Consider the following 57,671-nt stretch of genomic DNA (forward strand, 5'->3'; position numbering starts at 1 on the left):
CAGGCGCTTTATCGATTTCATCAAATGCGAATGCGGCGCCACCGCTCTGCTCAGCAAGAACTTTCGTGATTGCTGCTGTCAGTGTGGTTTTACCGTGGTCAACGTGACCAACAGTACCGATATTCGCATGCGGTTTATTACGCTCAAATTTTTCTTTGGCCATTTTAATTCTCCGTTATCTCCGGCTGCCTCAGCTCTGTGTTACGCCAATTTCGCCAGAACTTCGTCTGAAACGTGTTGTGGCACTGGTTCATAGTGATCAAATACCATTGTGAATGTCGCACGGCCCTGAGTCTGAGACCGAAGATTGTTCACATAACCAAACATGTTGGCCAATGGAACCATCGCATTCACAACCTGCGCGACACCGCGCTGTTCTGTACCGGTTACCTGACCACGGCGACTATTCAAGTCACCCATCACATCACCGATATATTCGTCTGGGGTCACAATCTCGACCTTCATCATTGGCTCAAGAAGACGCAGACCAGCTTTACGGGCCAGTTCGCGCATTGCTGCACGGGCAGCGATCTCAAACGCCATGACGGAGGAGTCAACATCGTGATACGCACCATCAATCAACTCAACATCCACATCGATCAGAGGGAAGCCCGCAAGAACGCCAGTTTCGACGACGTCCTTAATACCCTTCTGAACACCTGGGATATATTCTTTAGGAACAGAACCACCAGTGATGCTGTCGTGGAAATTCAAACCACAACCTAGCTCACCAGGCTGCGCAATCAACTTGATCCGCGCAAACTGACCTGAACCACCGGACTGTTTCTTATGGGTGTAATCCAGCTCGGCTTTCGTTGTGATTGATTCACGGTAAGCAACCTGTGGCGCACCGATATTCGCCTCAACCTTGAATTCACGCTTCATGCGATCAACAATGATGTCCAGGTGGAGCTCGCCCATACCCTTAATAATTGTCTGTCCACTTTCGTGGTCACTGGAAACGCGGAAAGAAGGATCTTCCTGAGCCAAACGGTTCAGCGCAACGCCCATTTTTTCCTGGTCACTCTTGGTCTTAGGCTCAACAGCAATTTCAATCACCGGCTCTGGGAACTCCATGCGTTCCAGAATTACAGGTTTCGCTGAGTCGCAAAGGGTGTCACCTGTTGTTGTGGCCTTAAGACCAGCAATCGCAACGATGTCACCTGCGCGGGCCTCTTTAACATCTTCCCGAGAGTTCGCATGCATCTGAAGCATCCGACCAACCCGCTCGCGGTTATCTTTAACTGAGTTCAAAGTCTGAGTACCAGCTTCAAGAACACCAGAATAAACACGAACGAATGTCAGCGAACCAACGAATGGATCTGTCATAACCTTAAAGGCGAGTCCTGCAAAAGGCTCATCATCAGAAGGGTTACGCTTGATTTCCTTGTCAGTCTTAACATCGATACCTTCAGTACCACCAATATCCAGCGGTGAAGGCATGAAGTCGATAACTGCATCCAGAAGCGGCTGAACGCCTTTGTTCTTAAAGGCCGTTCCTGTCAACACAGGAACAAACGCAGCTTCCAGCGTACCAAGACGAATACAACGACGGAGCGTGTCTTCATCAGGCTCTTCACCTTCCAGATACGCTTCCATGACAGCCTCATCCATTTCGATGGCTGTTTCCAACATTGCTTCGCGGTATTCTGCAGCTTTGTCAGCAAGATCAGCGCGGATATCGCGATATTCAAACGCGGCGCCCATCTCTTCACCTGTCCAGACGATTTCTTTCATCTTGATCAGATCAACAACGCCTTCAAATTCAGCTTCTGAACCAATTGGCAACTGAAGAACAAGCGGCTTCGCACCCAGACGCGTTTTGAACATTTCTACACAGTTGTAGAAGTTCGCACCTGTACGGTCCATTTTGTTCACAAAGCACATGCGTGGTACGCGATACTTATCAGCCTGACGCCAAACAGTTTCTGATTGCGGTTCAACACCCGCAACACCATCAAACACGGCAACCGCGCCATCGAGAACACGCAAAGAACGCTCTACTTCAATTGTGAAGTCAACGTGACCCGGTGTATCAATGATGTTGATCCGGTGATCATTCCAAAAACAAGTCGTCGCAGCAGAAGTAATTGTAATACCCCGCTCCTGCTCCTGTTCCATCCAGTCCATAGTGGCTGCGCCATCATGAACTTCACCAATTTTGTGAGAAACGCCTGTGTAATACAGAATACGTTCTGTTGTCGTTGTTTTACCGGCGTCAATATGAGCCATGATACCGATATTACGATATTTTTCGATGGGCGTCGTGCGTGCCATGAGAGGAAATCCTGTCCTTAAGCTTAGCTTTTACCAGCGATAATGAGCAAAGGCGCGGTTCGCCTCAGCCATTTTGTGCGTGTCTTCGCGCTTCTTCACCGCACCGCCACGCTCGTTTGAGGCATCCAGCAACTCACCAGCCAAACGCTCAACCATAGTAAGCTCAGAGCGGCTGCGTGCACTGTTGATAACCCAACGGATAGCCAACGCCTGAGCGCGGTCCGCACGAACCTCAACAGGAACCTGATAGGTCGCACCACCAACACGGCGTGAGCGAACTTCGAGTTCTGGCTTAACTTTGCCAAGAGCTTCGTGAAAAACTTCTACAGGGTCATTGCCGGATTTCTTACCGATAATGTCGAACGCACCGTAAACGATACCTTCGGCAGTGGACTTTTTACCTGCAATCATAAGAGAGTTCATGAACTTAGTCAGAACTACATCACCAAATTTTGCATCAGGCAAAACTTCGCGCTTCTCTGCTGCGTGACGACGTGACATCCGTTTATTCCTTACTTAGGCTTCTTCGCGCCATACTTAGAACGACGCTGGCGGCGTGTTGAGATACCTTGAGTATCCAGCGTACCGCGAATAATGTGATAACGAACACCTGGCAAATCCTTCACACGGCCGCCGCGGATCATCACGACAGAGTGTTCTTGAAGGTTATGACCCTCACCAGGGATGTAGCTTGTAACCTCAAACCCGTTGGTCAACCGAACACGGGCGACTTTACGCAACGCGGAGTTCGGTTTCTTAGGTGTTGTTGTATAAACTCTTGTGCAAACGCCACGCTTTTGCGGGCATGCTTCCATAGCAGGCACCTTATTCCGAGAAACAGGCGCTTTACGTGGTTTTCTAATCAGCTGATTAATAGTAGGCATTCTTATTCCTATCCAATCGTTTCCGCAAATAGCACAGCCGCGCACAGCTGCGGACCTGAGCGCGGTCGGGTTTTTTGCGTCTACCCGAAGAGACATAACACGTGCACCTTCCTTCAAACACCTGACCGCGCACGGAAATTGATGAAACATCGTTCGTCAGGAGGGCGCAATATATGAGTGGACCCGCCATCAGTCAAGTAGAAATGTAAGGAAAACTGCGTGCTCTGCGACTCTTTTAGATTCTCGCAGTTTCGCAGCCATTTCCGTCGATAAAATCAAAGAAATCACGAAGACAATGATCCGTTTTTCTCCCATTTAGGGAAATACTCTACTGGAATCAAAAACGGCGCCCCGATAAAGAGCGCCGTTTTTAGAATCTTAGAACAGCGTCAGAACCCGACCGAGTTCTGATTCTAGGACATTAATCCGTGGTCGCTTCCTGACCATCAGTCGTGTTGATCATATCAACCGGAAAATCGGACTGTTCCTGAATGACACGATCCCGCTCCGCAGCAATGCGTTTCAGTTGGTTCATCTGAGCCCCGGTACCTGCTGGGATCAAACGACCTACGATCACGTTTTCTTTCAGGCCGGTCAACGTATCCTTCTTACCCGCTACAGAAGCTTCGGTCAGAACCCGTGTTGTTTCCTGGAAGGACGCAGCAGAGATGAAAGAGTTTGTCTGCAAGCTGGCTTTGGTAATACCCAGTAGAATTGGGCTTCCCTGTGCCGGTGCACGACCTGCTTTTTCAAGTTTGATATTTTCTGCTTCGAACTCTTCCCGGTCCACATGCTCACCAAGCAAGAAGGTTGACTCACCTTGCGATTCAATTTCGATCTTCTGAAGCATCTGACGGCAAATCACTTCGATATGCTTGTCATTGATCTTCACACCCTGCAGACGATAAACGTCCTGGATTTCATTGATCAGGAAGTTCGCCAGAGCCTCGACACCCAGTACCTTCAAAATATCATGCGGTGCAGGGTTACCATCCAACAGATAATCGCCAACCCGTACATAGTCGCCCTCATTCACGGCAAGATGCTTACCTTTTGGAATGAGATATTCTACTGGTTCCAGATTTTCGTCTTCAGGGCGAATGCTGACGCGGCGTTTTGACTTATAGTCTTTACCAAATTCAACATAACCATCTGCTTCAGCAATAATCGCATGGTCTTTAGGACGACGCGCTTCAAAGAGTTCGGCCACCCGTGGCAGACCACCGGTAATATCTTTCGTTTTCGATCCCTCACGTGGGATACGGGCAAGAACGTCACCCGCCTGAACTTCAACACCATCTTCAACAGACAGGATCGCATCCACAGGCAGGAAGTAACGAGCTTCGTGACCATTCGGCAACGCCAGCAGTTCACCACCTGCATCCCGCAGAGTAATACGAGGACGCAGATCTGTACCTTTTGGCTGGGCTTTCCAGTCAACAACGATTTTACGGGTAATACCAGTTGCTTCATCGACCTGTTCCGCGATGGAGATACCGCTTACCAGATCTTTATAGCTTACAGTACCTTCAAGTTCCGTAATCACAGGGGTTGTAAATGGATCCCACTGGGCCAACTTATCGCCCTTGCCGACCTTCTGATCTTCGTCAACCAGCAGGGTTGTACCATAGGTCAGACGGTGACGGGCGCGTTCACGATTGTTGCTATCCACAAGAACCAGTTCAGAGTTACGGCCCATAACAACGAGCAGCCCTTTACTGTTTTTCACAACATTTCTGTTGTGAATGCGGATTGTACCTTCATGAGACGCTTCAATGGATGAAATTTCAGCAACCTGCGCTGTACCACCAATATGGAAGGTACGCATGGTCAACTGAGTACCAGGCTCACCAATTGACTGAGCCGCGATAACACCAACAGCCTCACCGATATTCACGGGCGTTCCGCGGGCCAGATCGCGGCCATAACATTTACCGCAAATTCCGCCTTTTGTTTCACAGGTAAGAACCGAACGGATAAGAACCTGCTCAACACCACATGTTTCTGCAGCCAAAGAAGTAGCTTCGTCGAACATGTCACCCGCGGCAACAAGGACATCCCCTGTTTGTGGGTTGATCACGTCAACAGAAGCGGTCCGTCCAAGGAGACGATCACTTAGAGTAGCGATAATATCACTGCCCTCAACAACCTCACGAACGGTCACACCTTTCTGTGTACCACAATCGAATTCAACAACAACACAGTCCTGAGCCACATCGACCAGGCGACGCGTCAAATAACCGGAGTTGGCTGTTTTCAAAGCTGTATCAGCAAGACCCTTACGCGCACCATGTGTCGAGTTAAAGTACTCAAGAACGCTCAAACCTTCTTTAAAGTTTGAAATGATCGGAGTCTCAATGATTTCACCAGACGGCTTGGCCATAAGGCCACGCATACCAGCAAGCTGTTTCATCTGCGCGGCAGAACCACGAGCACCAGAGTGAGCCATCATATAGATTGAGTTAATGCCAATCTGACGGTTATCTTCACCAATCTGGACGGCTTCAATAACCTTCATCATTTCGTCAGCAACTTTGTCCGTACACTGCGACCAGGCGTCAATAACCTTATTGTACTTCTCACCCTGAGTAATCAGGCCATCATAGTACTGACGCTCATATTCTTCAGCAAGAACACGTGTATCTTCAACAAGCTTGTCTTTAGACACGGGAATCTGCATGTCGTCTTTACCGAAGGAAATACCAGCACGACAAGCGTGGGCAAAACCAAGACCCATGAGCCTATCGGCAAAGATCACAGTCTCTTTTTGTCCGCAGTGACGGTACACTTCGTCAATAACAGAGGTGATTTCTTTTTTGGTCAACAAGCGGTTGATCAAACCAAAATTCACTTTGGAGTTCCGCGGCAGGATTTCTTCGATCAGCATCCGGCCTGGTGTTGTTTCAGTAAGACGGGCCTCTTCCGAACCATCTTCATTCACGTAGCGGATTTTTGTTTTAATCTTACTGTGAAGTGTCAAAACATTGTTGTCGATGGCATGCTGGGCTTCTGCAACGTCAGAAATCAGCATTCCTTCGCCTGGCTCATTATCTTTATTCATTGTCAGATAATAGATACCCAGAACAATGTCCTGACTTGGAACGATAATCGGTTTACCACTGGCAGGGCTGAGGATGTTGTTTGTAGACATCATCAAAACGCGAGCTTCCAACTGGGCTTCCAGTGAAAGCGGCACGTGGACCGCCATTTGGTCACCATCAAAGTCAGCATTGAACGCTGTACAAACCAAAGGATGAAGCTGAATGGCTTTACCCTCGATCAGAACTGGTTCAAACGCCTGAATACCAAGACGATGAAGCGTTGGCGCCCGGTTCAGCAGAACCGGATGTTCGCGAATGACTTCGTCAAGAATATCCCAAACTTCGGGACGTTCTTTTTCAACAAGTTTCTTGGCCATCTTGACCGTTGCCGCCATACCCTTCAATTCGAGCTTGGCATAAATAAACGGTTTAAATAGCTCCAAGGCCATTTTCTTCGGCAAACCACATTGGTGTAGTTTCAATTCCGGTCCCACAACGATTACGGAACGGCCAGAATAGTCGACACGTTTACCAAGAAGGTTTTGACGGAAACGACCCTGTTTACCTTTCAACATGTCTGAAAGAGATTTCAGAGGACGTTTATTGGCACCTGTGATCACACGACCGCGACGACCATTATCAAACAACGCATCAACAGATTCCTGCAGCATACGTTTTTCGTTCCGGACAATGATGTCAGGAGCACGCAGTTCAATCAGGCGCTTCAAGCGGTTATTCCGGTTAATCACACGGCGGTAAAGATCGTTGAGATCTGACGTCGCAAAGCGGCCGCCATCCAGCGGGACCAACGGACGAAGCTCAGGTGGAATAACCGGAATGACCTGAAGGATCATCCATTCAGGGCGGTTACCGGATTCCATGAACGCTTCGATCAACTTAAGACGCTTAGCCAGTTTCTTAGGTTTGGCTTCAGACGTTGTTGTCCGCATCTCTTCGCGGATTTCTTCGCTGATGGTTTCAAGATCAAGGTTCGACAAAATGTCACGAATGGCTTCTGCACCAATACTGGCTGTAAAGGCATCGTCACCATAATCATCCTGCGCATCCAGGAATTCTTCTTCGGTCAGCAACTGGTACTGTTTCAAAGGAGAAAGACCAGGCTCGATTACAACATAATGCTCGAAATACAGGATCCGTTCCAGATCCTTCAATGTCATATCAAGCAGAAGGCCAATACGAGATGGTAGTGATTTCAGGAACCAGATATGGGCAACTGGAGACGCAAGCTCAATATGCGCCATGCGTTCACGACGCACCTTAGACAGCGTCACTTCAACGCCACATTTTTCGCAGGTAATCCCACGATATTTCATGCGTTTGTATTTACCGCACAAACATTCGTAGTCTTTGATCGGGCCAAAAATTCTGGCGCAGAAAAGGCCGTCTTTTTCTGGTTTGAACGTCCGGTAATTGATGGTTTCGGGCTTTTTGATCTCACCATAAGACCAAGAACGGATACGTTCTGGTGAAGCGATTGAGATTTTAATCTCATCAAACGCCTGAGTGCCTTGTGGCTGACCGAAAAGGTTCATCAACTCATTCATGGACCAACTCTCCTATTGATCCCGGGCTTGCCGGGGAGCCGCCAGTTTGACGGCCAAAATTAGTAACGTGACGATAATGGAACGCTCCGGCCAAAGCCGGAGCACCCAATTAGTAACCGATCTGGGACAGCTCGACATTCAGACACAAGGAACGCATTTCCTTGACCAGAACGTTAAAGCTTTCCGGAATACCGGCTTCAAATGTGTCATCACCACGAACAATTGCTTCATATACTTTCGTACGACCTGCAACGTCGTCAGACTTGACAGTTAGCATTTCCTGCAAGGTGTAAGCTGCACCATAAGCCTGCAATGCCCAAACCTCCATTTCACCGAAGCGCTGTCCACCGAACTGAGCCTTACCACCAAGCGGCTGCTGAGTGACCAAGCTGTATGGCCCGATCGAACGGGCGTGGATCTTGTCATCCACAAGGTGATGAAGTTTCAACATGTAAATGTATCCAACTGTCACCTTACGGTCGAAGGTTTCACCTGTACGGCCATCAATCAATGTCACCTGACCGGATGTATCCAGACCCGCAACCTGAAGGAGACGATCAATGTCTACTTCTTTCGCGCCGTCAAAAACAGGTGTCGCCATTGGCACACCGTTTCTTAGATTTTCACCCAGCTCAATGAACTGCTCATCGGCCATGTCAGAGATTTTCTCACCATATTCCTCTTCACCGTAAACTTCACTCAGTTTATTTTTCAGAGGTTCAAGGTCAGAAGCCCCCCGATAGATGCGTTCCATAATCTCGTTAATCTGAACACCGATACCATGGCTGGCCCACCCTAAATGGGTTTCCAGAATCTGACCGACATTCATACGGGACGGAACACCCAATGGGTTCAGTACGATATCAACAGGCTTTCCGTCTTCAAGATATGGCATATCTTCTTCAGGAAGAATACGGGAGATAACACCTTTGTTACCATGACGACCCGCCATCTTGTCACCTGGCTGAAGCTTACGCTTAACCGCGACAAAGACTTTGACCATCTTCATCACCCCAGGAGGCAACTCATCGCCACGCTGAAGTTTGTCCACTTTATTCTCAAAGCGGGCACGAAGGCGACCAATCGCTTCATCATACTGTTTCTTCAAAGCTTCGATGTCTGTCATGACGTCGTCATTGTCGACACTCAGCTGCCACCAGACACCGGAGTGGATGTCCATCAGTTTCTCGGACGTAATCTCTTCACCTGCTTTAAACTCGGCTGGTCCTGAAACAACAGTCTGACCGGCAAGCAACCCTTTCAAGCGATCATAAATAGTCCGCTCAAGGATCGCTTTTTCGTCGTCCCTGTCTTTTGCCAGATGTTCAATTTCGTCCCGTTCAATCGCCAGAGCACGTTCGTCTTTTTCAACACCATGACGGTTAAAGACACGCACTTCAACCACTGTACCGGCTACACCCGGCGGCAAGCGCAACGAAGTATCCCGAACATCGGATGCTTTTTCACCAAAGATGGCCCGCAGAAGTTTTTCTTCTGGAGTCATCGGGCTTTCACCCTTTGGCGTAATCTTACCAACCAGAATATCGCCTGGCTGAATTTCAGCACCCACATATACGATACCGGCTTCGTCAAGGTTTTTCAGGCCTTCTTCACCGACATTTGGAATATCCCGAGTAATTTCCTCAGGGCCCAATTTCGTATCCCGCGCAGCGACTTCAAACTCTTCGATATGAATTGAAGTGAAGACGTCATCTTTAACGATCCGCTCCGAAATCAGGATCGAATCCTCAAAGTTATAGCCATTCCACGGCATAAACGCGACCAGCACGTTCCGTCCGAGGGCCAGTTCACCAAGATCAGTCGACGGTCCATCACAGATGATGTCGCCTTCTTCAACCCGGTCCCCAACCTTTACGAGAGGCCGCTGGTTAATGCAGGTATTCTGGTTAGACCGCTGGAATTTCAGCAGGTTGTAAATATCAACACCAGACTTGCTCAGATCAGTTTCTTCTGCCCGAATAACGATACGGGTAGCATCCACCTGATCAACGATACCGCCGCGTTTGGCAACCGTTGCAACGCCAGAGTCCCGTGCAACACGTTCTTCCATACCAGTACCAACGAACGGCGCTTCCGCTTTAAGTAGTGGAACGGCCTGACGTTGCATGTTCGAGCCCATCAAGGCACGGTTCGCATCATCGTTTTCAAGGAACGGAATAAGTGACGCACCCACGGATACCAGCTGTTTTGGTGATACGTCGATGAAGGTCACTTCTTCAGGTTTAGCAACCACATATTCGCCTTGTGCACGACAACGGACAAAATCCTCGGTAAATTGGCCGTTCTCATCCAGTGCCGCGTTGGCTTGCGAAATTGTATGCTTGCTCTCTTCCATTGCGGAGAGATATTTTACTTCGCCGGTCAGCTTATTATTTTCTACTCGCTGATATGGGCTTTCAATAAAGCCATACTTATTGACACGAGCAAATGTGGCAAGCGAGTTGATCAAACCAATGTTTGGACCCTCAGGCGTTTCAATCGGGCAAATACGACCATAGTGTGTTGGATGAACGTCACGGACTTCAAAGCCTGCGCGTTCTCGCGTAAGACCACCTGGGCCAAGCGCCGACAAACGACGTTTATGGGTAATTTCTGACAATGGGTTTGTCTGATCCATAAACTGGCTAAGCTGTGACGAACCAAAGAATTCCCGAACAGCGGCAGCAGCCGGTTTCGCATTGATCAGGTCATGTGGCATGACCGTATCAATTTCGACAGAACTCATCCGCTCACGAATAGCACGCTCCATACGAAGCAAACCAATACGATACTGATTTTCCATCAGTTCGCCAACGGAACGAACCCGGCGGTTACCCAAGTTATCAATATCGTCGGTTTCACCGTGACCGTCTTTAAGGCGCACAAGTGTTTTTACAACTTCAAGAATATCTTCCTTGCGAAGAACACGTACCGTATCTTCAACGTCCAGATCCAGACGCATGTTCATTTTCACACGGCCAACCGCTGACAGGTCATAGCGTTCTGAATCGAAGAACAACCCGTGGAACAATGCTTCAGCAGTTTCCTCGGTTGGCGGCTCACCCGGACGCATCACACGGTAGATATCGATAAGCGCCTGCTCACGAGTGGAGCTCTTATCAACAGCAAGTGTGTTGCGGATATACGGGCCAACATTGACATTATCGATGTCCAGAGTGGAAATCTCGTCAAAGCCTGCAGCTTCCAACTGATCCACCAAAGCTTCTGTAAGCTCGTCACCGGCTTCAACAAAGACTTCCCCTGTTTCAGGGTTAATCATGTCTTCAGCTGCAAAACGACCCACCAGCTCAAGGTGGCTGACCAGCATATCTTTCAAGCCGGCATCAACCAATTTTTTGGCCAGACGCTGTGTGACTTTTGTCCCTGTTTCGGCAACAACTGTTTCTGTATCTGCGTCGACAAGATCCCGGATAAGACGGCTTCCACGAACCCGTTCAACATTAAACGGTGTCCGCCAGCCTTTTTTATCAAGCTTGTAATCAACACGATCGTAGAAATAATTCAGGATATCTTCCTGGCTCAGCCCTAAGGCCTGAAGCAGGGCAGTCACCGGAAGTTTACGGCGACGGTCAATCCGAACATGGACGATGTCTTTGGCATCAAATTCAAAATCGAGCCAAGAACCACGATACGGGATAACCCGAGCCGCAAACAAAAGTTTACCGCTTGAATGGGTTTTACCTTTGTCATGATCAAAGAAAACACCGGGGCTCCGATGCATCTGCGAAACGATTACGCGCTCGGTACCGTTAATGATAAAGGTACCTTTATCGGTCATGAGCGGCATATCGCCCATGTAAACGCTCTGCTCCTTGATATCCAGGACAGATTTAGCTTCTGTATCGGGGTCTACCTCAAACACGATCAGACGAAGCGTCGCTTTCAATGGCGCTGCGAATGTCATACTGCGTTGCTGACATTCCTCTTCGTCATATTTCGGAGGTTCGAATTCATAACTCACGAATTCCAAGCTAGCCGTATCCGCAAAATCCTTTATCGGAAAGACTGACTTAAAAACGCTTTGAAGACCTTCGTCACCCCGCTCATCCGCTGGAATATTTTCCATAAGGAAAGCGTCGTAGGAGGTTTTTTGAACCTCAATAAGATTTGGCATTGTTGTCGCGGCTGCGATACGCCCAAAATCTTTACGAACACGTTTCCGACCGGTGAACGACTGCAAAATGCCCATGCGAAATCCCCGTAATTCTGTTGCCTAACTGAGATGTAGCCCAAAATGGTCTACAAATTTAAACTCTGACCGGCTTTTTGCCCATAATGGCGTTTAACCAGATCAAAATTCAACATATTTCGTACCAAATTCAGACCATTGGTGCCGGTCACGTGTTTAAAATCCCGTCAGATTGTGCCGCTCTGTTTTCAAAAGCGGTTGCGGGGAAGGCAGCAAATGCCACCTTCCCCGGCTTATTTAACGATCAGCTGATCGCTGGCAATGTTGAACTTATTTAAGTTCAACAGAAGCACCAGCACCTTCGAGCTGTTCTTTAAGTTTAGCTGCTTCGTCTTTAGAAGCGCCTTCTTTAACTGGCTTCGGTGCGCCTTCAACCAGTTCTTTGGCTTCTTTCAGACCCAGGCCAGTGATGGCGCGGACTTCTTTAATCACGTTAATTTTCTTCTCGCCAGCGGCAGTCAGAATAACGTCGAACTCGTCTTTTTCAGCTGCAGCAGCTTCGCCGCCACCAGCACCTGGAGCAGCAGCAACAGCAACTGGTGCTGCGGCAGAAACGCCCCATTTTTCTTCTAGAAGTGTTGCAAGTTCTGCAGCTTCCAGCACTGTAAGTGCGGAAAGGTCTTCGGCAATCTTTTCGAGATCGGCCATTGTACTATTCTCCTCAGGTAAACCGTTAGGTTTTCAATAAATAAATAACTGGCTTTTACATCTAACCCTGTTCGGCTTTCGCCGACAGGACACGGGCCAACTGTCCAGCTGGTGCTTGTAGAACGCCTGCGATTTTCGTCGCTGGAGCCTGAACAAGACCAACAAGTTTTCCACGAAGTTCGTCGAGAGATGGAAGGCTTGCAAGAGACTTAATGCCATCAGCATCAAGTTCAGTTGCACCCATTGCACCACCAATAACAACAAACTTGTCATTCCCTTTTGCGAATTCTGTAACAACCTTAGGGGCTACTACAGGATCCTCAGAATATGCAATACCGACTGGGCCTTTCAGCTTGTCGGCAAGAGAACCATAGTCCGTGCCATCAAGAGCGAGACGTGTAAGCCGATTTTTCGTCACTTTGAAGTTGGCGCCTGCTTCGCGCATCTTTACACGCATGGCTGTCATTTCTGCTACAGTGAGGCCACTGTATTCTGCAACAACAACTACGCCAGCGTTGGCAAAGACACCGCTCATTTCGGCAACCAGAGCTTCTTTTTGCGATCGGTCCACTCGTCGTCTCCAGTAAATGAAATGTCACCTAAATGGTAAACATCCCGGTTAAAAAAGAATTCGGCCCAAATGGGTCAAATCCGTTTTACTGTCCCAGGTCCACCTGAATTGCTGACAAGCAGCGAATTTGTAGCTTCCCTGTCTATGCAGGCAACATTCGTTTTTAAATTCGAGCCCCTAAAAAGGAACCTGAACACCTACGGTCTTGGACAGCTGAGCCTGACTAGCAGGCTCAGGCATCTGCCGCAAAAGCGGCAAATCCTTTAAAGCAAACTTATGAAAGTTCGCTAATTTCTACTTTGACACCTGGGCCCATAGTGGAACTCAATGCCATCCTTTTCAGATACTGACCTTTAGCGCCTGCTGGTTTGGCTTTAACAACCGCTGCAACAAAGGCTTTGATATTTTCGTTCAGTGCATCTGCTGTAAAGCTTGATTTACCAACACCTGCGTGAACAATACCGGTTTTCTCAGCACGGAATTCAACCTGACCGCCTTTGGCCGCTTTAACAGCGTCCGCAACGTTTGGTGTAACTGTACCCAGTTTTGGATTTGGCATCAGACCACGTGGGCCGAGTACCTTACCAAGACGGCCAACAACAGCCATCATGTCTGGAGTTGCGATACAACGATCGAAATCCATGTTGCCGCCCTGAATGATTTCCATCAGATCTTCAGCACCAACGAGTTCAGCACCGGCAGCTTTCGCTTCGTCGGCCTTATCGCCCCGTGCGAACACAGCAACACGAACAGATTTACCAGTACCATTAGGCAGCTGAATAACGCCACGAACCATCTGATCAGCATGACGTGGGTCAACACCCAGGTTCATTGCGATTTCGACGGTTTCGTCGAATTTGGAAGTTGCGTTGGATTTAACCAGTTCTACAGCTTCGTTCAGTGCATAGAGCTTCTCAGAATCGATAGCGTCTGCTGCAACTTTTTGTCTTTTAGTCAATTTCGCCATGTCTTCAGCCCTCTACCGCATAGCCCATTGAACGGGCAGAGCCTTTGATGATTTCCATCGCGGCTTCGATATCATTTGCATTGAGGTCAACCATTTTCGCTTCAGCGATTTCTTTGACCTGAGCCAAAGTAACTGTCGCTGCAACATCACGGCCAGGTGTGCTACCACCTTTTTTCTGACCTGCTGCCTTCTTAAGGAAATAAGAGGCTGGTGGCGTTTTAGTAATAAATGTGAAAGACCGGTCAGCAAAGACTGTGATCACAGTAGGGATCGGCATGCCGCCTTCCATACTACCCGTCGCAGCATTAAATGCTTTACAGAATTCCATAATATTCACACCCTGCTGACCCAAAGCTGGACCAATCGGTGGTGAAGGATTTGCCTGTCCCGCTGGGACCTGCAGCTTAATATAGCCTTGTATCTTCTTTGCCATTTTCTTCCCTATTCAATTTTAAGGGTCTGCGGTGCGGCCATGGCAGGCCTTCCGCAACTCTGTCGCACCATTACGACAAAATTCTAATTCTTAACTTTTCTCAACTTGAGAATAATCGAGCTCTACCGGGGTGGATCGACCAAAGATTGAAACGGACACTTTCAACTTGGCTTTATCTTCATCCACCTCTTCAACAACCCCCATAAAGGTTGCAAAAGGACCGTCACTGACGCGGACTTCTTCGCCGATTTCAAATGTAACAGATGGTTTCGGACGTTCGATCCCTTCCTGAACCTGGTTCAGAACCGACATCGCCTCTTTCTCAGAAATTGGCTGCGGTTTGTTCTGGTTGCCCAAAAAGCCTGTAACCTTGGGAAGATTCTTCACAAGGTGATAGGTCTCATCGTTCATTTCCATATTTGCCAAGACATAGCCGGGGAAGAATTTGCGCTCAGCACTCACTTTTTGACCGCGGCGCACTTCTACAACTTCCTCGACAGGAACCAGAACATCTTCAAACTTGTCAGCCATCCCTTTCAGGATAGCCTGCTCTTTCACAGCTTGAGCAACTTTTTTCTCAAAACCGGAATATGCGTGAATAATATACCAACGTTTTCTGGGCTTGCGTTCAGTCTCAGACATACCAATCAGGCTCCCGCTTCCAGAATAAGCTTAACAATTGCCTGAATACCTGTATCCACGGCAAAGAAGAAAATCGACGCAAGAAAGACCATAACGAACACCATACCAGTGGTGATCATTGTCTCTTTGCGAGTTGGCCACGTTACCTTGGAAGCCTCTTGCCGCACTTGGCGGATAAAAGCACCTGGAGTTACCTTTGCCATTCTTTCCTCAAATCAGTTTTCAACAACCGGGTGACCCGGCGGTATACAGGATTTCTTTCCAGAGATCAACCAGACTGGCAGGAGTGGAGGGGATCGAACCCCCAACCCCCGGTTTTGGAGACCGGTGCTCTACCAATTGAGCTACACTCCTGCGGTCTGTACTGGCACATAGAGCCGCCGAAAATTTTCCCGACGGCTCAATGCCAATTCTCTAGTCTGACGAAATCAGAAATTTCGTCAGAAGAAACGAATTTACTCGACGATAGATGAGACGACGCCGGCGCCGACTGTCCGTCCACCTTCGCGAATAGCGAAACGCAGACCTGCATCCATAGCGATCGGAGCAATCAATTCAACATCCACTTTGATGTTATCACCAGGCATGACCATTTCGGTCCCTTCTGGCAATGTCACAACACCGGTTACGTCCGTAGTACGGAAGTAGAACTGTGGACGATAGTTTGTGAAGAATGGTGTGTGACGACCACCTTCATCTTTCGTCAGAATGTAAGCTTCTGCTGTGAATTTTGTGTGCGGTGTAATCGTTCCTGGATGCGCCAGAACCTGACCACGCTCAACATCTTCACGTTTCGTACCACGAAGCAGAACACCAACGTTATCGCCAGCTTCACCCTGATCGAGCAGCTTGCGGAACATTTCAACGCCTGTGCATGTTGTTTTGACAGTGTCTTTGATACCGATGATTTCGATCTCTTCACCAACCTTAACAACACCGCTTTCGATCCGGCCTGTTACAACAGTACCGCGACCGGAAATTGAGAACACGTCCTCAATTGGCATCAGGAATGGCTTGTCAACATCACGCTCTGGAAGTGGGATGTAGTCATCAACTGCCTGCATCAGTTCCAAAATAGCGTTCTTGCCGATTTCGTCATCACGACCTTCAAGTGCCGCAAGAGCAGACCCTTTAACAATCGGAATATCGTCGCCTGGGAAGTCGTATTCGCTCAGAAGCTCACGAATTTCCATTTCAACAAGCTCAAGAAGCTCTTCGTCGTCGACCTGGTCAACTTTGTTCATGAAAACAACAAGGGCTGGAACACCAACCTGACGAGCAAGCAGGATATGCTCGCGAGTCTGTGGCATTGGTCCGTCAGCGGCTGACACAACAAGGATACCACCATCCATCTGCGCGGCACCAGTGATCATGTTTTTCACATAGTCAGCGTGACCTGGACAGTCAACGTGAGCATAGTGACGACCTTCTGTTTCATATTCAACATGTGCTGTTGAAATCGTGATACCACGCGCTTTTTCTTCAGGCGCTTTATCGATTTCATCAAATGCGAATGCGGCGCCACCGCTCTGCTCAGCAAGAACTTTCGTGATTGCTGCTGTCAGTGTGGTTTTACCGTGGTCAACGTGACCAACAGTACCGATATTCGCGTGCGGTTTATTACGCTCAAACTTTTCTTTGGCCATATCTCTGTCGTCCTGAACTATTTAATTCTCACAGCCCAAAGATACCGAAGCTGCACTTCAGTATCACAAAATTCATGATCCGGTTTATATAGCGCTGATCGGCGCTTGGAGCGGGTGAAGGGAATCGAACCCTCGTCGTAAGCTTGGAAGGCTTCTGCTCTACCATTGAGCTACACCCGCATAGTCAGCGCCCGATCTTCTCCATAGACTGGCAACTGTAAAGTAATGGTGGAGGGAGTTGGATTTGAACCAACGTAGGCATAGCCAGCGGATTTACAGTCCGCCCCTTTTAACCGCTCAGGCATCCCTCCGGTATTACTTTCACCTTCCGACATCGCCGTAAGGTGTGCGGCACTATCGAAAATTCACGAACAAAGTCAACCGAAAAAGTGAAAAATAATCAATTAAATCGATTTTTTTCAATCCATCTGTAAAAGCTGGCTTGTTGCGCGAGGCGAAGCGCAATATAAGCGAGGGCATGACGACACGCAAGCCACCAAAAGGCCAAAAATCGAATTTTTTTGAAAAGGGCGGAAAACCGGGCTTTTCAAAGGGAAAAAAAGAGAGAACTGGTCCGCAAAACTCACAAAAGGATGCTTGGCTCTATGGAGACCATGCTGTTCTTGCCGCTCTTTCTAACCCTGATCGGAAAATCAGGCGCCTCCTGCTGACCAAATCGAAATTGGACAAGCTGGAATTGGACATGCAGGAGCGTGTTCAAAAAAGCCCGGCGCTTGAGCTTGTATCCGCCGATGAGATCCGGGCTTTATTGCCAGATCAGGCCATTCATCAAGGCATCGCTTTAATGGCGTCCCCTCTTAAGGAACTTGATATAGAAGATGTGGTTGCTCTGGTCGACAACAGCCCCGGGAAAGCTGTCGCGATTTTGGATCAAGTCACGGATCCTCATAATGTAGGGGCAATTTTAAGGTCCGCAGCGGCCTTTAACATTGCGGCCGTAATTCTCCCCGACCGGCATTCGCCGCCTGTAACCGGGGTACTGGCCCGTTCAGCATCCGGCGCCGTTGAAACAGTTCCGATGGTTCGGGTCGGTAATTTGTCACGGGCAATGGACAGACTTGCTGAAATGGGGTTTTGGCGAATCGGAATGGATGGAACAGCCGCGCAAACCTTGGAACAGGCAGTGAAAGGAACAGACCGGCTCGCCATTGTTTTGGGATCAGAGGGAAAAGGCCTTCGAAGGCTAACGTCAGAGAAATGTGACCTCCTCGGCAAACTTCCGATGAGCGACTCTATCGAAAGTTTGAATGTCTCAAACGCAGCAGCGATTGCTTTTTACGAAATAAACCGGGCAAATCAAGTCGATTAATGGCAGTTTTCTGCGGTTTAAAAAAAGTTCGAAAAAAAATGAATTTTTTACTTGCCCAATTGTAACAAGCTGACTATTTTCCGGCTCCACAACGCCGCTATAGCTCAGTTGGTAGAGCAGTTGATTTGTAATCATCAGGTCCCGGGTTCGACTCCTGGTGGCGGCACCAGAATTCAAAAAAGCCTGCGCTGAAAAGCGCAGGTTTTTTTTTCGTCTGTTTGCCGGAACCAGTCTTTCTTTTAGACATATGACCCTCACGACCGAAGAAGTATCTGATGCATCGCAGGGTTACGACAGCCCTCATCCAATACGCCTCACCTTGCCTATTATCCGTTTTTATAATTGTCCCTCAGGCGCCCCTAGTGCTAGCTTTCAAATTGATTAAGCGATTCTATGAGCCCTCGCTCAACAAAAAGGTTTCACATGGTTCAGTTCTTTAAACACCTCATTCTTTTGATTTCAGCCCTGGCAGCTACTGTATTTTTCAGTTCATCTGCCTCGTCTTTGGAAAAACCAAGCACACCTGTTTTGCTGGAGATCAGCGGGAACATCACCCAAAGCAACTCTGATGGATCAAAAGCGCTTATTGACCGATCCCTACTGACATCGCTGCCTCGAACGAAAATTGACACTATGACACCTTGGACCGATGGGCGAACCGTTTTCGAAGGTGTTCTGGTCAGGGATTTACTTGATTTGGTGGGTGCCGACGGCAAGACAGTACAGGCCATTGCCATTAACGATTACATGGTAGAAATTCCAATGGAGGATTTTGTCAAATATGATGTGATCGTTGCCGATCATAAAAATGGGGATACGATGTCTATCCGGGACAAAGGCCCCTTATGGATAATCTACCCGTGGAATACCAATCCTGAACTTGTCAACGAAGTTTATCACTCTCGATCTATCTGGCAGTTGAGAAAGCTCGTCATCAAGTAATCCGGCTACGCAGGCAGAATTCATGTCCCGTTTTCTTAAAATACTCTATGGGTCGCTCATCATAGGAACGTTCCTAATGGCGGGTGCAGCCTATTGGATGATTTCCTCTCTGGTTAGCGAGTCAAAACGCATTGAAGACAGCGCCCGAGATACGTTGATCGGAATTACTTCGCAAACAGACTACGAGTTACTGAAATTTATCGATACGCTTTATCGACTTGAACTGGGTGAGAACAGCGTAACCCGTGAGCAGCTCATCAACCAACAGGACATCTTGTGGAGTCGCCATTCGACCAATACATCGGGCAAAGCCGGAGCAACTTATCTGGCTCTTCCCGGTGCAAGGAAAGCCATGTCGGACCTTCTAGCGATTCTGGAAGCCACCGAAAAAGAGATTGTTGATGTCCCTTTTACGGACAAAGAGCGCATTAAGCGGCTTATTTCTCAGTATCGACCACTCATTCCGACCCTCCATAGCGTGACGACCGAAGCAATCCGATATCGCACTGGATCGATCGCCAGCCTTCACGATCACTTGCAACATGTTGGCTTCTGGGCACAGATCTTTCTACCTGGAATGCTGTTGAGTGGCTTCTTCGTTAGTTTGATTCTTAGACGGGAACACCAGAAACTGAATCGCCTGGCCAGAAATTTGGAAGAGACTATCCAATCCAGAACCCAAGATCTGCAGGATGCCAATCAGGCTCTTGTTGAGGAAATTGAGCAGCGAAAGGAAATTGAACAAAAGCTCGTTCAAGCCCAGAAGATGGAAACAATTGGCCAGCTGACCGGCGGCATTGCCCATGACTTCAATAATTTTTTGGCAATCATTCAAGGCAACGCTGAATTGTTGGAAGATGAACTCGATTCTGATCTGGAGAAAATGGTTAAATCCATTCTGAAAGCCACCGAACGAGGCGCGGAATTAACGCAGAGGCTTCTGGCTTTCTCCCGGCAACAACCCCTTCGGCCCCAACAATTTAATTACAGTGACCTAATTTCCAATATTTATGTGCTGCTAAAACGCACTGTCGGGGAAACGATTTCTTTGGACGTTTCGATTGAAGACGGGTTATGGGATGCCGTTGCCGACCCCGGTCAGGTCGAAAACGCCCTGATCAATCTGTTGATTAACTCCCGTCATGCCATGCCGAAAGGGGGTAAAATCCGCCTGCAAACCAGAAATTTTATCGCCGATGAGCAGTTTCACAAGGCCAACCCGGAATTACCAATAGGCGATTATGTCATTCTGTGTGTATCCGATACAGGAACCGGCATTCCCGAAGATATTCAGCCTCATGTTTTCGAGCCGTTCTTTACAACCAAGAAAGTTGGGGAAGGCACGGGCCTCGGCTTATCGATGATTTATGGCTTCGCTCGCCAATCCGGTGGCATTGTCACGTTATATAGTGACGCGGGTAAAGGGACGACTGTTGAATTAATCCTCCCTAAAGGAGACTCCGCAAAAAACAATCAGCCTTTAAACAATGATGGCGAAGAAGCGATTACCGGAGACAATCAGCTTGTCCTTGTTGTTGAAGATGAACCAGATGTTCGTCATCTGGCTGAAAATATTCTAACCTCTTTAAACTATCGAACACGATCGGCCAAAGATGCGAACGAGGCAGTCCGGATACTGGAAAAAGAAAAAGAAATTTCGCTCATTTTGTGTGACGTCGTCCTGCCCGATGGCAAGAACGGACCGGAGTTTTTTGATTCTATTTCCATGATCTATCCGGACGTGAAGGTGGTTTTTATGTCTGGCTACCCCGCAGAAGTTGCCAAACGACGGAAACTGATATCTGCACATCACGATCTTTTATCAAAACCATTTCAACGGCACAGATTGGCGCACGCTATCCACAAAGCCCTAAACAAAGCACGTGTGGAATCACCTGCGGCAAATTAACCGCCAAAGGAACTGCCTCTTGACCTTCCAGTTGATGGAAGCTTTATGTAAGAGACATCAGAAAGCTTAAAGGTAGAAAACCGATGTCTTCGAGTGAAAGTTGCTGTGGCGGTCATTCAGGCCCCGCCGATGAAAAGAATGTACAAATCGATCCAGTGTGCGGGATGTCCGTTGCCGTCAATGCTGGTAAACCGTCCCTGTCATTTGAGGGCAAGGATTTTCACTTTTGCAGCATTGGATGCCGCGATAAATTCGATATTGATCCAGAATTTTACCTCACCGGCCGCCACAAATTAAAAGCGCAATATGCGCCCAAGGCTGCCCAGTATACCTGCCCCATGCACCCTGAAATCATCAGAGATGAATTCACCGATTGCCCGCTCTGCGGTATGGCTCTGGAGCCTATGGGCGCGCCAGTGGACGGGCCTAATCCTGAACTGGTCGACTTTACAAGGCGTTTTCTAATCGCTGTTGCCTTTACTATTCCTATCCTCATTCTGGCGATGGGACCAATGCTCGGCCTACCCGTCAAAACCCTTTTGGGACCTAAAGTCTCCTCTTGGACCGAAATGCTGTTTTCGGTTCCGGTTGTGCTTTGGGCAGGACTACCGATCTTCAAACGGGGTTGGAGCTCCATCCAGAATAGAAGCCCGAATATGTGGACGCTGATTGCCATTGGCGTTGGCGCGGCATTTCTCTATAGCGTGGTCGCCGTTGTTTTACCGAACCTGTTCCCTGTAACCTTGCAAAGCGCAGATGGAACGCTGCCCGTCTATTTTGAATCAGCGGCGGTGATTATTGCGCTTGTCTTTATCGGGCAAATTTTGGAGCTACGTGCCCGAACTCAAACAGGGGCAGCTATTAAAGCACTTGTCGAGCTTGCGCCCAAAACCGCTTGCCGTGTTAACGAAAACGGCACAGAACGGGTCGTCCCACTAGACCATATTCTTCCTGATGATCACGTACGCGTTCGGCCGGGTGAGAAAATTTCTGTCGATGGGTTCGTGATTGAGGGCCAGTCAGAAATTGACGAGAGCATGCTCACAGGAGAAGCAGTTCCCGTTCTCAAAAAAGTAGGGGATCCTGTGATCGGTGGCACGCTTAACACCACAGGCACCCTTATCATGCGAACCGAAAAAGTAGGAACTGAAACGGTACTTGCATCCATCATCGATATGGTTTCTGCAGCACAACGCTCGCAGGCTCCCATACAAAAACTGGTGGATAAGGTCGCTGCGTTTTTTGTACCCGCCGTGATCCTGTCCGCCGTTCTCGCGTTTGTGATCTGGTTTTTTATCGGCCCGGAACCCACTTTGGCCTTCGCGCTTATTGCCGCAGTTTCTGTCCTGATTATTGCTTGCCCGTGTGCCTTAGGGCTGGCGACACCCATGTCGATCATGTCAGCAACCGGTCGCGGTGCGCTTGAGGGCATCCTGATACGAAATGCCGAAGCAATAGAAACTTTGTCTAAAGCCAACATTCTGGTCATTGACAAAACAGGCACGCTAACGGAAGGAAAACCCGTTGTAGAGACCATCGATCTTTATGATGCAGGGTCCGAAGACATATTGCTTGAAAAGGCCGCCAGTTTGGAAATTGGATCAGAGCATCCAATCGCTAAAGCCATCCTGAAAGAGGCCGAGACGCGCAATCTGCCCCTTACAAAAGCTTCCCAATTTGATGCGGTTTCCGGGTTAGGGGCAAAAGGGTTCTTGAGCGAACAAAAGATCGTTGTTGGTAATCAGGCCTTTATGGAACAAGAGAAAGTCGATCTTTCTGAATTCCTTAAAAAACAAAGTCAAACTGGGGGTCAAGAACCTGCAAAAACGCTTATTTTTGTGGGAATAAATACCCGACTTGCCGGTGTTATTGCCCTTCAGGATCAGATAAAGCCACATGCCAAAGCAACAATTAGGCAGTTGCAAAACAGGGGTATCAGAGTGCTGATGGCAACCGGAGACAATGAAGGGACAGCTGCTGCCGTAGCCGCGACACTGGAACTGAGCGATTATCGGGCAAATCTTTTACCCGAAGATAAACAGACGATCATCTCTGAGCTGCAAGAAGAAGGATATATCGTAGCTATGGCTGGCGATGGCATCAACGATGCCCCGGCCCTTGCGCAAGCTAATATTGGACTGGCTATGGGCACCGGTGCAGATGTTTCACTTGAAAGCGCGGATATCACACTGATGAAAGGAGATCTTCGGTCGATCAATAAGGCGCGGGCACTTTCAACGGCAACCGTTGATAATATCAAACAGAATCTGTTCCTCGCCTTCGGCTATAATAGTATCTGCATTCCAATTGCCGCAGGTGTCTTGTATCCCCTGACAGGAACAATGCTGTCGCCCATGATCGCGGCAGCGGCGATGAGCCTGTCTTCTGTTTCCGTTATTTCCAATGCATTAAGATTAAGGACATTAAATATCAAGGATCAGGAGGCCTCATGAATATTGGAAAAGCGGCGAAAGCATCGGGCCTGTCGCCAAAGACAATCCGCTATTACGAGGACATCAAGCTCATAAATCCGGGGCGGGCAGAAAACGGCTACCGGGATTACTCAAACGAAGACGTACATTTTCTGGGCTTTATCAGGCGGGCAAGGGATCTTGGTTTTTCTATTGAAGAATGCCGGGTTTTGCTGTCGCTGTATCTGGATAAAAACAGAAGCAGTGCAGAGGTGAAATCTCTGGCAATGAGCAAAATAACTTCCATCGAAGAAAAAATTGCTGAACTGGAACTGATGAAGGGGCTTTTGAAACGGGTAGCAAACAGTTGCCACGGAGACGCCCGCCCTGACTGTCCGATTTTGGATGAAATCGCTGGCCATACCGTCGAAGCTTAAAGGCCCCAGATTCCTGGCGCCCCTTGGCGAAATACAGAGGTGGGCGTTTGAAACAAGCAAATAAATCCCAATCGGTGCCACAGAAGATCCGTAATTGTGCAAGATCCGAAAATGACCATAGATGACGGCGGTTACAGGGTTGCTCGATCCGCTATTTCCGCCATCTCCAGTCGATGCCTTATCATTCATAACAAGGTTGCACCCGATCCGATCTTTGTTGGTTCAAGATCCGTTTCGATGGCCGGAGGTCAGGATCAGATCATTAAGCACCCCTTTTTTAAACCTCCTGCGCAGCCTCCCTCACTGCACTGATCAGATTTCCGCGAACACTGCAACTTAAGAGCCGGAACTTTATTCCGCACCCCCTGAAACCGTTGAGGGGGATGATCCATTTACCGGTCAACCAGACAAAAAGCGTACCTTACCTGTTAATTATTCATCTACAGGGTTCCTCTAAATCAAATGGTCAGCCTTGCTCATCTAGCGGAATTCAGATACATGCGAGGAGTGCCTTCTTCTGAACTAATCGGACCCTTCATGAAAAGCCTGCCTCCTCAAATATTCGGAACACTCTTAACCGTTATCGGTGTTCTTATTCTGACGCCCGACGGGCTCCTGGTTCGGTTGGTAAATCTGGAAAGCTGGACCTTACTCTTTTGGCGCGGCTTACTATTCGCCGCAGCGATATTGGGGTTTTATCTTCTTCGCTATCGCAGCCAATTTCCATTTATTCTTAAAAGGATGGGCTGGCGCGGTGCCCAGGCAGCAGCTTTCTTTACATCAAGCACCATCTTTTTTGTGTTGGCCATTCACAATACGACCGTCGCCAACACCCTGGTGATCATTGCGGCGGCGCCTCTTTGTTCTGCTGTTATCTCACGCATCTTTCTAAAAGAAACTGTATTAAGATCCACTTGGCTTGCCATTTTGATCAGTTGCGGTGGCATTAGTATTTTGTTTCTTGGGAACTTGTCGTCCGACAACAGGATTGGAGATTTTTTCGCATTTTGCTGTGCCCTGTCCATTGCCAGTCAAATAACGACAGTCCGCCTTGCAAAAAATGTTGATATGGTTCCATCGCTCGGAATTAGCGGATTGATGATCGCTGCCATCGCATTGCCCCTCGCTGCGGCTCCTTTTGATATCACCAGCACGGATTTTTCAATTCTGTTTCTATTGGCCTTCATTATCCTGCCAATTTCATTTGGGTTAATCACCATCGGACCGCGCTACATTCCAGCCGCGGAAGTGAGTCTGATCATGCTTTTAGAGACGTTCCTTGGCCCCATCTGGGCTTGGCTCGTTATCGACGAAATGCCCGAAAAGGAAACAATCATCGGCGGGGCACTGATCATTTCGACGTTGATATGCCATACGCTCTATACGGCGCGACAAACCAAACAACGGATCAAGAAAAGTGAAGCAGTAACATCGAAAATTAAATGATGCGATCCCGATAGAAAATGTGACGTCCGATTTCACCGACTTTATTCAAACGCAACCGCCAGTTCGGGCTTACATAAGAAGCATGATAATGTGTTGCCCGTTTCGCAACACCGCTTCTTTCACCTGCCATCACAAGCGCGACAATTTTCAGGGATTTTTCCCATGCGTTTAAATCGCTAGGGCGATCAGGTTTGCCATCACAGGCGAATGAGAACTGGCATCGGTTGGGCATATGTTTGTTTTGAAACACAACCTTACAGGCATTGTCCGGATATTTGCGATCAGCCACCCGGTTAAGGACAACCTCGGCGATAGCAACTTGCCCGATTAACGGCTCGCCGCGCGCCTCAAAATACACAGCCTGTGTCAAACAGAGTTCATCTTTGCTAAAAACCCGTTCAAACAAATCGACATTTTCCAACGTCGCCTCAACATTCCCGGCGACGGGCATGTCCAGATCTTTCAGATATTTATGACCACTGCCTTGAACCAGGTCCACCTCTGCTAGCTTACGCTCCAGCTCATAATTCGTAGAAGCGCTGTATTTTGCGGCCAAATATTTATTCTGGATTTCACGATCGGCTGCGCCGAACTGGAACAAAAGAGAAAAGCTTGTCGCCGTCAAAAGCAGAACAGCCACAATACCAAGTGCCAATCCCGTCCTGTAAGAACGTACTGCTGGCCTCCTGTCAGAAAAATAGCTCATCCGTTTCATCCTGATTCTAAACTTGATACATTCCCATAAGACAGCGCAACGTAAAGTCTGTTCTTAAGGTTTCATTAACATATCAAAATTGAAGACACTCTTTCATCCCCCAAACATGGGGTAAAAAACACCTAATTGTCGTTTCGTGTTAACCAAAGCAACGGCCTGAACGGCTCGCATACTCATACATTTGACGCAGACTGTTTTGTTCAGTCATAAAAAAATCCAACAAATACAGAACCATAACGAAAACGCGGGCTACTTCTCTGTATCTCTTAGACAGTGGCTGGATTATACCGCATATAGGTAAGCAATGTTATCATACAATGTAAATGTGACTGCAAATTGGCAAAAAATGGCAATTTTCATTTCTTAAGATTGTATGAATTTTTTTCCTAATCTATCAACACGATTTTTCAGAACTCGAATCAAATTCCTGAGTTCAATTTTGGTTTTTGGCACTTTTTCCGTCTCAGTAACCGGCCAATGCCGTTACGGAAACAACATCTCTTCGCCCCTTTATTGACCGATCAAGGACCCTTTTTCAAAAACAGAACAGTTTTTTGAAATATTAAAATAAACCTATATAAAGAATTTAGTCTGGTTAGAAAAACCTCACAAATCGTTATTCTGTAACGGATATTACGTTTTCTTTACTTTTTTTAATTGTTTTGCTTGCATCAATACGACGATTTGTTATATCAGCGGATAGAAATTTTCACTTATTTATTAGTAATTGGTTGAGTAAATGGACATCACATCACTTCAGGGCAAAGCACTCGAAGCTAGCCGTTTCCTAAAAGCAATGTCTAACAAACATCGGTTGTTGATTTTGTGCAATCTTGTAGACGCAGAGCGTTCTGTTGGCGAGCTCGAAAAAATCGTTGGTTTGAGTCAGTCAGCCTTGTCACAACATCTTGCGCGTCTTCGTAAAGAAGAAATCGTAAAAACTCGGCGTGAAGCACAGACTATCTATTATTCTCTCGACGATGAGAGCGTAATTGATGTTCTGGAAGTTCTGTACGATATCTTTTTAGGCGAAGAAGAGAATCTAGCAGACGTCGCTTAAGGCATCTATTCTTCTTACCTTATTTTATGCCAAGATGGGCGTCAGGGTTAATCTCCAGCGTCGCCCATCTTAATGATCTGCTTGCCCGTCACTTGACGCTTTTCCATTGCCAGCAACGCCTTCCCCACTTCATCAAAATGCCAACTCTTCCCAATGTAAGGCTTTAGGCCGTGTTTTTCGGTTAGCGCCGCCAATTCACTCTGGGCTGATAGACCTGCGGCGGGGTTGCGTCGCCCATACTCCCCGGCGCGAACACCCACAAGGGTCGCCCCTTTTTCGCGCAGCAAATCCAAGGGAACATGCCCAAACGATCCACTTGCAAATCCCACGGTCAACAGACGGCCCTGCCAGGCAAGACTGCGAACGCTTTCTTCTAAAAGATCTCCGCCCACTGGATCGAGGATGACGCCAGCCCCCTGGCCATGGGTAATCCGCAATACAGTTTCGGCAAACCTATTCTCATCATATCGTATTAGATAATCGGCCCCTGATGCCTTGGCAATTTCCAGCTTTTCATCACTGCTCGCCGCCGCGATAACTGTGGCCCCTAGAGCCTTACCAACGGCAATACTGGCTTGCCCGACACCACCTCCAGCGCCCAAAACCAGAAGATATTCCCCTGGTTTTAATCGGGCCCGCCGCCTTAAAGCAATATAGGCCGTCGAAAATGTGACTGAAAAGGCTGCCCCCTCTTCAAAAGTAAGGCTCTTAGGAAGGTGGAGGACCTGATCCATATCAACACAAATCATATATCCACAGGCCCCTGTTTTTCCCTTGAACATCACCTTGTCACCCATTTGAAAAGGGCAATCAGGCCTGCCAATTGCGGTAATGACACCAGCCCCTTCCATTCCGACGACAAACGGAAGGGACGGTTTGAATTGGTATTTCCCATAGGTCATAAGGAGATCAGGAAAATTCAGGGCCGCCGCCTTAACATCAATCAGCACTTCATTTTTCTGCAACGGCCCAGCTTCAATTGTTTCAAGGCGAACTTGTTTCGGGCCTCCCAGATGGGTGCATATCGCAGCAGTGAATTTTGTTGTTTTCATACTGAGCTTTTTCTTGTTTTTAAATCAGTACCATTTGTCGCATGGATATAACATCAATTCTTTCCTACAATAATGTGACTGGCAAAGTTTCCTAGGAACATATATTTGGTCGGTAGCGTTCTGTTCTTCCAAAGTTGGGTTATATATCATGGCAGCATCTGAAATATCATACCTGGTTGCCGCAGGTGGCGGTCTTGTCAGTTTTCTGAGCCCTTGTGTTCTGCCGTTGGTCCCTGCCTATATTTGTCTGGTCGCCGGAACAAGTTTGGAAGAGCTGGAAGCCGATACTGCCGAGCGGAAGGCGATTAATCTAAAAGTCGTATCCATGGCTTTGTTATTCGTTCTGGGCTTTTCAACAGTCTTTATTTTGCTTGGCGCCGGGGCGTCTTACATTAACCAGATCCTGTTGCAGCATTTGGACATACTGTCAAAGATCGCGGGTGCTGTGATAATGATTTTCGGTATCCATTTGAGCGGTCTGGTGAGAATACCGCTTTTATATCGGGAAGCCCGATTTAATGACATCGACAAGCCTCAGAACTGGTTTGGTGCTTATGTCATTGGCCTGGCCTTTGGTTTTGGCTGGACACCCTGTATTGGTCCCATATTAGGGACAATCCTCGCGATTGCCGGCAGTGACAGTTCGCTGGCACATGGTGTGAGTCTGTTAGGGGTTTATGCGCTAGGTCTGGGTATTCCCTTTCTACTGGCGGCGCTTGCTATAAATCCTTTTCTGAAATTCATGCAAGGCTTCAAACGGTATTTCAAAGCAATGGAAATTGGGACAGGCATTGTCATCTTTGCCACAGGACTGCTGATTTTCACAGGTCAGTTTCAGGTTCTCGCCTATTGGTTCCTGGAACTCATTCCCGGATTAGCAACTCTGGGATAAACTGTGTCAGTTTGCTTTGATGGCGTTGGCCGCGCCTGCATCCGCCATATCATTTCCTTGAATGACATAATTGATCGAAGGACTGACGTCATCTTCTAAATTTGCAAGGCTAGGTTCTGTTACCAGAGATAAAACAACCAACAAACTAAACATAATGCCCGCGAGGATCCAAGTTGCTGTAAGTTTTGTATACATTGTTCTGCCGCTCTTTTTCTAATCAAGGGACGAAGATAGTTGCTTCGCTTGTTTATCGATCTAGGGTTCACCCGCACCCTTTCAATAGCGTTTGATCACCCTTCACGTCGATTTTACCGGCTACATCTGTTGAATGTGCGGAGCGTCACAAAACTGGGTACCATTTTCTCGTATCCCCTTCTTACATAAAGTTTAATCGTTCTAGTATGTAAGTAGAAGAATATGATATAAGTACGTTTAACCGATCGTGAATTTGGATAGAAAACCATGTGCGCACGCTTCAGCATAAGTAGCCCACTTGATATGCTCAGGACACTTTTCAGCTTCAGTCCTGATTTCCACTTCTCTCCCTCCTATAATATTGCACCGGGATCACAGGTCCCAATCATCCGCCAGGACATAGCGACAGGGAAAGCCGTCGTATCAATTGCCCAATGGGGTTTGATACCTGGCTGGTCGGACGTATCAAAGCCGCGCTCGAACCTTATCAACGCACGACTTGAAACAATCGACGTCAAGCCATCGTTTAAACGCGCCTTCGCGGGGCAGCGCTGTCTCATTCCCTGTACGGGTTACTATGAATGGAAAACAGACAGTCTTGGCGAAAAACAGCCCTATCTGATTTTTTCAGCCCCCAATCCTCTCTTCTTTTTTGCAGGCCTATGGGACAAGGGGTCAGGCCCACAGGAACATGATCTTGATTGCTGCACGATCGTTACAACGGAGGCAACCGGAACTCCGGCAGAAATCCATTCAAGAATGCCCCTGACCGTTACTCGAGATTATTTCAAGGAATGGCTGGGAGGAATAGACAGAACAAGCGTTCCAGTGTCATCCTACCGTGAGACTTTCACCTATTACCCCGTTCATAAAAAAGTCGGCAATGTCAGATATAACACTGCCGACTTAATTAAAAAAATCGATTTGGATGAACAGCCCTCGCAAGGAAGCCTGTTTTAAAAGGTCAAGTCAATCGATGAGGCGATATGCTCGCTTCGCGACTGATGCGCACCATGGAAAGCTTTAGCTTTTCGAAGGCTTTATGCTCGATTTGCCGGACCCGTTCTTTGGTAATTCCCAATCGGTCGCCCAAAGCCTCCAAGGTTACTTTATCCTCGTTAAGGCGTCGTTCTCTGATAATCATTTGTTCCCGGTCTGATAATTCATCCAAAGCGGATACTAGCCAGCGCCCCCGGGTATCTCCATCACAGGTTCGGATCGTAATATCTTCGGGAGACGGCTTGTTATCCACAAGAAAGTCTTCCAAACTATCATCACCATCCTCACCAATGGGCGTGCTTAAAGACTGATCCCGCGAGGCCAGCCGGTTCGACATCGCCTCTACCTCTTTAATCCCAATCCGAAGTTTCTTCGAAATAGTTTCAAGGGTGTCTTCTGGAATAGTGCCACTTTCGCTTGCCTGAATTTTGGCGCGAAGCCAACGTAGATTAAAAAACAGGGATTTTTGGGAAGCACTTGTACCTGATCGAACAATCGACCAGTTTCTCAAAATATAGTCCTGCATCGCAGATTTTATCCACCAACTGGCATAGGTAGAAAATCGAATTTCGCGCTCAGGTTCAAACCTGAAGGCTGCCTGCATAAGGCCGATATTGCCTTCCTGAACCAAATCCCCTTTCGGTAAGCCATAATTATTGAATTTTGACGCCATGGATACCACAAGTCTGACATAAGCCAATACGAGTTCATGAAGTGCAGCTTCATCTTCCGAGTATCGCCATCGTCTGGCAAGCTCAAATTCCCGTTCCCTCGTAAGCATTGGAACGGACATCGCAGATGAGATAAAGGCTCTGTTCCTTTTGACAGTAGCTGTCGCATCGTATGTTGCCATTTTACTCCACCCTTCTCAGTAGCTTTATTAGTTTCCTTCCCAGGTCGCGCGTCTTTTATTATAATATTTCTAAACTATGAATGTTTTTACTTGATATATCAAGATAATTTTTATTTCTCTAATATTATAGAAATACTCATATGCACACAGTCATTTTCTTGCGATTTAAATCACAAATCTGTGAATACTATGATGTTGGAGTAACGCCCTGTTTCGATGGATCAACAGACGCAAGATAAAGAAGAGTTGCGATTCCCAGAACAATGGCAATGCTGACAAAGGAAATATTATACCCAATTGTCGGATATAGAGCTAATCCCCAGCCGAATAGTGACTGCATAAAGCCAACCCCCAGAATACTGGTCAGATTAAGGGTTGAGTTGGCCCGCCCCACCATATAGTCGGGAAAAGTTGCCCGGCAATGAGCTGCCAGAACAACATAATGCTGTTGAAGGAACCCAATTGAAGTAAATAAAACACAAATCGACCACAGTGCCAAACCGTCCGACAGGCCCAACACTAAAAATGCCAGAATTTCGGCTAGAACAGATACAATAACGATCTTCTTTCGGCTTTCTGTATTCCGTTCAACCCAACCAAAGAACAAGGCACCGGCAGGAACGGCAAGAACCATTAAAAGCAATATCTCGCCGCGTTGCACGCCGTCCAGGCCGTAAACCTGCTCCAGAAAAGGGCCACCCCACATACCAAGAATGGCCGTGGCGGGCCCAAATGCAACAAAGCCCATCGCCAACAAGAAAAAGAACCGGGGATAAACGATTACCGAAACATACCCTCGAACGCTTTCACCGATCGAAGTAGGTTGTTGGGCGTCCCTTTCATAACCTTCGGGTTCATCCTGAATGATCAGCATGCCCGCAACAACCGCAAATAGCGTAAATAACGCGACGATCAAATACGCTGGACGCCATCCGAACTCGTCAATAAAAAACGCCAAAGGATAGGATGCCAGAATACTCCCAATGCTGGAGGCCGCCATCATCCAGGACGCGACCGTTGCAAACCGGTCGACCGGATACCATTTCGCAAACAGGACATAAGCCGACATCATGGTAATTGAGAACCCGCCCCCAAGCAGCATTCTGGATATCAACAGTTCTTCGTAAGACGTGGCGTAGGAAAGAATAACACATCCCAAAATCGCAAAACCAACGTAAATCGGCATAACTTTTCGCGACCCGAACCTATCCAGAAGCATTCCGTTCGGAACCTGCAAAACAGCGGACGTAAAGAATAACACCGCCGCGAGAAACCCCAAACTATCCACAGAGATCCCAAGGTCCGCGGCCACAGGTGGCAGGGTAACCGCCCCAGACAACCGGTGGAACTGACCTAAACCAAAGAGGATCGCACTAATGATGAAAATGTAAAAGGCGCGACGCTTAACAGGTACAGAACGGGTATCGTTTTGCATAAGCAGGATTTCTTTCTTTTTTTCCCAGCTTCTGCCTGAACGCACCAGTTGTCAATATTGACAGCAACATTCACTCGATAGTCACCGCTAGTAGAAACATTAATGACCAATGAAAACGGCCGGGCAACTGGACAGGATATGCCGGACATCGCTGTATTGAAGTTTCGGTCCCCGCCACCGACGAGGCAATCACAGGGCTGGTTAAAACCAGCAATCTCGAGACCCAACTGAACACGGGTGCTATTCACACCCCTCCAGCATTCCCCTATTTTTCAGATGCTAGAATACCCCTTCAAATTCGATCCCCTTGCTGGAACCTTGTCAAGTGACCCGGAGACATAATACAAAGTGGACGTCTCCAACCGCCCAATATAGAAACCATAGAATTCAGCGATCTGGACCGAATGGACCCGATCTACATCGATAAAAGCCATAAATGAGCTGCACACCCAGTTTTCCTATGCAAACCGTTCAACCGACCATAAGCACCCTCCAACTGCTTTTTTGCTAAACCCGCCCCCCAATCTTCGGGGCCGTTGTTGACTTTTTGTCAATTTGCTTGATCATTCGGGCCTGATTGCCTACTTTTCATAGCAAAGTCAGGCGCTGCCATTAGCGCTCAAAAAAACAAAAAGCAAACTGAGAGTACAAGATGAAATTCCAAGGTACAGACAATTACGTAGCAACTGAAGACCTTATGATTGCGGTCAATGCTGCCATTACGTTACAGCGCCCCCTTCTTATTAAAGGAGAGCCGGGCACTGGTAAAACCGTGTTGGCTCAGGAAGTTGCCAAATCACTCGGCAAGAAGTTTATTGAATGGAACATCAAATCCACAACCAAAGCCCAGCAGGGCCTGTATGAATATGACGCCGTCTCACGCCTGCGGGACTCCCAGCTCGGTGATGACAAAGTGCATGACATCAAGAACTATATCCGTCCCGGAAAATTGTGGGAAGCCTTTACAGCGGATGAAAGCCCCGTCCTGTTGATTGACGAAATTGACAAAGCTGACATTGAATTTCCAAACGATTTGCTTCAGGAACTCGATCGTATGGAGTTCTTTGTTTATGAAACACAGGAAACCATCAAAGCGGAACAACGCCCTCTGGTAATCATTACCTCAAATAATGAAAAAGAACTGCCAGACGCTTTTCTACGTCGCTGCTTCTTCCATTATATCAGCTTCCCCGATGCTGAAACCATGGAACGCATCGTTGATGTGCACCATCCTGATGCAAAACAGGAACTGGTGCGGGATGCTCTTCAGGTATTCTTTGATGTTCGGGAAACTCCCGGCTTGAAGAAAAAACCATCCACCAGTGAGTTGCTTGATTGGCTTAAATTGCTAATGAGCGAAGATCTGCCGGAAGATGTTTTGAAATCAAAAGATCCGTCGAAACTTATACCGCCGCTGCACGGTGCGTTATTGAAAAACGAACAGGATGTTCATCTTTTCGAACGCCTGGCTTTCCTATCCCGGCGTGAGCAACGCTAAGCGGAGGTCGTTCCCATGTTTGTGAAATTCTTTTTCACTCTAAAGGACGCAAAAATTCCCGTCACCTTGCGGGAATACCTGACGTTGATCGAAGCGCTAAAAGCGGGCTGCGCAGAATATTCTGTGAACGACTTTTATTTTCTGGCCCGGACAACCTTGGTGAAAGACGAAAAGAACCTGGACAAATTTGATCAGGTTTTTGGTCATTGTTTTAACGGCATTGAATTTATTGGCGATGATCAAACCGTCGAAATCCCTGACGAATGGCTAAAAAAACTAGCTGAACTCTCTCTGACAGATGAAGAGAAGGCTCAGGTCGAAGCCCTTGGTGGTTGGGAAAAATTGATGGAAACCCTTCAGGAACGCCTGAAAGAACAGGAAAAACGCCATCAGGGAGGGAATAAATGGATTGGAACGGCTGGTCGCTCCCCGTTTGGCGCCTATGGCTATAATCCTGAAGGCGTTCGTATCGGCCAGAAGGAAAGCCGTCATCGTCGCGCGGTAAAGGTCTGGGATAAACGCGAATACAAAAACCTGGATGCGGATGTCGAACTGGGCACCCGAAATATTAAAGTCGCCATGAAACGACTACGTCAGTTTGCCCGCGAAGGCGCTGCTGACGAGCTGGATCTGGATGATACCATCCGCTCAACGGCACGCAATGCAGGGTTTCTGGACCTCAAAATGCGCCCGGAACGACATAATACGGTCAAGGTCCTGATCCTGTTTGATATCGGCGGGTCAATGGACGATCACATTAAAGCCTGCGAGGAATTGTTTTCTGCTGCGCGCACCGAGTTCAAGCATCTGGAATTTTATTACTTCCACAACTGCGTGTACGAAAAGCTTTGGAAAGATAACAAGCGTCGCCATGCCGATTTTAAAGCGACATGGGATGTCCTTCACACCTATCCAGCTGACTACAAACTGATTATCGTTGGCGATGCGACAATGTCCCCGTATGAAATTGCTTATGCCGGGGGCAGTGTTGAACATTGGAATGAAGAGCCAGGTCAGGTCTGGATGGAAAGAATGCTCAATATCTACCATAAAGCGGTTTGGCTAAATCCGGTTCCTGAAAAATATTGGGACTACACTCCCTCTGTACAAATGGTCAAACAACTCATGACAGACCGCATGTACCCCCTGACCATCGGTGGGCTTGAAGATGCCATGAAAGAGTTGAGCCGCTAGTGCTTTTCAGACTTATAGGCCGCGTACTCGCGGCCTAATCTCTTTCTTCGACAAACTTAATGGACGCCAGCAATCTGGCAACCCGTGCCAAGGTCAATTTTTGCAAAATAATACTGATCAATAGATAATATACGGCGACATGCAAGACCGTGTCGTTCAATAACGTTCTCGAATAATAGATGCCCGCAATCACTGCCATCATTACGAAGAACCATAACCGGCCGCAGGTTTTCGCCCGTGGGATCAGTTTTTGTAATTTCTCGCTATGGAGCTCATGCTTGTACCAAAGGTCAAAAACCGTCGAGATGCTTAAGACGGGGATAACGACAAACAGCACCAGCAATCCGACGCTATAGGCCCCATGGCCGGTCTTAACCAGTTCCATGGCAGCGATAACCAGAGAATATTGCCCATCCAGCCCAAGATATCCGTTCAACGTGACCAGAGGTGCAGCCACGCCAAACCCCAATAGCGCCGCTGCAAAAATCGTCAGCAGCCCCACAAATCGATCGAACCCGATCGCATGCTTGGAAATGGTATTATATCCGGATCGACCGACCAATAGTCGCTCAAAAAACTGACGCATCTTTGTTGTCCCTGCCCTTTTCTTTTAGGTTTATCGTATTGACATAGCGAATGGCAACAAAAGTTCGCTATCATACAAAAAGGGGCGGCAAATTCGATGCCGCCCCTTTTTAAATTCAGACCAACGAACAGAAGCCGGTTTAGTCAATGGTCCCCGGAACAGAAGGACGTTCTATCGCGGGCCCTTCCGCCCGATCCGACCATTCTGAAGAGTGCCGACTTTCGCTAACAGGCTGTGTGACCGATTCAGACTCCGAATTTTCACCGCTCCGTTCAACACCGGGTCCTTGACCTCCATCCGAAGATACTTCTGCATCTGAACCGGCATCTGAGTGCCCATACTCTCTATCCCATTGATCTTCATGCCGCCTCAGGATTGCCATCCATTCATCCGTCGGCAAAAAGGCTCTGTCATCAAATTTTGCCAACCGTAATCCCTGCACCGGTCCAAGAGCGCGGAACCAGAAGCCACTTGTTCTTGGATTTGCTGCACTACGCTGCTTAATGATCGTAAACGATTTTCGGCTCCATGCGTTGATATAGGCCAATGGACTGGCCGCAGGCGCCAATATTATCAACGCCAGGTTTCGCAACCAAGCAGTTCGAAAATCGGCCCAGTCATGATTGGGAAGTGCCGGGAAAATAGCCGCAAGGCCGCCATAATATCCCGCAGATCCAACAAGATACCACGCATACATCTGCATAACATAGGCAGGATACCATAGTGACTGTAAACGTGCATTCCATGAACCGGGCTCAAAATGCCGCGCGAAAAATCCACCTCTGGCATTGAATTTACGATAGGCAATAGAGGCTTTGATAATCGTCCGACGCCACCATGGCATTGCGGCCAGATCCTCCTCCGTCATATTCTGGTCGTAAGTAGGATTTGGCGCCTTTGTCATAAGATAATAGGGCAGAAGAGCCGCAGAGCCGACAAAACTGAACACAAAGGTGCGAAGCAGTCTCCAACTGATTTCTTCGCCAAAATTATTCATTCCGCCCGAAACCATTGGAAACCCTCGAGCCCAGCGCGCCAGATACGTGATTGCCGTGAAAGCAACCAATTGAACAGATACTTTCCAGAACATGCGACGAAGGGAGGCTGATAAGTAATCCTTGCTTGTCGCACCTCGTTCAGCAATTCCTTTCCAATAGTAGGCTTCGTTCGCTGTATACCCCTTTCCATATGCCGAGAAAGCCGTAACGGTCATCGCATATAGACCCAGATCCTTGATAAAGCCCGGTGTAACCACGTCACCATCGGAAAAAGTATACGACGTCGGGAACCACCATGCGAGCAAGGCCGACCCAAGTAAACTTTGCAAATAACCGCCTGTTCGCGTCCACCCTTGCATGTAACCAGATTGTGCAATTCGATCAAACGCAGCCTTATCCTGAGCATCCGGCTCTTCAACCGCGGGCGCAGGGCCCACTTCTGGTGCCTGTGCCCCCGGCAGGATGCCAAAGGTCCAACTCCAGAAACTTGGATAACGCACCCAATTTGCAGGCGCCGGCAAAACGTCACCTCCGTCATCGCTAAACGACACTTCTCTCAAGCGAACAATTTGCGGATCTGCCATGGCCTGTTCTTCAAGGGATCCATCGGACGCGTTGGATTTTACTTCAAGCTCAACACCCTGAAGAATTGGATCAGGCCGGGATGGGAGTGCGGGTCGTCCCGCCTCAACATCCATGGCATATGTTGGGCTTTCCATTCTACCATCACGATCAACAAAATTGACCGGATCGCCACTGGTATACGCATAGGCGTCTTTAGTCGCGCGGGCGGGATCAATACTCAAATATTTACCGATCGTCGGATCAAGTAAACGAGCGCCCCCGTTTATCAACTGAGTTTCCGCGTCATATTCGAGCCCGGCAAATTTGAACCGAAAATTATTATTACCGCCAGTTAGGCCATTATCCAGGATCATTCCGTATGGATGATAGGAAACCGACGCAGTCTGATGACCGGCTTCGTCAGAGACAGAAATCACACTGCCGCGAATATCATAATGAAAATAAACCGAATGAGCTGCTTTAGGAGTTCCGTCCCCCCCTTCCAACGCCGCGTGGGCCGCTGGTGTTAAAATTGCCATGAGAAAGGACGCCATTACGAAAGAAGACACAATCGTCATGACCGGGTTTCTACCGGATGAAGACACAGGGAATACGACCCTGTTCGACCGAGTGGTTACTCTTTCGAAGAGCACCAACGAAAATGCCGCGAGTGCAAAAATGCTGAGCAACATCGTCAACCCAGTGTTCAAATGGCTGCTTCCTGCCGCAATCGCTTTGTCAATAAGTGCGCTTAACTGATCCTGAATAGGCCCGCTTGTTTCATTTCCAGAAGCAGGCGCAAAACCGGCAAAATCATCGTCTTCCAGTAATTTGGTAAAGGCTGCAACACGACCCATATAATCCCAAACATACCGGGTCGCCTGAATACGGCCCTTGTCAAAGAGCGACACCTCATAAAAAGGATCAACGTAAAAGGTAGTGGATCCTTCTTCAGCCCGTTTTTCCAATCGCTGGCCAGTATGATCATAGGCAAACTCAGTCACCACTGATGCACCGCCAGAACGAAGGTTGCTTTTCAGAAGATTATTTTCAATATCGAACAGAAATTCTCTGACTTCACCGTGTCGTGTAATTTGATTGATATTGCCAAATTTATCATAGTTTATGCCGGTTTCCTGCCCAGATACATTGACGCTTTCGGGGTCCCGCTCACGGATTTCAGTACGATGGTTAAACCGGTCGAACGATTGACGTGCAACGACACGCCCATCGATTGTGTCCTTATAGGTCTTAAGACGTTGATCTTCTGTATAGGTATAATCCCGTTTGGCATGACGAACGGTCTTCCGTTCTTTCAAGTACCGATTTTCTTCGGATACCAAATCCGTGCCGGGCTTAAAATCATACGCGAGCCGCGAAAAAACCTGTTCAGGTTCTTGTTCACCGCGGGATGTAACAATTTCCGATAATTTGCCGTCGTTCCCCCACTGATAAGTTTCGACAACTTCATTTCCGAGAACACGGCTTAGCTTCTTTGTCCCGTCTTCAGAAATTTCAGGACGATATTCAATGATCGGTTTCTCCAGACGTCCCCATCCATCCGGCGCTTGCTCCACCCAGTTGATCCGGGCAAGACGGCTTCCATCATAGGTGTAGCCAATTTTGGAACCGTCGGGATAGGTTACCGTTTTCAACTGATCATTCTGATAATCATAAAGCAGTGTAAAGCTCAGAAATTCTTCATCAGAAACAGGAAAGCGTACGGTTTTTTCTGTTACAAAGCCTTTAGCCGAGTATAAAAACTCAACTTCATGCCCCTCAGGCAAAATGGCCTTTCCAATTTTCTGTGGATGTTCGTTTGAATAGCTAAATTCATAGAATTTCTGATTGGGAAGGGTTTTACGAATAAGTCTATTCTGGTCGTCATACTCCAAAAAGAGAGTTTCATCCGCCCGGCTTATCTCGGAAACCAGCCCCTGTTCGTTATAGCCAAAAGACGTACTGCCATACCCTTCCTTGACCTCTCGAATGATTTTCCCTTCCCGATTATACGTGATCTCCTGAAAGCGACCGGCTTCATCCATTACTTTGGTGACCTGCCCTTGCAGAGAATACACATTCTCAAGATAGCTTTCAGAGCGCTGTGTCCCATCCGGCCCGATCTCCTGACCCGATATTTTCACCACACGCCCCAAACCGTCTGTTACTTTTTCAACCCGTTTGGTAAGCAGGAGTTGATCATCCTCAGAGAACATTTTGACACTATTCAGGACCCTCAAATAGCCGCTTGCCAAAGTCTCTTTCTCGACTTCCTTAACAATCGACACCTTTGAAGACGATGCTTTCCGCGGGTCCACGATGTCAACGCGCTGTCCGACCTCAAGGCCCGCCGCATCCAGGATCACCTGAGTTCTAGACCCGTTGGGCAAGACCTCTTTGATAACCTGTCCCGTCCCCGCATCATATTCCAAGAACGCCGATGTTATTGTTTTCCCGTTCTGCATTTCCAAGGAAACCGGAAATGTTTTAAAGGCATCATCATATTTAATGCGTGTTTCAGTATTTCCCTGACGGGCAACAATAATATTTCCGTGCTCATCCAGCTCTTGAGACGATGTCTTATTTTCCATTTCTTGTCCCGCACGGGTTCCGGTAATGTTTGACCCGGTTAGCAGATCACCGTCGAAACGGTAAGCCCATTCCTTGGTTGAGACCTCTGAAGTCTCGGTGGATTTAAACTGGCGTGAAACCAACAGATTGCCTGCGTCTTCCGGCACTGGACCGCGTGCGACCTGATCCAGATAGGTGAAAGACTGCTCTCCTTCCTCTGTTATGACTGTAACGATCCTGCCTTTGGCATCATACTGACGTTTGTGAGTAATCGTTGTTGTTATCTGCCCTGATGGATCGTATTGCTGCGCAATCGTTTCCTTCAGGAGTGTACTGGTTACATGTGCCGCTTTGTGCGGTGCATATACATAAGTTTCATCAGATAGAGGCTGGAAAACAGGGGTTGGCTCACCGTCTTCAAAGGTAACATCAGCAACTGTTTCTTTCACAAGTATTCCCGCGATTTCTCCTTCCCCAAACTCCGTTAGGGACCCAATACCGCCATCAGCCGGATAGCTTTTGGCCAACCCAAACCCTACTCTTTTTCCCTGCTTGTTCTGAGGTTTTTCAAACAGATAATTTTCCCTTCCCATCAAACGTCCCTGATCTTTCAGAACAAGGGACGTAAGAACAGGGCCGGACTTGGTTTTGCCATAGGTAAACTCAGTTTCCCCGCCCCGGCCATTTTGAACGGCCGACAAACGGCCCCCTTCTTTGGTCCAGGAAAATTCATAAGGCGCAAAGCAAGAAAGCGATTTGCCTTCTCCTTGGGCGCATTCACTCAGCGTAGAAAGCGTCCCTGACCGGGAATATGTCAATTGATAGGCCCGCACCAATTTTTCAGCGACAGAACTTGTAAGGCCAATAAGCCGCTCTGGATTTTTGTCGTCATAGTTTAAATGAACCGCACGCAGGTTCCGCTTTTCAGCCTTATCCTGACCATAATAAATTGTACTGATCGCACCTGTTTTTGCGTCATACCGGTATAAAATAAAATTTTCAAACCGGTCAAAAATGGTGTTAATTTCCCAGGGTCCTGTTTCCAGCGTATCCATACTTGGCGCCGTATAATATTGACGCAGCCCATTCCCATCCTTCAGCAGGAAACCCACATCAGATTTCTGCAAGAGAATGCGCGGATCATTGGGTAAAGAATACAAGGTCCCCGACTGCGCCCCGGTTACTGGTATCAGTGGCACGTTGCCAAGACAGTAATTTTTTTTCCCCTGACCACACTGAATAATGCTTTCAGGATGGGTCAGTCCAACTTCAAACCCGGCGTTCTGATCGGCTTCGGATTTCGCAATACGGATTTTTAGATCCGGTTGCAGGCCGTTGGTGCCCGGTGCGATTCCGATTGGAAAACGAACTTCTGGCATTCCACGATACCGGTCTACAGACACATAAAACTGCGCGTCTTCTCGCTCAAGGGTAGAGCCTTGTTCAGGCGGCAAATTTATTTGTGGGCGAAATTTTAAGAGCAGCGAGAGTTCTTCATCAAGCTTTTTTCCGATGAGGCTGGGTTCAAAATCCAAAATCGTTTCAGCAGTCACCGTTTGGGTTGTATTTGCATAAACCCCAGTACCCATCACCAGACAGGAAAGGCCAGCTGACAACAGCATCGCCTTGATCGGAGTTTTAAGTCTGCAAGGCAGAGTTTCCGTTCGTTTCATTATACGTGCACCTTTTTCAAGCTGAATTTAGTTCGCTCGCGTCTCAAAAGACGGCTTTCATTAAAAGGAGAACGCAGGAAGAGCTGAGTCTGTGAGGAAGCCTTGAAAAAATCATACGATTTCACGAAAGGCCTGGTTGCGCTGTCTTAGTAAACATCAACAAATTTAGATTGTTACAGACAAAGGTATCTCAAATGAAGAAAACCTCGCTAAAAAGGAGCATATTAGCGTGCACTGCATTGGCTATATTAATTAGTTGGAATTCCGCCGCGACAGCATCCTACAAAGTCTTCCGAGATGAATTCGGTGTCCCGGCGATTGAAACTGACGACACATTGGAAATGTGGTTCTCTTATGGTTTCATGCAGGCACGTGATCGCCTGCTTCAACTTGAAATTCTAAGACAGGAAGCCTATGGAAACCTGCTTACGGATGAGAAATTTCTAGCAGAATCCGATACACTGGTTAGTCGGCAAACGCGAAACTGGCGCAGAAAGCATTTGTTTCCAGACTTACGCAACACTTTAACGCAAGAACTCTCAGACCTGCCCGGTGCCTACGGAATGAGAGAAAAGCTGACCTGTTTTGCCAAGGGCATCGAAGCTTTCAAATCCCTTGTGTTACTCCCACGCGCCCAACAGGATGATCTCAGTGCAGATTGTATTTCGTCAGAGAACCTCAACAGCCTGCTCGTCGCGGAGTTTGGTCCGGACAAACAAGTACCGCGCCAAGAAGCGGATTTTTTAAACACCAAATTTCAGTCAGTATTGTATGGAAAAGATGAAAAAAAACATGCCGATTTTGAAACCCCCTGGTCAGCGATCGACAGTATGGCGCTTTTCCAGCTACGGGTAATGCATGAATTTTCACTTCGTAACACCGAGATGAAAAACCTCACTTTGCTAAACTCTCTAATCGACCAGAACAATCAGAATACGAAGGTTGCGGCTCAAAAGTTCAACTCTGTAAAATGGGCTCTTCTTGAAACAGCAAAGACGACCATACCGACCACCGCTGATCATGTTGAGATGGCAGCGAAGCAGAGGCGCCAGTATCATCAGGCGCTGATCGAAAACACCCAGCCAATTGGCAAAGGCTATTCGATAAATGGCTGTGAAATTCAAAATCCAGAAACCTTAAATGGTCGGCTTGAGGAAGCCGTAAGATTGGCTTCTCATAAGACCGAAGCCCCCTTTGCAATGAACGCGAGCAACTGGTGGGTCATTTCTCAGGAAAATTCCGGCAATATAAACAGCCTACTGTATAACGGCCCCCAAGTACCGGCGCCCGATCCAAGCCACACCTATCAGGTCTCGTTGACCAGCAATCAGGAAGATGATCCCTTTCGATTTTCTGGAAGTGGTTTTGTCGGGACATTGAATTTTTGGCAGGGTCACAACGAGACAATGGCGTTTGGTTTGACAGCAGGAAATGCAGACGTTTCAGATGTCTTCTGTGTGTCACTTGAAAGAAAGAGAAGCGATGATAGCTGGTCTTTTCAAGGACATCCATTCCTTCCAATTCTGGAGGGAGCGGACCTAAAAGAATTCCAAGAGGTCGCCACTACTTATCAGAGGTTATTTAAGAAAGAACTGCAAAATATTTACACACTCGGGAATACAGGCTGGCCTGTTCTCACGGTCGATGAAAATGCCGGTGGGAAAACGGCAACGGCGTACATTCTGCGTTATAATTGGCAGGGGCTTACTGCAAAAACAATCCAAAATTGGTTAAAAGCGACGCAGGCGAAAAATCTCAACGAATGGAACCGCTCTCTAGACGGTGTCGCAGGCAACTTCAACCTGTCTGCCGCCCACAAAGACGGCAGCATTGGATATCGGCTTGTTGGCGCGTTGCCAAAGAAAAAAGGAACATCCTTTAAGAGCGATGACCCAAAAGACTGGCAATATTACCCGGATTACGATCCGCGCCTGCCCGCGCCGATTTCACCCTTTGATGGTTGGGAAAATGATGGTGGCTGGGTCCTGCATGGGAAATACAATCCAGTAACGACATTCCATAAGCTTTCATTGGATCAAGAACAAGCTCCGACAGCAAGCAACGCGCGTATTCAGTATATTGCCAACTGGAACCAAAAACCGTTTATCAATATGCCAGACACGGATCTGGATTACGACAGCTACACGCCCTATGATCGGGTCTTCATTCTGGAACAGGAAATGCAGGGACGGGCTGAGCCATGGACGTTGGAAGCATTACTGGATTTTAACGGCCGCTTACAACGGATGGACGTCAATTACTTTGCGTTCAAACCATTTCTTACATATCTGGAAGATCAATCGCAAAGGCTTGATGAAAAGACAATAAAGGCGATCAGTCTCATTAATCGCTGGAACGGGATGAGAGGCAACTATCGTGGGAACGATTTGCGGGGACTACATAAAGGCCATGTTCTGTTTTATCATTGGCTGGAAAGCCTGAACCGGCATATCGCCGCAAGACTTTCTGACAACAACCTTGATGTTAGCATGGCTGAAAGCGATGCCTTTCTCTTAAATTTCCATGAAGAGAAAAAGGACGACGGCGGTGCGGATCTCTCAAAAATTCAAAAGGAGAATCTGAAAAAGTGGTCGAAATCTTTTATTGGCCAGCTTGAAGCGGGCCAGATGAAATTGAAACAACCCAAACTCAATCATCCTGGCACGGAAATTCCAACAATTGAAACCAGTCATAATATTCATCTGGCAAGCCGGATTATTCTTCAAAGCCTGCACGCAGCCTTTGACGATGAACGCTTGACTATATCCGGCATGAGTGAATTCCCGGAATTCTCATATGACAAATATCAGTTTTTTCTCTTGAAAAACGCCACCGATGCCAAGTCTGTTATGCAGTCTGCCTTGTCGTATGCATTGAAAAAAACGACCGAAGACTGGCCCGAATATGACAGTCCTTCGGCCTATATGGAACGCGAATCCGCTACCTATACAGGCCTAACGAAAACGTTGGGGGCCAAGGATACCCAAATTGGTTTTAGACCTGAAGCCCTTAACACCCGGCATTTCCGAAACCGCGGGGCCTTCAACATGGGGGCCGCGCTGGGTCGGTATGGCGTCGACGCGAAGAATGTCAGTTCACCGGGCATTCGTGAATATCGCAATGCGCCAGGAGCAGGTCATCCAACGCCTCATAATGGAATTGAAACCGACTATAGCGTCAATCAGCTCCCGCTCTATCAGGCAAATGACTATCGGGATATGAAATAAACGAAAGATCATGGTTGAAAGCCCGCCGTAATTTGGCGGGCTTTCAACTCATAAAGCTGCGACTGTTTTCTCGATCCATCGATAAAAACTTTTTATAATAGGATCGTTCGCATTTTCCGGAAGTGTCAGTAAATAGTACCCAGAATTGAGGGATAACTGCTGAGCACCAATGGCAACCAGTTTTCCTGATGCAATATCAGTATGCACAAGACACTTTTTAGCAAGAGCCACACCTTCACCATTTATCGCTGCTTCAATGACCATCCACTGCTGAGAGAATTCCCGCAAATTTAAATGGCTTGTATCCTCAACACCCTGATTTTTCAAAAACTCCTGCCAGGAGGGATAATCCTGAATAACAGAAGGGTGTTTATCCATGAGCAACGGAAAATCGGCAAAGTTCTCAAGCGCCAGCGGGCGACCATCCACTCCCTGCAAAGTAGGGGAGGCCACCAACATAAGTTCGTCCTGTAAGATTTCTCGTGTCCACATATTGGCCTGATGGGCATGCCCATACCGAATACCGACATCACCGTCGGAAGGATTGAATTCATTCACTAATTCGACTGTTGAGACAGAAATATCCAAATCTGGCCATAAGGAACGAAAGTCGGTTAGCCGAGGAAGTAAAAACTTCATCGCAAAAGACGCAGTTACCGAGATGATCAGGTTTTTCCGGATCTCGGGCCGTCCCACCGAACGGGTGGCACCCCGAATTTCATCCATCGCCTTTGAGATCGCTTCAAAATACAGTTGGCCTGCTTCTGTGAAAGACAATCCCCGGTTACTGCGTTGGAATAAACGACAGCCGATCCATTTTTCCAGCGCATGCACCTGCTGACTGATCGCACCAGAGGACACCCCTAATTCTTGCGCCGCTCGGGCAATATTCAAATGTCGTCCGGCCATTTCGAACGAACGCAATGCATTTAAGGGGGGTAGAGACTCAGCCACCGGCTCACCATTAGTTTATCTAAACACAAAAACAGAGTTACTAAATTCCATAAAACTAATTAATTAAATATTCTATCCATAGTTTAGGGGAAAAGTCGACCATTCAATTGGATAACAAAAAATGACCAGACACAATTCAAGCGTAACTCTCTCAATTCTAAAGGATTTGGTTTCCTTTGATACGACCAGTTACAAATCTAATCTCCAATTGATTGACTATGCTCACAACCTCCTTTCAACCTATGGTATTGAAGCCACGATTATAAAAGATGCGTCAGACCGAAAAGCAAATCTATACGCAATAATCGGCCCAACCGACAGACCCGCTGTGGCACTGTCAGGGCACACGGATATTGTCCCTGTTGACGGTCAGGATTGGACCGTAGACCCCTTTTCCCTTTCAATAAAAAATAACAGGGCCTATGGCCGTGGCACGTGTGACATGAAGGGTTTCATTGCATCCGTATTAAGCGCGTTGCCAGCCCTCACAGAGAGGGAACTGAAACGCCCAGTCGCAATTGTTCTTTCCTATGATGAAGAGATTGGGTGCACGGGCGTTCGTCCTATGATCGAGGACCTACTGGCAAAGAACATACAAATCGGCGGCTGTATCGTCGGCGAACCGTCTGCCATGAAAGCCGTGACTGCCCATACTGGCAAGCAGGTCTACCGCTGTTCTTTTAACGGAACCGCCATGCATTCTTCATTATCACCGGGCGGCATCAATGCAATTTCATATGCAGGGCAGGTCATCAACGAGATCAGCCGTATCGAAAAAATTCTGAAGGAAGAAAAAACCGACGACACCCGGTTTGCCTATCCCCATCCCACCATCAATATCGGAATGATTCAGGGCGGGAAAGCTGTCAATATCGTTGCCGAACATTGCCAGTTTGATGTGGAATGCCGCTATCCGCCTGGATGCGACCATCGCCTGTTTACCGATGGTCTGCCTCATTTCATCGAAACACGCACGCACCCTTTAATGGCGAAAGAAGCCGATCGGGCAGGCGCATCCTGCCAAAAAATTGTCGATTATCCAGCTTTCACAATTCCGGACGATGCTGAAATTGTCCAACTTGCCCGGCGACTTTCTGGCTCGAACGATGATATCGCTGTGAATTACGGCACCGAAGCCGGACTGTTTAAGGCCGCCGGTTTTGAAACTGTCGTCTGTGGTCCCGGCGATATAGCACAGGCTCATCAGGCCGACGAATTTATCGAATTAGAGCAGCTTTCGTTGTGCGACAGCTTCATCCAAAACCTGGTCGGTGAACTGGCCCGTGATGGAGGGGCACATGGTTGATTTGCTACCCGGCTTCGACTCCGCTCGATCCATCGCAAACTGGATTTCAGAGTCGCCTATCGTTACCGATCCAATGGCGAAGGAACGTGCCAAGGCGGCGTTTATCGACACAATCGCCTGTATGCTTGCGGCCTGTGATGACATTGCCACACAAACAGTGTTCAAGGCCCTTAAATATAGTGGTCAAGGGGCCTGTTCGGCCATTGGCCGCACCGAAACCTTGTCCGCTGAAAGTGCAGCCTTGCTCAATGGTACTGCCGCTCACGCCCTGGATTATGATGACAACTTTCTCCCTGCGGTTACCCACGCATCTGCCGTTCTCGTACCTTCCCTTCTTTCTTTAGGAGAAGAAGTGGGTGCGTCGGGTAACCAACTTCTTGATGCCTATATTATTGGGCTGGAAGTGCAAGCGTGGCTTGGTCGTTTCATGATCCCGGCGCATTATGCAGCTGGTTGGCATGCGACCTCAACGATTGGAACAATCGGGGCCGCAGCGGCCTGCGTACGGGTTCTTACACTAGATGACCAAAGCGCGCTGGGTGCCGTCAGTCTCGCCACCAGTATGGCGAGCGGATCCAAATTGCAATTTGGAAGCATGGCAAAACCATTGCATGCCGGCTTGGCAGCGCGCGCCGGGATCACGGCCGCCCGGCTCGCCGCCGCAGGCGTTAATGCAAATGAAGATCCGTTTCACGGGCCATGGGGGTTCATCAGTCTTCATCACGCCTCGCAAACCCCGACGAATGCGCCTTCGGGCCAGCTTGCTATTATTGAGGCAGGATTGGCTCAGAAAAGATGGCCATGCTGCGCCAGTGCGCACCGGACATTGGATGCCATTCTTCAACTTCGCCAGGAAAATGATCTCGACCCTCATCAGATTGACTATATCGAAACGACCATACCGGACTCCAACGTCAAAAATCTTCGTTTTGATAATCCTGAGAATGAAAACGAGGCCCGGTTTTCCATGCCCTATTGTGCAGCTTTGGTTGCCCTGAACGGCAAAATGTCACTTTCAGATTTCACACCTGCGGCGGTTCGACGTCCTGAAGTAAAAGCGTTTTTACCGAAAATCAGAATGAACAGCGCCGGACCCCAATCAGATTTTGGGACCGGCATTTGGGATATACCGGCTGAGACCAGAATTACAACGAAACAGGGAGATGTTTTCGAAAAAACCATATCTCACCCTGTTGGAACCATTCATCACCCAATGGGTGAAAATGAACTGTATCAGAAATTTTCAGAATGTGCGGCCTCTCTCCTCTCACCAGAACAAACAGACGAATTCTATACCCGTCTACTGAACTTTGAGAATGAGCCAGTCCGTCATATTGCTTCGCATCTAAGACGCCGCGAAGTGCCATCAACCGTAAACTAAAAACCATAAACGGTCACATTACTAACAGGGTTAAACTAGGAGGACATTATGACATCAAGACGAATTCTACTTAAATCAATTGCCGCTCTTTCAGCCGGGGTTATGCTGGCAAGCACGGCAGCCGCCGCGGAAACATATAAAATTGATGTTTCACTTGAAACCGGCCCAAATCACATCCGTAACATCAGTGTCAAAAAATGGGCTGATGCACTAAACGAACAGTCCAACGGACGCCTAAAAATCAATGTCTTTGAAGGGGCCTCGAAATTCAAAGGCTCATCCGTCCCGACAGCATTGGCCCAAGGAACGCTCGACATGGGTGTCCCCGGCACCTGGCATTTAACCAAATTCATTCCAGATTTCGGTGTGATTTTCCTTCCCATGTTCTTTGGCCATGATCGCCAAGTCAGTTATGCCGTAATGGACGGCGAGATTGGGAACGAACTGCGTAAAAAAGTTGAAGAAAAGCTCAATGTTAAAATCGTTGGCCGGTTCATTGACATTGGTGGCGCGATCACTTTTATGAAAAGCCAGAAGATTTCGGGTCCTGACGGCTACAAATCTCAGCGGATCCGCATTGCCGGTAGTGCTGCGCATGCCCGTCGCTATGAAGCTCTTGGTGCCAATGCGGTTAAAATCTCCTGGCCCGATGTGCCACAGGCTCTGCAAACCGGTATGGTTGATGGTGTAATGACCGCGTTTGAATCCGTTCGCAGTGCAAAACTCTGGGATTCTGGTATTAAATACGCGTATGTCGATCAGCATGCCTTTCACCAGTATGTTCCAATGATTAATCGCCAGCTTTGGGATTCTCTTCCTGCTGATCTGCAGACACTTGTGGAAACCACTTGGGAAAAAGCCGTGGACCCACAAAGGGAATTCACAGCCCAACGGGATGCAGATGCACGGGCAGAAGCCATCAAAAATGGTATTATTGTCATCGATGCCTCAGCAACTGATGTTGAAAAACTCCGCTCCCGGCTTATGCCTATTCAGGCGGAAGTCATCAAGGAACTCCGGATTGATCCGAGTTTCGCGGACCGCGTCCAAAAGGCTATTCAATCCTCATTATAATATCGTCACGTATGCACTTACGGGAAAGCAGGAAACTGCTTTCCCGATATACGCAGGGGAAGTCCAATGGCTTATGCAATGAAAATCATAAAAAAAATAGAACATTTTCTGATGGCAACACTCGCAACTATTTCGCTTGTCCTCGCGGTCTGGGAAATGTTCATGCGATACTATTTTCCAAGTTCGCTACCTGACTGGACCTCCGAAGTCGTCATCTATCTTATCACGGCATCTGTGATGCTTTCTGGCGGACTTCTTGTTTCTGAAAACAGGCATGTACATGCTGATTTTTTCTTACGCATGATCCCGGCAAACCAACAAAGATATATGGAAATCGCCTTTTGCCTTCTCGGTATGGGGGTTTGTTACATCATCATGGAACGCGGCTTTGGCATCGTTGATTTTGCGTATCGGCTGGATGAAAGAAGCGATAGCTCCCTGCAATTCCCGGTCTATCTTTATTACGCCTTTGTACCGGCCGCCTTCGGTTTGATGCTGCTGCATTATACCCATCGGCTGTTTAGCTATATTTTCACTTTCGACATCGCGACCATGACAACGACAGAAGTTGATCTGGAAAACGCTGACTAACCGGCCTGAACGGAGATTACCATGTTTTTCCCATCTGTATTTACGGGCCTGTTTGCGCTTCTGGCGACAGGTATGCCCATTTTTCTTGCTTTGGGTGTGATGAGCATCCTGCTTTTTTATCATGAAGGTGTTCCGCTGATTGGCATGCCTCAACTGATTGTTGATCATCTTAATTCGATCACCTTCCTTGCGATCCCGTTTTTTGTCATGGCGGCGACCTTTATGCAAAAAGGGGGCGTCGCAAAAGCACTCGTCGACTGCGCCTATGCCTGGGTCGGAAGCGCACAAGGTGGTATTGCCATTGTATGCGTCGTAGCCACTGCTATCTTCGCCGCCATCTGTGGTTCCTCCGTCGCGACGGCTATGGCCATGGGGACAATTTTGGTTCCGGCAATGATGGAGCGAAATTACGAACGCAAATTTGCCGTCGGGATCGTCGGTTCTTCGGGAACATTGGGCATCCTTATTCCACCCAGCATGGCGTTCATTGTCTATGCGATCATTGCCGAACAATCAGTTCCCAGACTATTTCTGGCAGGCGTAGTGCCGGGCCTGTTGCAAGCAGGTCTTTTTATTGCCTGGAGTCTCTATTACACCCGCAAGAAAAAATACGAGAGGGGGGTCCGGTTGCCACGGGATGAATTTATCCGTGTTAATATAAGGGCACTACCTGCGCTTTCTCTGCCTGTTATTGTTTTGGGCGGCATTTATGGTGGATTTGTTACCGTAACGGAGGCTGCGGCTCTCTCAGCCCTCGTGGCCATCCTTATCAGTGTCTTCTTCTACAAAGGGTGCACACCACAAGAGGTAATCCCCACCATTGCTGAAGCCATAAAACGGGCAGGCACCATTGTCTTTATTATTATGATGGCGCTGGCCTTCGGTCACTGGATTACAGGATCTGGCTTTACCCAATCGCTCACCAATATGGTGATCGAGTATGATATCGACGGATGGCAGTTCTTGTTGCTCATCAATGTCCTTATGATTTTTCTGGGAATGTTTCTAGAGAATTTTGCCGTGCTACTGGTGGTGGTTCCCTTGGTTCTTCCGCTTTTGAAACCATTAGGGATTGACCCTGTTCACTTTGCTGTAGTTGTCACGGTCAATCTGGAACTGGGTTTGTTGACACCACCAGTTGGGTTGAACCTCTTTGTTCTGACCTCTATTACCAAGGCACCAATCAAAGAGGTAATCCAAGGGACATTACCGTTCATTCTTCTGATGTTGGTTTTCTTGATGCTGGTTACCTACATCCCAGAAATTTCTCTGTGGCTGCCCAATCTGGTCTACGGCAGTTAAAAGAGATCGGCGGCTATTGAAAACGTTTGATAGCCGCCGACAACATGGCTTTGAGTTCGATGCCGACCTGACCACCGTCCCCATGTATGCGCCCGTTAATCGTCGCCTTCATTGCATCCGTATGGGCTTTAATGATTTGAACATGGTTATCAGAGACACCCGCATTTGAGCCCGTAAAGTCATATAAACTATCGCCGAAAGTGGAGACGAGTGGATAGCCAAAAGTGCCCCCTTGCCCCTTCATTTCATGGGCAATTTCCTGAATTTTGCGATAAGAATTGACCCGTTTGTCCGGAAAGTTCACACAGACTTCAACAAGAGCCGTCATTTTGTTCAAGGTCCCTTGAACCCAATCAGGATAATCAGAGATCACTTCCTGAAACTGGGCTTCGGTTTCTTCAATCAATTCGGGAGGGAATGAGATATTTTCCGCCGTTGCACCTATTCCCCCTGCCTTCTCCAACAAGCGGTTTCGAATACGGTAAAACCTGACACTGACTTGCGGTTTTTCCACGATGGCTCCTATTCGTAAATAATCTTAACTTCTGGGCTTTTTTCATTCAAAAGACGTTTTTCCTCACCTTTAAACGGTAAGTTTTTTCGCCTGCGATCAGGTCCAAAATACGTCTGGTTTTGAACAAATTGCCGTTGACTGGTAATGATCTGCATTACCTTTTCAGCAACGCTATTAACAGAAAACGGTTTGGCCATCACTTCACTGACGCCCAAATCCCTCGCCTCTTCGACTTTTTCCTTATCGCCGAAACCCGTTACCATCAAAAACGGTATAAACCGGTTAAAGCTCTCCTTATGAGTTCGGACCCATCTTAAGAACATAAGACCGTCAATCGGTGCCATCTGCCAGTTAGAAACGATAAAATCCACCTGCATAGCGCCGGCTTTGACTGGGTTTTCTTTCACAAGCTTTAGAAACTCTATCGCGTCCTTAGCTTCGCCAAATGTTTTTACAGTTCCAACGCCCAACCCTAGAAGCGTGGATTTAATCAAGGAAACCATGTAGGAATTGTCGTCGACAACGATAATTGTGAACCCGGACAGATCAAAATCGGACACTTGTAAACCCTTGTATTATGCCAACTTAGACAGCAGTTCTAATATTTTACGCTGTTCTTCATCATTTAGGGAAGCTAAAGTTTTTCGTGTCACCAAAGCAGCTGTATCGAAAAGACTATCGGTAAGCTTTTCCCCTTCTTCGGTCAACCGAAGGAGCATCCGTCTCTTATCATTGTCATCCGCACGCGTCTGAACCAATCCCCGGTCGATTAACCGCCGCGTTACACCTTGAATAGTCGCCGGATCCATCGCTGTCAGGCGTCCCAGATGATTTTGCGACAACTCTTTTTCATCCTTGAGTTTTGCAAGAGCCGCAAATTGCGTCGGGGTTAATTGAACATCGCCAAAATGACTTTGAAAAATAGAACTGGCCCGCTGATGGGCGCGGCGCAATAAGTGTCCTATTTGTGCCTCAACACGATATTCATGAGAGGTGTCCTCTTCAGAGGAGGTTCGTTTCTCGATCATTTTCTGTTCCCGACCCTGGCCTTTCCTAAGGTAAAGCCAATCAATTCTATTTAACTGACAACTGTAATAGCCTCACGCCCTCTCTCAATCAACGACAACTGACCATCACTAACTGAAATTGACGTAATTGACCCATTATCCGGCTTAAAGACCAGAATCTGGTCCTTTTGTTCCAATTCTCCAACAAGTGCATTGATCACCATGAAATGTGAAAACAGAACGGCATCCTCGATCTGGCTGGAAAGGTAATCAATAATTCGTTGCCGCCAACGCAAAAGAACCTCTTCCTGCTCGGACCAGGATCCTTTCATAATTTCTGACAGCCAAGCCCGCCTGCCTGAAAATGGAACATGCGCTGACGGTATTTCCGCAATCGCCGGAACAATTTCAATTGTGCGCTTCCAAGAGACCTGAAAAGGACTTGCTGTTTCCTGCGCTCTTTTCAGTGGGCTGCTAATCAGCTTCCTAGGGCCCCCGGTCATCGCCTGAATTTTCTGAAAGGCCTGTTCCGCCTGCTGGTGTCCCAATTCGCTCAGTCCGGGATCCGGATCTTTATCCCAACTACTTGCAGCCTCGCCGTGTCGCACGACATGAAGCGTCACTGACATTCAATACCTCTTTTTTTTGTTTTTTTGGCGTGCTTGCCAATATCCCTTTTTCGCATCATTTTCATGAATTGCAAAGCCTGCCTAAGAAAATCAGTAAGAAGCTGCTGACAAACACCATCTTAATGATTTATTTTTTCATGATATACAATTAACAGTTACTTTGAAAGTATTAGGCTGGCTTTTCAATTTTTGCCATTTCAGCTAACTTCTGCTGAACAACTTTATTTTGTATAACGGAAATATATCCTGCAATGAACCATGCACAGCTAAAAGCCTTTCACGCTGTCGCCGAGCACGGCCGTATCACCGCTGCAGCCAAATCCCTAGGAATTACGCAACCTGCTGTTACACTTCAAATTCAGGCATTAGAGAAAAAATATAAAATTCCGCTTTTTGATCGCAAGGGTCATTCGATCACTTTAACAAAGGCAGGCGCCCTTCTTCACAATCTTTCATCCCAGTATTTCTCATTGGAAAAAGAGGCAAACACACTTCTGACATCCATTAAGACAACTAAATCAGCCCGCCTGACCATTTCCAGTGATCTTCCACACCGGATTTTCCCCCTAACAGAGAATTTTCGGCAGAACAGCCCCAATATCGAAATTTCTGTGACGATCTGCAACGAACTTACAATTCAGCAGAATCTTGAAGAAAGGCAATCTGATATCGGGATTTCACAATCAGAAATACGAAGTCCTAATATCGATTGCCTTGAAATCGGTCAGGAAGACATGACTGTAACATTTTCCAGGGAACATCCCTTCGCAACCCGCGCGGAATTGACCCTGAACGACCTTAAAGCCAGTAATTTTCTTGTAAATAGTAGTAAAATTGGCGGAAACGCAGTGGATCAACAGATCCTGAAAACGAGTGACTGGCCGGAACTTCTGATAAAAACTTATGATAACCAGCGGCTCATACAAGAAGCCGTTGCAAACCTGCAAGGATTTGCATTTCTGTCTCCGGAAGAAGTTAAGCATGACCAAAGGCTGGTCTCGATACCAGTGGTCGGATGTCCTGTAAAAAGAAAAGAATTTCTGGTTTTCCTGAAACAGAAAACAAACTTTCCGATTGTTACGGAATTTAAAAGGTCAGTGCTTGAAACGACCTTATCTCAAAGCTCTGCGGCTTATTAGCATGCCATTGTTATGAGCGCAGGCTTTTCACTTTTACTAAGTTCTAGAGACAGGCCTTCTTTTGCAACAATTGCACCGTCCCATTCTTTTCTCGCGTCTTCTGCGACCTTATCCATAAACGCATCATCATGGGAAGGATCATGATGGAAGATAACCATTTGTTTCACATTTCCAGCCCGACAAAGCCGAACACCTTCCTGCCAAGTCGAATGTCCCCAGCCGACGAATTGTGGATATTCTTCATCTGTATACGTGCTGTCATAAATAACCAGATCCGCCCCTTCGATTAATCCGGCAACATTTTCATCAGTTCGACCAGGCACATGCTCGGTATCTGTCACATAACAGACAGAAACGCCCTCATACTCAACCCGATACCCTGTCCCGCCATCGGGGTGGTTCAAAGGAGCAGTGCGCACATTGATGCCGTCGCCAAGAGAAAACGATTCTCCTGCCTGGAAGTCACGAAAACTAATATTCGCAGCTAATTCGGCAAATGGAACCGGAAAAGTGGGCTGGCACATCTGAGAGGATAAGACCTGATGAATGCCACAGGAATGAGCCAAATGACCCGCGTGAATTTCAATATTCACATCTTCCCGATAGACGGGAGCAAAAAATGGGAAACCATTAATATGATCCCAATGAGTGTGAGATTGGAGAAAAAGGTAATCTTTAATGCCGCGGTTAATCAAGCAGTTACCAAGCATGCGCACGCCCGTTCCCGCATCGAAAATAATAATTCGATCATTGAGAACCAATTCGACGCACGAGGTATTACCGCCATATTTCATATGATCAGCAGAGGGCGTCGCAATTGAACCTCGCACACCCCAAAATTTTACCTGTACACTCATTAAGAACAAATACTCCTAAACATTAGAAGGTCAGTATACTCGATTTAGGAACACAACACGACGATTGCAAATCGATAACTCACGGTTTTGTGTTCACCATCACGCCGAAAATGCCTTTATTTCCGCCTAGATTTGACCAGCCACTGTTTCCTGAAAGATTATGCTGCTTCCTTCGGAAGAACGCGTTCTGTCAAACGTGCCCAGTAACTGGCACCAAGTGGTAGGATTGTATCGTTGAAATCATAATTAGGGTTATGCACATGACAGCTGCCTTCTCCGGCCCCATTTGCAATCATGATATAACAACCGGGGCGCTCCTGTAGCATCCAGGAAAAATCCTCCGCGCCCATGACGGGAACGACATCCGTATCAACACAGGATTCGCCCACCAGTTCCTGTGCGGCCGCAATCGCTTCGTCCGTCTCGTCTGGTGTATTGATGGTCGGTGCATATCGACGATCATATTCAAATTCTGCGGTTGCACCATGTGCTGCACAAATGCCATCAAGCACTTGCGCCATCCGACGTTCAATCATATTCTGGACTTCCAGATCAAACGCCCGCGTGGTACCGCGGATTACGACATCCTCGGGTATCACATTTGTCGTATGGCCGCCGTGGATTTCACCAACCGTAATGACTGCGGACTTCAATGGATCAACATTCCGGCTTACAATTTTTTGCCAGCCGCTGACCACGTCACAGGCGACCGTGACCGGGTCCACAGTCAAATGTGGAAATGCGCCATGCCCGCCAACACCCGTTATTCTTGCTTCAAAGAAATCAGCGGAAGCCATCATCGGCCCTTTGCGCACGGCAAATTCTCCGACATTGAAACCCGGCATATTATGCATGCCATAAACGCTATCAACCGGGAATTTTTCAAACAGGCCATCGCTAATCATGACCCGTCCACCAGCAACATTTTCTTCAGCAGGTTGGAAAATAAACTGAACCGTACCGTCAAAATTCTTTGTCTCAGACAGGTATTTCGCGGCTCCAAGCAACATAACCGTGTGCCCGTCATGCCCACAGCCGTGCATTTTACCGTCCACTTGAGAGCGATGAGCAAACTCGTTCAGCTCTTGCAAATCCAATGCATCCATATCTGCCCGAAGGCCAATCGCGCGGTTACCGGAACCAGACTTCAACGTCCCGACAACCCCTGTTTTCGCCAATCCGCGATGGACTTCAATTCCAAAACTTTCCAGTTTTTCTGCCACAAAATCAGAAGTTTGATATTCTTCGAACGCTGTCTCAGGATGCATATGAATCCTGTGACGCCATTCTGTCATTTCTTCGTGAATCTCTTTAATTTGTGGCAAGATCTTCATTCTTTACTCCTTGATTAGCAATGCGGCGCCCCTTCACTGCTATAAATTTCGCGATTTTCTGAAAATTAGAGAGGTAGGCTAACCAACGGCGACGCGCCAAACAAGGCAATAATTACGGTTGATACAAAATTTAATAAAGATGAGAACTTGCGGATCGGACTTTTGCGCCGCTCCAGCATGCGTTTAACGGAACCCTTTGTCATTTACATATGAAAGACCAACAAAACCGGCCCCTCTTAGAGCCTGTAGTCCGGTATTGTCTCACTGGTCCCGATTTTCACCACCGCCAATGCGACATTCAGCTCTCCTTAAAAGGCAAACGGAAGAGAGAGAGAGAGAATAAGGCTCATTCCGCTTCTGCAGAGACACAATCGACGAAACTTGTGTTCTTTACACTCGAAAAAACCACGGTTGTTTCTGTTCGGCTCACGATCCCCGGTATTTTAATCTGCGTAATTAACAGGTTCTCCAAATGATCCAGATCTCTTGCCAGAACCTTTAGTGAATAATTGAAGTTCCCCGTAACATGGTGGCACTCCTGAACATACGGGATCTCGATCATTGATTTCTCAAAATGTTCAAAGGATTGCACATCGTCAATTGCCACAAAGACATAAGCCAAAACCGAATAGCCCACATTCTGCCGGTCAACAACGACGGAATAATGCTGCAAGATACCTTTTGATGACAGTTTATCCAATCGATCCTTTAC

At 47.7% G+C, this 57,671-nt stretch carries 46 protein-coding genes and 4 tRNA genes (1 of these 50 running past the window's edge); 19 read left to right on the forward strand and 31 right to left on the reverse strand.

The genetic code is table 11. The features are described 5' to 3' along the window. The 16 genes from ACJAYR_RS06405 to ACJAYR_RS06480 form a co-directional block, all read right to left on the reverse strand. A partial coding sequence (locus ACJAYR_RS06405; protein ID WP_415235898.1) for a GTP-binding protein occupies positions 1-163 on the reverse strand: 163 nt, incomplete at its 3' end. A 38-nt stretch (positions 164-201) separates the two neighbouring features. Continuing rightward, positions 202-2,277, reverse strand: coding sequence for an elongation factor G (gene fusA / locus ACJAYR_RS06410; protein ID WP_169546492.1), 2,076 nt, complete (start codon positions 2,275-2,277; stop codon positions 202-204). Between the two features lie 30 nt (positions 2,278-2,307). Then, positions 2,308-2,778, reverse strand: a complete 471-nt coding sequence (gene rpsG / locus ACJAYR_RS06415) for a 30S ribosomal protein S7 (RefSeq protein WP_169546493.1) — start codon at positions 2,776-2,778, stop codon at positions 2,308-2,310. 11 nt (positions 2,779-2,789) lie between these two features. Next, positions 2,790-3,161 (reverse strand): 30S ribosomal protein S12, encoded by a 372-nt coding sequence (rpsL, locus tag ACJAYR_RS06420; protein ID WP_169546494.1) that lies wholly within the window; start codon positions 3,159-3,161, stop codon positions 2,790-2,792. 421 nt (positions 3,162-3,582) lie between these two features. Then, positions 3,583-7,767, reverse strand: a complete 4,185-nt coding sequence (gene rpoC, locus ACJAYR_RS06425) for a DNA-directed RNA polymerase subunit beta' (protein ID WP_415235834.1) — start codon at positions 7,765-7,767, stop codon at positions 3,583-3,585. 109 nt (positions 7,768-7,876) lie between these two features. Then, positions 7,877-11,971 carry a DNA-directed RNA polymerase subunit beta gene (gene rpoB, locus ACJAYR_RS06430; RefSeq protein WP_415235899.1) on the reverse strand — a complete coding sequence of 1,365 codons (4,095 nt, stop codon included), beginning with the start codon at positions 11,969-11,971 and terminating at the stop codon, positions 7,877-7,879. Positions 11,972-12,247: 276 nt separating this feature from the next. Beyond that, positions 12,248-12,625: a 50S ribosomal protein L7/L12 gene (gene rplL / locus ACJAYR_RS06435; RefSeq protein WP_415235835.1), complete on the reverse strand. Its 378-nt coding sequence runs from the start codon at positions 12,623-12,625 to the stop codon at positions 12,248-12,250. A gap of 61 nt (positions 12,626-12,686) precedes the next feature. After that, complete coding sequence (gene rplJ / locus ACJAYR_RS06440) at positions 12,687-13,196, reverse strand: 50S ribosomal protein L10 (RefSeq protein WP_169546497.1); 510 nt, start codon at positions 13,194-13,196, stop codon at positions 12,687-12,689. Between the two features lie 274 nt (positions 13,197-13,470). Next, positions 13,471-14,163, reverse strand: a complete 693-nt coding sequence (gene rplA, locus ACJAYR_RS06445) for a 50S ribosomal protein L1 (protein WP_169546498.1) — start codon at positions 14,161-14,163, stop codon at positions 13,471-13,473. 4 nt (positions 14,164-14,167) lie between these two features. Continuing rightward, a complete protein-coding gene (gene rplK, locus ACJAYR_RS06450) occupies positions 14,168-14,596 on the reverse strand; it encodes a 50S ribosomal protein L11 (protein ID WP_169546499.1) in 429 nt (142 codons plus the stop codon). Between the two features lie 90 nt (positions 14,597-14,686). Next, complete coding sequence (gene nusG / locus ACJAYR_RS06455; protein WP_169546500.1) at positions 14,687-15,238, reverse strand: transcription termination/antitermination protein NusG; 552 nt, start codon at positions 15,236-15,238, stop codon at positions 14,687-14,689. 5 nt (positions 15,239-15,243) lie between these two features. Beyond that, positions 15,244-15,441: a preprotein translocase subunit SecE gene (secE, locus tag ACJAYR_RS06460; protein ID WP_169546501.1), complete on the reverse strand. Its 198-nt coding sequence runs from the start codon at positions 15,439-15,441 to the stop codon at positions 15,244-15,246. 75 nt (positions 15,442-15,516) lie between these two features. Continuing rightward, positions 15,517-15,592, reverse strand: a tRNA-Trp gene (locus ACJAYR_RS06465). Between the two features lie 101 nt (positions 15,593-15,693). Continuing rightward, entirely contained in the window at positions 15,694-16,884 is a 1,191-nt protein-coding gene (tuf, locus tag ACJAYR_RS06470) for an elongation factor Tu (protein ID WP_267177726.1), read from the reverse strand. A 106-nt stretch (positions 16,885-16,990) separates the two neighbouring features. After that, positions 16,991-17,064, reverse strand: a tRNA-Gly gene (locus ACJAYR_RS06475). Between the two features lie 46 nt (positions 17,065-17,110). Next, positions 17,111-17,195, reverse strand: a tRNA-Tyr gene (locus ACJAYR_RS06480). Between the two features lie 167 nt (positions 17,196-17,362). Here ACJAYR_RS06480 and rlmB point away from each other — a divergent pair. From rlmB to ACJAYR_RS06515, 7 genes are all read left to right on the forward strand, one after another. Further along, positions 17,363-18,214, forward strand: coding sequence for a 23S rRNA (guanosine(2251)-2'-O)-methyltransferase RlmB (gene rlmB / locus ACJAYR_RS06485; protein WP_415235836.1), 852 nt, complete (start codon positions 17,363-17,365; stop codon positions 18,212-18,214). Between the two features lie 93 nt (positions 18,215-18,307). Beyond that, positions 18,308-18,383: transfer RNA gene (locus ACJAYR_RS06490), tRNA-Thr, on the forward strand. Positions 18,384-18,607: 224 nt separating this feature from the next. Next, on the forward strand, positions 18,608-19,156 hold the full coding sequence (locus ACJAYR_RS06495) for a molybdopterin-dependent oxidoreductase (RefSeq protein ID WP_415235837.1): 549 nt from the start codon (positions 18,608-18,610) through the stop codon (positions 19,154-19,156). Positions 19,157-19,178: 22 nt separating this feature from the next. After that, the gene (locus ACJAYR_RS06500) at positions 19,179-21,065 is read left to right on the forward strand and encodes a response regulator (protein ID WP_415235838.1); all 1,887 of its coding nucleotides are present in this window, start codon (positions 19,179-19,181) and stop codon (positions 21,063-21,065) included. An 83-nt stretch (positions 21,066-21,148) separates the two neighbouring features. After that, positions 21,149-23,518 carry a heavy metal translocating P-type ATPase gene (locus ACJAYR_RS06505; RefSeq protein ID WP_415235839.1) on the forward strand — a complete coding sequence of 790 codons (2,370 nt, stop codon included), beginning with the start codon at positions 21,149-21,151 and terminating at the stop codon, positions 23,516-23,518. Continuing rightward, positions 23,515-23,913: a Cu(I)-responsive transcriptional regulator gene (gene cueR, locus ACJAYR_RS06510; protein ID WP_415235840.1), complete on the forward strand. Its 399-nt coding sequence runs from the start codon at positions 23,515-23,517 to the stop codon at positions 23,911-23,913. The genes ACJAYR_RS06505 and cueR overlap by 4 nt, the downstream gene beginning before the upstream one ends. Positions 23,914-24,450: 537 nt before the next feature. Then, positions 24,451-25,359 (forward strand): DMT family transporter, encoded by a 909-nt coding sequence (locus tag ACJAYR_RS06515; RefSeq protein ID WP_415235841.1) that lies wholly within the window; start codon positions 24,451-24,453, stop codon positions 25,357-25,359. On the opposite strand, the gene ACJAYR_RS06520 is transcribed toward ACJAYR_RS06515, so the two are convergent. Continuing rightward, positions 25,352-26,065 (reverse strand): cell wall hydrolase, encoded by a 714-nt coding sequence (locus ACJAYR_RS06520; protein WP_415235842.1) that lies wholly within the window; start codon positions 26,063-26,065, stop codon positions 25,352-25,354. The genes ACJAYR_RS06515 and ACJAYR_RS06520 overlap by 8 nt on opposite strands. Positions 26,066-26,813: 748 nt before the next feature. Between ACJAYR_RS06520 and ACJAYR_RS06525 the strand changes: the two genes are divergently transcribed. Further along, entirely contained in the window at positions 26,814-27,134 is a 321-nt protein-coding gene (locus ACJAYR_RS06525) for an ArsR/SmtB family transcription factor (RefSeq protein ID WP_169542767.1), read from the forward strand. Positions 27,135-27,181: 47 nt separating this feature from the next. Here the strand turns inward: ACJAYR_RS06525 and ACJAYR_RS06530 are convergent, their stop codons facing one another. Further along, complete coding sequence (locus ACJAYR_RS06530; protein ID WP_415235843.1) at positions 27,182-28,186, reverse strand: NADPH:quinone oxidoreductase family protein; 1,005 nt, start codon at positions 28,184-28,186, stop codon at positions 27,182-27,184. Positions 28,187-28,334: 148 nt separating this feature from the next. On the opposite strand from ACJAYR_RS06530, the gene ACJAYR_RS06535 reads away from it, so the two are divergent. Further along, on the forward strand, positions 28,335-29,078 hold the full coding sequence (locus tag ACJAYR_RS06535) for a cytochrome c biogenesis CcdA family protein (protein WP_415235844.1): 744 nt from the start codon (positions 28,335-28,337) through the stop codon (positions 29,076-29,078). Positions 29,079-29,084: 6 nt separating this feature from the next. On the opposite strand, the gene ACJAYR_RS06540 is transcribed toward ACJAYR_RS06535, so the two are convergent. Continuing rightward, the gene (locus ACJAYR_RS06540; RefSeq protein ID WP_415235845.1) at positions 29,085-29,273 is read right to left on the reverse strand and encodes a hypothetical protein; all 189 of its coding nucleotides are present in this window, start codon (positions 29,271-29,273) and stop codon (positions 29,085-29,087) included. 267 nt (positions 29,274-29,540) lie between these two features. On the opposite strand from ACJAYR_RS06540, the gene ACJAYR_RS06545 reads away from it, so the two are divergent. Next, positions 29,541-30,233, forward strand: coding sequence for an SOS response-associated peptidase (locus tag ACJAYR_RS06545; protein ID WP_415235846.1), 693 nt, complete (start codon positions 29,541-29,543; stop codon positions 30,231-30,233). Positions 30,234-30,237: 4 nt separating this feature from the next. Here the strand turns inward: ACJAYR_RS06545 and ACJAYR_RS06550 are convergent, their stop codons facing one another. Together ACJAYR_RS06550 and ACJAYR_RS06555 are read right to left on the reverse strand one after the other, a co-directional pair. Continuing rightward, a complete protein-coding gene (locus tag ACJAYR_RS06550; RefSeq protein ID WP_415235847.1) occupies positions 30,238-31,125 on the reverse strand; it encodes an RNA polymerase factor sigma-32 in 888 nt (295 codons plus the stop codon). Between the two features lie 187 nt (positions 31,126-31,312). Then, positions 31,313-32,560, reverse strand: coding sequence for an MFS transporter (locus tag ACJAYR_RS06555; RefSeq protein ID WP_415235848.1), 1,248 nt, complete (start codon positions 32,558-32,560; stop codon positions 31,313-31,315). A 652-nt stretch (positions 32,561-33,212) separates the two neighbouring features. On the opposite strand from ACJAYR_RS06555, the gene ACJAYR_RS06560 reads away from it, so the two are divergent. Together ACJAYR_RS06560 and ACJAYR_RS06565 are read left to right on the forward strand one after the other, a co-directional pair. Further along, positions 33,213-34,058: an AAA family ATPase gene (locus ACJAYR_RS06560; protein ID WP_415235849.1), complete on the forward strand. Its 846-nt coding sequence runs from the start codon at positions 33,213-33,215 to the stop codon at positions 34,056-34,058. Positions 34,059-34,073: 15 nt separating this feature from the next. Beyond that, a complete protein-coding gene (locus ACJAYR_RS06565; protein WP_169542776.1) occupies positions 34,074-35,252 on the forward strand; it encodes a vWA domain-containing protein in 1,179 nt (392 codons plus the stop codon). A gap of 34 nt (positions 35,253-35,286) precedes the next feature. On the opposite strand, the gene ACJAYR_RS06570 is transcribed toward ACJAYR_RS06565, so the two are convergent. Both ACJAYR_RS06570 and ACJAYR_RS06575 read right to left on the reverse strand, forming a co-directional pair. After that, positions 35,287-35,838, reverse strand: coding sequence for a hypothetical protein (locus ACJAYR_RS06570; RefSeq protein WP_415235850.1), 552 nt, complete (start codon positions 35,836-35,838; stop codon positions 35,287-35,289). 139 nt (positions 35,839-35,977) lie between these two features. Then, on the reverse strand, positions 35,978-41,644 hold the full coding sequence (locus ACJAYR_RS06575; protein ID WP_415235851.1) for an RHS repeat-associated core domain-containing protein: 5,667 nt from the start codon (positions 41,642-41,644) through the stop codon (positions 35,978-35,980). Positions 41,645-41,883: 239 nt separating this feature from the next. Here ACJAYR_RS06575 and ACJAYR_RS06580 point away from each other — a divergent pair, with 239 nt between their 5' ends. Continuing rightward, positions 41,884-44,871, forward strand: a complete 2,988-nt coding sequence (locus ACJAYR_RS06580) for a penicillin acylase family protein (RefSeq protein ID WP_415235852.1) — start codon at positions 41,884-41,886, stop codon at positions 44,869-44,871. Between the two features lie 48 nt (positions 44,872-44,919). On the opposite strand, the gene ACJAYR_RS06585 is transcribed toward ACJAYR_RS06580, so the two are convergent. After that, the gene (locus ACJAYR_RS06585; RefSeq protein ID WP_415235853.1) at positions 44,920-45,825 is read right to left on the reverse strand and encodes a LysR substrate-binding domain-containing protein; all 906 of its coding nucleotides are present in this window, start codon (positions 45,823-45,825) and stop codon (positions 44,920-44,922) included. 121 nt (positions 45,826-45,946) lie between these two features. On the opposite strand from ACJAYR_RS06585, the gene argE reads away from it, so the two are divergent. The 5 genes from argE (at position 45,947) to ACJAYR_RS06610 (ending at position 51,479) form a co-directional block, all read left to right on the forward strand. Further along, entirely contained in the window at positions 45,947-47,131 is a 1,185-nt protein-coding gene (gene argE, locus ACJAYR_RS06590) for an acetylornithine deacetylase (protein WP_415235854.1), read from the forward strand. Next, a complete protein-coding gene (locus tag ACJAYR_RS06595) occupies positions 47,124-48,512 on the forward strand; it encodes an MmgE/PrpD family protein (protein ID WP_415235855.1) in 1,389 nt (462 codons plus the stop codon). The genes argE and ACJAYR_RS06595 overlap by 8 nt, the downstream gene beginning before the upstream one ends. Positions 48,513-48,560: 48 nt before the next feature. Then, the gene (dctP, locus tag ACJAYR_RS06600; protein WP_415235856.1) at positions 48,561-49,586 is read left to right on the forward strand and encodes a TRAP transporter substrate-binding protein DctP; all 1,026 of its coding nucleotides are present in this window, start codon (positions 48,561-48,563) and stop codon (positions 49,584-49,586) included. 66 nt (positions 49,587-49,652) lie between these two features. Continuing rightward, positions 49,653-50,177 carry a TRAP transporter small permease gene (locus tag ACJAYR_RS06605; protein WP_415235857.1) on the forward strand — a complete coding sequence of 175 codons (525 nt, stop codon included), beginning with the start codon at positions 49,653-49,655 and terminating at the stop codon, positions 50,175-50,177. Positions 50,178-50,198: 21 nt separating this feature from the next. Then, positions 50,199-51,479, forward strand: coding sequence for a TRAP transporter large permease (locus tag ACJAYR_RS06610; RefSeq protein WP_415235858.1), 1,281 nt, complete (start codon positions 50,199-50,201; stop codon positions 51,477-51,479). 13 nt (positions 51,480-51,492) lie between these two features. On the opposite strand, the gene ACJAYR_RS06615 is transcribed toward ACJAYR_RS06610, so the two are convergent. From ACJAYR_RS06615 to ACJAYR_RS06630, 4 genes are read right to left on the reverse strand one after another with little or no spacing between them, the layout of a single operon-like run. After that, entirely contained in the window at positions 51,493-51,993 is a 501-nt protein-coding gene (locus ACJAYR_RS06615) for a hypothetical protein (protein ID WP_169542786.1), read from the reverse strand. 8 nt (positions 51,994-52,001) lie between these two features. After that, positions 52,002-52,553 (reverse strand): response regulator, encoded by a 552-nt coding sequence (locus tag ACJAYR_RS06620; protein WP_415235859.1) that lies wholly within the window; start codon positions 52,551-52,553, stop codon positions 52,002-52,004. 15 nt (positions 52,554-52,568) lie between these two features. Further along, on the reverse strand, positions 52,569-53,021 hold the full coding sequence (locus tag ACJAYR_RS06625; protein ID WP_415235860.1) for a MarR family winged helix-turn-helix transcriptional regulator: 453 nt from the start codon (positions 53,019-53,021) through the stop codon (positions 52,569-52,571). Positions 53,022-53,071: 50 nt separating this feature from the next. Continuing rightward, complete coding sequence (locus tag ACJAYR_RS06630) at positions 53,072-53,629, reverse strand: histidine phosphatase family protein (RefSeq protein ID WP_415235861.1); 558 nt, start codon at positions 53,627-53,629, stop codon at positions 53,072-53,074. A 251-nt stretch (positions 53,630-53,880) separates the two neighbouring features. Here ACJAYR_RS06630 and ACJAYR_RS06635 point away from each other — a divergent pair, with 251 nt between their 5' ends. Further along, the gene (locus tag ACJAYR_RS06635) at positions 53,881-54,768 is read left to right on the forward strand and encodes a LysR family transcriptional regulator (RefSeq protein WP_415235862.1); all 888 of its coding nucleotides are present in this window, start codon (positions 53,881-53,883) and stop codon (positions 54,766-54,768) included. On the opposite strand, the gene ACJAYR_RS06640 is transcribed toward ACJAYR_RS06635, so the two are convergent. The 3 genes from ACJAYR_RS06640 to ACJAYR_RS06650 all read right to left on the reverse strand — a co-directional run. Further along, positions 54,765-55,625 (reverse strand): MBL fold metallo-hydrolase, encoded by an 861-nt coding sequence (locus tag ACJAYR_RS06640; protein WP_415235863.1) that lies wholly within the window; start codon positions 55,623-55,625, stop codon positions 54,765-54,767. The two genes, ACJAYR_RS06635 and ACJAYR_RS06640, sit on opposite strands and share 4 nt — an antisense overlap. A 158-nt stretch (positions 55,626-55,783) precedes the next feature. Further along, the gene (locus tag ACJAYR_RS06645; RefSeq protein ID WP_415235864.1) at positions 55,784-56,959 is read right to left on the reverse strand and encodes a M20 aminoacylase family protein; all 1,176 of its coding nucleotides are present in this window, start codon (positions 56,957-56,959) and stop codon (positions 55,784-55,786) included. Positions 56,960-57,305: 346 nt separating this feature from the next. After that, positions 57,306-57,671: the 3' portion of an Lrp/AsnC family transcriptional regulator gene (locus ACJAYR_RS06650; protein ID WP_415235865.1), read on the reverse strand. It continues 99 nt past the right edge of the window; only the last 366 of its 465 coding nucleotides appear in the window; its start codon lies beyond the right edge, outside the window — the gene reads right to left on this strand; the stop codon is at positions 57,306-57,308.

The organism is Sneathiella sp., assembly GCF_047631475.1.
Classification (GTDB): domain Bacteria; phylum Pseudomonadota; class Alphaproteobacteria; order Sneathiellales; family Sneathiellaceae; genus Sneathiella.

Bases quoted from the DNA above. Each gene is read 5' to 3' on its own strand.
- ACJAYR_RS06495 (WP_415235837.1), top strand. From the start codon at position 18,608: ATGAGCCCTCGCTCAACAAAAAGGTTTCACATGGTTCAGTTCTTTAAA.
- ACJAYR_RS06635 (WP_415235862.1), top strand. From the start codon at position 53,881: ATGAACCATGCACAGCTAAAAGCCTTTCACGCTGTCGCCGAGCACGGC.
- ACJAYR_RS06505 (WP_415235839.1), top strand. From the start codon at position 21,149: ATGTCTTCGAGTGAAAGTTGCTGTGGCGGTCATTCAGGCCCCGCCGAT.
- ACJAYR_RS06540 (WP_415235845.1), bottom strand. From the start codon at position 29,273: ATGTATACAAAACTTACAGCAACTTGGATCCTCGCGGGCATTATGTTT.
- ACJAYR_RS06625 (WP_415235860.1), bottom strand. From the start codon at position 53,021: ATGATCGAGAAACGAACCTCCTCTGAAGAGGACACCTCTCATGAATAT.
- ACJAYR_RS06530 (WP_415235843.1), bottom strand. From the start codon at position 28,186: ATGAAAACAACAAAATTCACTGCTGCGATATGCACCCATCTGGGAGGC.
- ACJAYR_RS06640 (WP_415235863.1), bottom strand. From the start codon at position 55,625: ATGAGTGTACAGGTAAAATTTTGGGGTGTGCGAGGTTCAATTGCGACG.
- ACJAYR_RS06560 (WP_415235849.1), top strand. From the start codon at position 33,213: ATGAAATTCCAAGGTACAGACAATTACGTAGCAACTGAAGACCTTATG.
- ACJAYR_RS06525 (WP_169542767.1), top strand. From the start codon at position 26,814: ATGGACATCACATCACTTCAGGGCAAAGCACTCGAAGCTAGCCGTTTC.
- nusG (WP_169546500.1), bottom strand. From the start codon at position 15,238: ATGTCTGAGACTGAACGCAAGCCCAGAAAACGTTGGTATATTATTCAC.
- ACJAYR_RS06570 (WP_415235850.1), bottom strand. From the start codon at position 35,838: ATGCGTCAGTTTTTTGAGCGACTATTGGTCGGTCGATCCGGATATAAT.
- dctP (WP_415235856.1), top strand. From the start codon at position 48,561: ATGACATCAAGACGAATTCTACTTAAATCAATTGCCGCTCTTTCAGCC.
- ACJAYR_RS06565 (WP_169542776.1), top strand. From the start codon at position 34,074: ATGTTTGTGAAATTCTTTTTCACTCTAAAGGACGCAAAAATTCCCGTC.
- ACJAYR_RS06515 (WP_415235841.1), top strand. From the start codon at position 24,451: ATGAAAAGCCTGCCTCCTCAAATATTCGGAACACTCTTAACCGTTATC.
- rplL (WP_415235835.1), bottom strand. From the start codon at position 12,625: ATGGCCGATCTCGAAAAGATTGCCGAAGACCTTTCCGCACTTACAGTG.
- rlmB (WP_415235836.1), top strand. From the start codon at position 17,363: ATGACGACACGCAAGCCACCAAAAGGCCAAAAATCGAATTTTTTTGAA.
- rpoC (WP_415235834.1), bottom strand. From the start codon at position 7,767: ATGAATGAGTTGATGAACCTTTTCGGTCAGCCACAAGGCACTCAGGCG.
- rpsL (WP_169546494.1), bottom strand. From the start codon at position 3,161: ATGCCTACTATTAATCAGCTGATTAGAAAACCACGTAAAGCGCCTGTT.
- rplK (WP_169546499.1), bottom strand. From the start codon at position 14,596: ATGGCAAAGAAGATACAAGGCTATATTAAGCTGCAGGTCCCAGCGGGA.
- rplA (WP_169546498.1), bottom strand. From the start codon at position 14,163: ATGGCGAAATTGACTAAAAGACAAAAAGTTGCAGCAGACGCTATCGAT.
- ACJAYR_RS06500 (WP_415235838.1), top strand. From the start codon at position 19,179: ATGTCCCGTTTTCTTAAAATACTCTATGGGTCGCTCATCATAGGAACG.
- ACJAYR_RS06610 (WP_415235858.1), top strand. From the start codon at position 50,199: ATGTTTTTCCCATCTGTATTTACGGGCCTGTTTGCGCTTCTGGCGACA.
- ACJAYR_RS06555 (WP_415235848.1), bottom strand. From the start codon at position 32,560: ATGCAAAACGATACCCGTTCTGTACCTGTTAAGCGTCGCGCCTTTTAC.
- fusA (WP_169546492.1), bottom strand. From the start codon at position 2,277: ATGGCACGCACGACGCCCATCGAAAAATATCGTAATATCGGTATCATG.
- cueR (WP_415235840.1), top strand. From the start codon at position 23,515: ATGAATATTGGAAAAGCGGCGAAAGCATCGGGCCTGTCGCCAAAGACA.
- ACJAYR_RS06605 (WP_415235857.1), top strand. From the start codon at position 49,653: ATGGCTTATGCAATGAAAATCATAAAAAAAATAGAACATTTTCTGATG.
- ACJAYR_RS06535 (WP_415235844.1), top strand. From the start codon at position 28,335: ATGGCAGCATCTGAAATATCATACCTGGTTGCCGCAGGTGGCGGTCTT.
- ACJAYR_RS06630 (WP_415235861.1), bottom strand. From the start codon at position 53,629: ATGTCAGTGACGCTTCATGTCGTGCGACACGGCGAGGCTGCAAGTAGT.
- ACJAYR_RS06520 (WP_415235842.1), bottom strand. From the start codon at position 26,065: ATGAGCTATTTTTCTGACAGGAGGCCAGCAGTACGTTCTTACAGGACG.
- rpsG (WP_169546493.1), bottom strand. From the start codon at position 2,778: ATGTCACGTCGTCACGCAGCAGAGAAGCGCGAAGTTTTGCCTGATGCA.
- ACJAYR_RS06550 (WP_415235847.1), bottom strand. From the start codon at position 31,125: ATGGCAACATACGATGCGACAGCTACTGTCAAAAGGAACAGAGCCTTT.
- ACJAYR_RS06595 (WP_415235855.1), top strand. From the start codon at position 47,124: ATGGTTGATTTGCTACCCGGCTTCGACTCCGCTCGATCCATCGCAAAC.
- ACJAYR_RS06575 (WP_415235851.1), bottom strand. From the start codon at position 41,644: ATGAAACGAACGGAAACTCTGCCTTGCAGACTTAAAACTCCGATCAAG.
- tuf (WP_267177726.1), bottom strand. From the start codon at position 16,884: ATGGCCAAAGAAAAGTTTGAGCGTAATAAACCGCACGCGAATATCGGT.
- secE (WP_169546501.1), bottom strand. From the start codon at position 15,441: ATGGCAAAGGTAACTCCAGGTGCTTTTATCCGCCAAGTGCGGCAAGAG.
- ACJAYR_RS06545 (WP_415235846.1), top strand. From the start codon at position 29,541: ATGTGCGCACGCTTCAGCATAAGTAGCCCACTTGATATGCTCAGGACA.
- ACJAYR_RS06645 (WP_415235864.1), bottom strand. From the start codon at position 56,959: ATGAAGATCTTGCCACAAATTAAAGAGATTCACGAAGAAATGACAGAA.
- argE (WP_415235854.1), top strand. From the start codon at position 45,947: ATGACCAGACACAATTCAAGCGTAACTCTCTCAATTCTAAAGGATTTG.